Origin of the sequence: Saccharopolyspora ipomoeae (assembly GCF_029952525.1) — a bacterium.
In the GTDB taxonomy this organism is placed as follows: Bacteria; Actinomycetota; Actinomycetes; order Mycobacteriales; family Pseudonocardiaceae; genus Saccharopolyspora; species Saccharopolyspora ipomoeae.
On record NZ_JASAOF010000006.1, the window covers coordinates 172,377 to 228,896 of the forward strand.

The 56,520-nt window shown below is 71.2% G+C and carries 52 protein-coding genes (1 of these 52 cut by a window edge); 21 read left to right on the top strand and 31 right to left on the bottom strand.

Features of this window, described 5'->3' with window-relative positions; translation table 11 throughout:
* A protein-coding gene (locus tag QFW96_RS13145) for a hypothetical protein (RefSeq protein ID WP_281455890.1) crosses the window boundary here: on the top strand, positions 1-547 show its 3' portion. It extends 362 nt beyond the left edge of the window; 547 of the gene's 909 nt are visible here — the last part of the coding sequence; the start codon falls outside the window, past its left edge; it ends in the stop codon at positions 545-547.
* A gap of 295 nt (positions 548-842) precedes the next feature.
* Here QFW96_RS13145 and QFW96_RS13150 read toward each other — a convergent pair whose 3' ends face one another.
* On the bottom strand, positions 843-1,517 hold the full coding sequence (locus tag QFW96_RS13150) for a TetR/AcrR family transcriptional regulator (RefSeq protein ID WP_281455891.1): 675 nt from the start codon (positions 1,515-1,517) through the stop codon (positions 843-845).
* A gap of 307 nt (positions 1,518-1,824) precedes the next feature.
* Here QFW96_RS13150 and QFW96_RS13155 point away from each other — a divergent pair, with 307 nt between their 5' ends.
* From QFW96_RS13155 to QFW96_RS13190, 8 genes are all read left to right on the top strand, one after another.
* Complete coding sequence (locus QFW96_RS13155; RefSeq protein ID WP_281455892.1) at positions 1,825-2,619, top strand: enoyl-CoA hydratase-related protein; 795 nt, start codon at positions 1,825-1,827, stop codon at positions 2,617-2,619.
* A gap of 38 nt (positions 2,620-2,657) precedes the next feature.
* Positions 2,658-3,806: an acyl-CoA dehydrogenase family protein gene (locus QFW96_RS13160; protein WP_281455893.1), complete on the top strand. Its 1,149-nt coding sequence runs from the start codon at positions 2,658-2,660 to the stop codon at positions 3,804-3,806.
* A gap of 74 nt (positions 3,807-3,880) precedes the next feature.
* Complete coding sequence (locus QFW96_RS13165) at positions 3,881-4,627, top strand: SDR family NAD(P)-dependent oxidoreductase (protein WP_281455894.1); 747 nt, start codon at positions 3,881-3,883, stop codon at positions 4,625-4,627.
* 182 nt (positions 4,628-4,809) lie between these two features.
* Positions 4,810-4,914 carry a hypothetical protein gene (locus QFW96_RS13170; RefSeq protein ID WP_425524755.1) on the top strand — a complete coding sequence of 35 codons (105 nt, stop codon included), beginning with the start codon at positions 4,810-4,812 and terminating at the stop codon, positions 4,912-4,914.
* A gap of 16 nt (positions 4,915-4,930) precedes the next feature.
* The gene (locus QFW96_RS13175) at positions 4,931-6,136 is read left to right on the top strand and encodes an acyl-CoA dehydrogenase family protein (RefSeq protein WP_281455895.1); all 1,206 of its coding nucleotides are present in this window, start codon (positions 4,931-4,933) and stop codon (positions 6,134-6,136) included.
* A 9-nt stretch (positions 6,137-6,145) separates the two neighbouring features.
* Positions 6,146-6,922: an enoyl-CoA hydratase/isomerase family protein gene (locus QFW96_RS13180; RefSeq protein WP_281455896.1), complete on the top strand. Its 777-nt coding sequence runs from the start codon at positions 6,146-6,148 to the stop codon at positions 6,920-6,922.
* Positions 6,923-6,924: 2 nt separating this feature from the next.
* The gene (locus tag QFW96_RS13185; RefSeq protein ID WP_281455897.1) at positions 6,925-7,113 is read left to right on the top strand and encodes a 3-hydroxyacyl-CoA dehydrogenase NAD-binding domain-containing protein; all 189 of its coding nucleotides are present in this window, start codon (positions 6,925-6,927) and stop codon (positions 7,111-7,113) included.
* A 147-nt stretch (positions 7,114-7,260) separates the two neighbouring features.
* Positions 7,261-8,940 carry a class I adenylate-forming enzyme family protein gene (locus QFW96_RS13190; protein ID WP_281455898.1) on the top strand — a complete coding sequence of 560 codons (1,680 nt, stop codon included), beginning with the start codon at positions 7,261-7,263 and terminating at the stop codon, positions 8,938-8,940.
* Positions 8,941-9,185: 245 nt separating this feature from the next.
* Here the strand turns inward: QFW96_RS13190 and QFW96_RS13195 are convergent, their stop codons facing one another.
* The 4 genes from QFW96_RS13195 to QFW96_RS13210 form a co-directional block, all read right to left on the bottom strand.
* The gene (locus QFW96_RS13195; protein WP_281455899.1) at positions 9,186-9,872 is read right to left on the bottom strand and encodes an SDR family NAD(P)-dependent oxidoreductase; all 687 of its coding nucleotides are present in this window, start codon (positions 9,870-9,872) and stop codon (positions 9,186-9,188) included.
* Positions 9,869-10,777 carry a DMT family transporter gene (locus QFW96_RS13200; protein WP_281455900.1) on the bottom strand — a complete coding sequence of 303 codons (909 nt, stop codon included), beginning with the start codon at positions 10,775-10,777 and terminating at the stop codon, positions 9,869-9,871. The genes QFW96_RS13195 and QFW96_RS13200 overlap by 4 nt, the downstream gene beginning before the upstream one ends.
* Entirely contained in the window at positions 10,774-13,140 is a 2,367-nt protein-coding gene (locus QFW96_RS13205) for a wax ester/triacylglycerol synthase domain-containing protein (protein ID WP_281455901.1), read from the bottom strand. The genes QFW96_RS13200 and QFW96_RS13205 overlap by 4 nt, the downstream gene beginning before the upstream one ends.
* Before the next feature lie 75 nt (positions 13,141-13,215).
* Positions 13,216-13,848: a carbonic anhydrase gene (locus QFW96_RS13210; protein WP_281455902.1), complete on the bottom strand. Its 633-nt coding sequence runs from the start codon at positions 13,846-13,848 to the stop codon at positions 13,216-13,218.
* A gap of 939 nt (positions 13,849-14,787) precedes the next feature.
* Between QFW96_RS13210 and QFW96_RS13215 the strand changes: the two genes are divergently transcribed.
* A complete protein-coding gene (locus tag QFW96_RS13215) occupies positions 14,788-17,727 on the top strand; it encodes an AfsR/SARP family transcriptional regulator (protein WP_281455903.1) in 2,940 nt (979 codons plus the stop codon).
* Here QFW96_RS13215 and QFW96_RS13220 read toward each other — a convergent pair.
* From QFW96_RS13220 to QFW96_RS13235, 4 genes are all read right to left on the bottom strand, one after another.
* The gene (locus tag QFW96_RS13220; protein WP_281455960.1) at positions 17,705-18,904 is read right to left on the bottom strand and encodes an APC family permease; all 1,200 of its coding nucleotides are present in this window, start codon (positions 18,902-18,904) and stop codon (positions 17,705-17,707) included. The two genes, QFW96_RS13215 and QFW96_RS13220, sit on opposite strands and share 23 nt — an antisense overlap.
* Positions 18,905-19,066: 162 nt before the next feature.
* Positions 19,067-20,239 (bottom strand): cytochrome P450, encoded by a 1,173-nt coding sequence (locus QFW96_RS13225; RefSeq protein ID WP_343231377.1) that lies wholly within the window; start codon positions 20,237-20,239, stop codon positions 19,067-19,069.
* 29 nt (positions 20,240-20,268) lie between these two features.
* Entirely contained in the window at positions 20,269-21,171 is a 903-nt protein-coding gene (locus tag QFW96_RS13230; RefSeq protein WP_281455905.1) for a PDR/VanB family oxidoreductase, read from the bottom strand.
* Positions 21,172-21,237: 66 nt separating this feature from the next.
* Positions 21,238-21,972: an IclR family transcriptional regulator gene (locus tag QFW96_RS13235; RefSeq protein ID WP_343231378.1), complete on the bottom strand. Its 735-nt coding sequence runs from the start codon at positions 21,970-21,972 to the stop codon at positions 21,238-21,240.
* On the opposite strand from QFW96_RS13235, the gene QFW96_RS13240 reads away from it, so the two are divergent.
* From QFW96_RS13240 to QFW96_RS13250, 3 genes are all read left to right on the top strand, one after another.
* Entirely contained in the window at positions 21,950-22,081 is a 132-nt protein-coding gene (locus QFW96_RS13240) for a hypothetical protein (RefSeq protein WP_281455962.1), read from the top strand. The two genes, QFW96_RS13235 and QFW96_RS13240, sit on opposite strands and share 23 nt — an antisense overlap.
* 75 nt (positions 22,082-22,156) lie before the next feature.
* Positions 22,157-23,272, top strand: a complete 1,116-nt coding sequence (locus QFW96_RS13245; protein ID WP_281455907.1) for an FAD-dependent monooxygenase — start codon at positions 22,157-22,159, stop codon at positions 23,270-23,272.
* Between the two features lie 31 nt (positions 23,273-23,303).
* A complete protein-coding gene (locus QFW96_RS13250) occupies positions 23,304-24,233 on the top strand; it encodes a fumarylacetoacetate hydrolase family protein (RefSeq protein WP_281455908.1) in 930 nt (309 codons plus the stop codon).
* Here QFW96_RS13250 and QFW96_RS13255 read toward each other — a convergent pair.
* Positions 24,230-24,892 (bottom strand): YitT family protein, encoded by a 663-nt coding sequence (locus QFW96_RS13255; RefSeq protein WP_281455909.1) that lies wholly within the window; start codon positions 24,890-24,892, stop codon positions 24,230-24,232. The two genes, QFW96_RS13250 and QFW96_RS13255, sit on opposite strands and share 4 nt — an antisense overlap.
* A gap of 184 nt (positions 24,893-25,076) precedes the next feature.
* Between QFW96_RS13255 and QFW96_RS13260 the strand changes: the two genes are divergently transcribed.
* The 4 genes from QFW96_RS13260 to QFW96_RS13275 all read left to right on the top strand — a co-directional run bounded on the left by QFW96_RS13260 (position 25,077) and on the right by QFW96_RS13275 (position 29,105).
* Positions 25,077-25,556, top strand: coding sequence for an Lrp/AsnC family transcriptional regulator (locus tag QFW96_RS13260; RefSeq protein WP_281455910.1), 480 nt, complete (start codon positions 25,077-25,079; stop codon positions 25,554-25,556).
* A gap of 121 nt (positions 25,557-25,677) precedes the next feature.
* Positions 25,678-26,349 (top strand): haloacid dehalogenase type II, encoded by a 672-nt coding sequence (locus tag QFW96_RS13265; RefSeq protein WP_281455911.1) that lies wholly within the window; start codon positions 25,678-25,680, stop codon positions 26,347-26,349.
* Positions 26,350-26,525: 176 nt separating this feature from the next.
* Positions 26,526-28,019 (top strand): long-chain-fatty-acid--CoA ligase, encoded by a 1,494-nt coding sequence (locus QFW96_RS13270; RefSeq protein WP_281455912.1) that lies wholly within the window; start codon positions 26,526-26,528, stop codon positions 28,017-28,019.
* 81 nt (positions 28,020-28,100) lie between these two features.
* A complete protein-coding gene (locus QFW96_RS13275) occupies positions 28,101-29,105 on the top strand; it encodes a LacI family DNA-binding transcriptional regulator (RefSeq protein ID WP_281455913.1) in 1,005 nt (334 codons plus the stop codon).
* On the opposite strand, the gene QFW96_RS13280 is transcribed toward QFW96_RS13275, so the two are convergent.
* From QFW96_RS13280 to QFW96_RS13305, 6 genes are all read right to left on the bottom strand, one after another.
* Positions 29,096-29,395 (bottom strand): hypothetical protein, encoded by a 300-nt coding sequence (locus QFW96_RS13280; RefSeq protein WP_281455914.1) that lies wholly within the window; start codon positions 29,393-29,395, stop codon positions 29,096-29,098. The genes QFW96_RS13275 and QFW96_RS13280 overlap by 10 nt on opposite strands.
* A gap of 322 nt (positions 29,396-29,717) precedes the next feature.
* A complete protein-coding gene (locus tag QFW96_RS13285; RefSeq protein ID WP_281455915.1) occupies positions 29,718-30,332 on the bottom strand; it encodes an alpha/beta hydrolase in 615 nt (204 codons plus the stop codon).
* A 108-nt stretch (positions 30,333-30,440) separates the two neighbouring features.
* Positions 30,441-30,890: a hypothetical protein gene (locus QFW96_RS13290; protein WP_281455916.1), complete on the bottom strand. Its 450-nt coding sequence runs from the start codon at positions 30,888-30,890 to the stop codon at positions 30,441-30,443.
* A gap of 178 nt (positions 30,891-31,068) precedes the next feature.
* Positions 31,069-32,433: a sigma-70 family RNA polymerase sigma factor gene (locus tag QFW96_RS13295; RefSeq protein WP_281455917.1), complete on the bottom strand. Its 1,365-nt coding sequence runs from the start codon at positions 32,431-32,433 to the stop codon at positions 31,069-31,071.
* Positions 32,434-32,664: 231 nt separating this feature from the next.
* On the bottom strand, positions 32,665-33,303 hold the full coding sequence (locus tag QFW96_RS13300; RefSeq protein ID WP_281455918.1) for a RiPP maturation radical SAM C-methyltransferase: 639 nt from the start codon (positions 33,301-33,303) through the stop codon (positions 32,665-32,667).
* A gap of 172 nt (positions 33,304-33,475) precedes the next feature.
* Positions 33,476-34,273, bottom strand: coding sequence for an ion channel (locus QFW96_RS13305; protein WP_281455919.1), 798 nt, complete (start codon positions 34,271-34,273; stop codon positions 33,476-33,478).
* A gap of 227 nt (positions 34,274-34,500) precedes the next feature.
* Between QFW96_RS13305 and QFW96_RS13310 the strand changes: the two genes are divergently transcribed.
* Together QFW96_RS13310 and QFW96_RS13315 are read left to right on the top strand one after the other, a co-directional pair.
* Positions 34,501-35,727: an MFS transporter gene (locus QFW96_RS13310; RefSeq protein ID WP_281455920.1), complete on the top strand. Its 1,227-nt coding sequence runs from the start codon at positions 34,501-34,503 to the stop codon at positions 35,725-35,727.
* Positions 35,728-36,073: 346 nt separating this feature from the next.
* Positions 36,074-36,589, top strand: a complete 516-nt coding sequence (locus QFW96_RS13315) for an NADPH-dependent FMN reductase (RefSeq protein WP_281455921.1) — start codon at positions 36,074-36,076, stop codon at positions 36,587-36,589.
* Positions 36,590-36,654: 65 nt separating this feature from the next.
* Here QFW96_RS13315 and xylB read toward each other — a convergent pair whose 3' ends face one another.
* The 3 genes from xylB to QFW96_RS13330 all read right to left on the bottom strand — a co-directional run bounded on the left by xylB (position 36,655) and on the right by QFW96_RS13330 (position 40,653).
* On the bottom strand, positions 36,655-38,064 hold the full coding sequence (xylB, locus tag QFW96_RS13320; RefSeq protein WP_281455922.1) for a xylulokinase: 1,410 nt from the start codon (positions 38,062-38,064) through the stop codon (positions 36,655-36,657).
* Between the two features lie 109 nt (positions 38,065-38,173).
* Positions 38,174-39,331 (bottom strand): xylose isomerase, encoded by a 1,158-nt coding sequence (gene xylA / locus QFW96_RS13325; protein ID WP_281455923.1) that lies wholly within the window; start codon positions 39,329-39,331, stop codon positions 38,174-38,176.
* Between the two features lie 62 nt (positions 39,332-39,393).
* The gene (locus QFW96_RS13330; protein ID WP_281455924.1) at positions 39,394-40,653 is read right to left on the bottom strand and encodes an ROK family protein; all 1,260 of its coding nucleotides are present in this window, start codon (positions 40,651-40,653) and stop codon (positions 39,394-39,396) included.
* A 421-nt stretch (positions 40,654-41,074) separates the two neighbouring features.
* Between QFW96_RS13330 and QFW96_RS13335 the strand changes: the two genes are divergently transcribed.
* Complete coding sequence (locus tag QFW96_RS13335) at positions 41,075-41,941, top strand: VOC family protein (RefSeq protein ID WP_281455925.1); 867 nt, start codon at positions 41,075-41,077, stop codon at positions 41,939-41,941.
* Between the two features lie 9 nt (positions 41,942-41,950).
* Here QFW96_RS13335 and QFW96_RS13340 read toward each other — a convergent pair whose 3' ends face one another.
* The 4 genes from QFW96_RS13340 to QFW96_RS13355 all read right to left on the bottom strand — a co-directional run bounded on the left by QFW96_RS13340 (position 41,951) and on the right by QFW96_RS13355 (position 46,109).
* A complete protein-coding gene (locus tag QFW96_RS13340) occupies positions 41,951-42,841 on the bottom strand; it encodes an oxidoreductase (protein ID WP_281455926.1) in 891 nt (296 codons plus the stop codon).
* Positions 42,842-42,922: 81 nt separating this feature from the next.
* On the bottom strand, positions 42,923-43,321 hold the full coding sequence (locus QFW96_RS13345) for a peptidase inhibitor family I36 protein (protein ID WP_281455927.1): 399 nt from the start codon (positions 43,319-43,321) through the stop codon (positions 42,923-42,925).
* A gap of 322 nt (positions 43,322-43,643) precedes the next feature.
* Positions 43,644-44,795 (bottom strand): lipid II:glycine glycyltransferase FemX, encoded by a 1,152-nt coding sequence (locus tag QFW96_RS13350; protein WP_281455928.1) that lies wholly within the window; start codon positions 44,793-44,795, stop codon positions 43,644-43,646.
* Positions 44,796-44,837: 42 nt separating this feature from the next.
* Positions 44,838-46,109 (bottom strand): nucleotide sugar dehydrogenase, encoded by a 1,272-nt coding sequence (locus tag QFW96_RS13355; RefSeq protein ID WP_281455929.1) that lies wholly within the window; start codon positions 46,107-46,109, stop codon positions 44,838-44,840.
* A 136-nt stretch (positions 46,110-46,245) separates the two neighbouring features.
* Between QFW96_RS13355 and QFW96_RS13360 the strand changes: the two genes are divergently transcribed.
* Positions 46,246-47,334 (top strand): right-handed parallel beta-helix repeat-containing protein, encoded by a 1,089-nt coding sequence (locus tag QFW96_RS13360; RefSeq protein WP_281455930.1) that lies wholly within the window; start codon positions 46,246-46,248, stop codon positions 47,332-47,334.
* 70 nt (positions 47,335-47,404) lie between these two features.
* Here QFW96_RS13360 and QFW96_RS13365 read toward each other — a convergent pair whose 3' ends face one another.
* The 8 genes from QFW96_RS13365 to QFW96_RS13400 form a co-directional block, all read right to left on the bottom strand.
* Positions 47,405-48,463, bottom strand: coding sequence for a GNAT family N-acetyltransferase (locus QFW96_RS13365; protein WP_281455931.1), 1,059 nt, complete (start codon positions 48,461-48,463; stop codon positions 47,405-47,407).
* Positions 48,460-49,455, bottom strand: a complete 996-nt coding sequence (locus tag QFW96_RS13370; protein ID WP_281455932.1) for a glycosyltransferase — start codon at positions 49,453-49,455, stop codon at positions 48,460-48,462. The genes QFW96_RS13365 and QFW96_RS13370 overlap by 4 nt, the downstream gene beginning before the upstream one ends.
* Positions 49,452-50,096, bottom strand: coding sequence for a sugar transferase (locus tag QFW96_RS13375; RefSeq protein WP_281455933.1), 645 nt, complete (start codon positions 50,094-50,096; stop codon positions 49,452-49,454). Before QFW96_RS13375 ends, QFW96_RS13370 begins: the two co-directional genes overlap by 4 nt.
* Positions 50,083-51,483: a hypothetical protein gene (locus QFW96_RS13380; RefSeq protein WP_281455934.1), complete on the bottom strand. Its 1,401-nt coding sequence runs from the start codon at positions 51,481-51,483 to the stop codon at positions 50,083-50,085. The genes QFW96_RS13375 and QFW96_RS13380 overlap by 14 nt, the downstream gene beginning before the upstream one ends.
* Complete coding sequence (gene murJ, locus QFW96_RS13385; RefSeq protein WP_281455935.1) at positions 51,480-53,084, bottom strand: murein biosynthesis integral membrane protein MurJ; 1,605 nt, start codon at positions 53,082-53,084, stop codon at positions 51,480-51,482. The genes QFW96_RS13380 and murJ overlap by 4 nt, the downstream gene beginning before the upstream one ends.
* Positions 53,084-53,833 (bottom strand): GumC domain-containing protein, encoded by a 750-nt coding sequence (locus tag QFW96_RS13390; RefSeq protein WP_281455936.1) that lies wholly within the window; start codon positions 53,831-53,833, stop codon positions 53,084-53,086. Before QFW96_RS13390 ends, murJ begins: the two co-directional genes overlap by 1 nt.
* 185 nt (positions 53,834-54,018) lie before the next feature.
* A complete protein-coding gene (locus QFW96_RS13395) occupies positions 54,019-55,119 on the bottom strand; it encodes a DegT/DnrJ/EryC1/StrS family aminotransferase (protein ID WP_281455937.1) in 1,101 nt (366 codons plus the stop codon).
* Positions 55,116-56,204 (bottom strand): Gfo/Idh/MocA family protein, encoded by a 1,089-nt coding sequence (locus QFW96_RS13400; RefSeq protein ID WP_281455938.1) that lies wholly within the window; start codon positions 56,202-56,204, stop codon positions 55,116-55,118. The genes QFW96_RS13395 and QFW96_RS13400 overlap by 4 nt, the downstream gene beginning before the upstream one ends.
* Positions 56,205-56,520: the final 316 nt, after the last annotated feature.

The following is a 56,520-nucleotide window of genomic DNA, read 5'->3' on the forward strand; positions in this document are numbered from 1 at the left end:
CCTCTCGATCGCTGCTGCTGCGCTCATCGGATGGGCTGCTTGCCGGTTCCGCCACGGTGTCCTGCGATGGATCGCGCTGTCCACGGCAACTTCCTCGGCGGCATTCGCCGCACTGCTACTGGCCCTGGTCCGTGTTCACGGCATGCCGTGGGCGCAGTCGCCGATCATGAGCAACGGGACCACCCCTGGCGAATACGCCCGCATGGGACAAGAACTGCACAAGCGCGTTGGTAGCGCGACCGTCGGTAGTGCCGACGAAATCGGAACGCTCGCCTACTTCTGCCACTGCACGATCACGGACGGATTTGTCGACCGCGGTTACATCCCCGACCAGATCCGCCAACGAGAGGAACAGCTCAGCCCGGTTTCCCGGTGGCTGCTGCGGTTGAACTACCGCTACTTCGATCGGAGTGCAACCCCGCGCCCACTCGACTACCAGCTCCACCGAGTTCCCGGTCCGGGACCCGATCCCATCCTCACTGGATCGTCACGGTGGGCTTCAACCAACCACTTCGAACTCGGAGATCTACGCGCACCTGCACCGTGAGCATTCGCCCGTGTTCAAGACCCGGCTTGCCTGGTGCATCAACAAGTGCGTTCGCTGTGGACAGGAGAGCGTCGAAGGAGCGATGTTCCGTGGGCGCGCGTGAATAGAGCCAGGTCCGTGTCGTGCCTCAGGTTGAGTGGGCTGACGCCTCGTCCCGTCAATTCTGGGCCGCTGTAGGCGCATCGGCTGCCTGGAGGCCTGCCGTGTTCCCTCGATGCGGCTCCCGGGCCACGGTCGGTGTTGATCTCCTGTCCTGGACCCCTCCGTCGCGGTGGTCCGGTCGGCTCGTGGTGAGTCAGCGCGTCGTCAGCAGGTGCTCGTACTGGTGGCGGCGCTCTGGTTCGAGGAGCGCGCTCAGCATCAGGGCTGTTTGTTTCGCGACGTAATCCTCGAACTGCAGTGTTCGTTCGAGGTGCCAGTGCTTGAGGGCCCAGCCGTGGGCCATCAGCAGGAAGTTGTGGGTGGCCAGCTGGACATCGACGTCGACGAGGTGGCCGGATTCCACACCGCTTCGGATCGCGGTGCGCAGCGGCTCGCTGGTATCGACTTCCATCTGCTTGATCTTGTTGCGGCCTTCGGGGCTGAGAGTTCCGCTCTCGCGGTAGGTCAGCACCGCGGCGTGGCGGTGTTCGTCGATCACTTCGCAGTGCGCTCGGAACGCGGCCGCGATGCGTTCCACCGGATCGTCGCCGGCGGCTTCGATCGCCGTGGGCACTTGGCTGGCGAAGGCGTTGAGGACGTTGATGATGACGGCGAGGAGCAGTTCGTCCTTGTTGCCGAAGTACCGGTAGATCAGGCCGACGCTGACCGCGGCCTCGTCGGCGAGCGCTTGCATCGAGACCCCGTGGAAGCCGTCCCGCTCCATGAGCCGGGCGGCGGCTGTGAGCAGCTGCCGGGTGCGCCACTCCGCCCGGACGGCGCGTGCGGCCTCGTTGGGGTCCTGCGGTTCCGACCTGGCTGTCGTGGGCACGTCGGTCTCCCTGCGCGTCGGTGAACGTCCGTTCATTTTCGGTGGCTCCATGTTCACAGATACCGCCTGGCCGCTCGTTGAGGGCTGCCGCCTGCGCTCCGGCTCCTCACCTGTCGGTGCTTCTGCCGGGGCGGAAGGCGGCTGCCCCCGTTCGGTTCGTGAACCCTCTCTTGACACCTTGCCACAAACTGAACCACTATTCACCCACGATGAACGACGGTTCATTTTCGGTGAATGAACGTTCGATTTTGGCTCGCTGAGTGCTGAGCCGCAGGTCAGCGAGCGGTATCGGTGAGGAGAGCAGGTCATGGGTAGCTACGAGGACATCCAGTACGCGGTCGAAGGTCCGGCCGCCGTGGTGACGATCAACCGGCCGGAGCGGTACAACTCCTTCCGGGGCAAGACCGTCGAGGAGCTGATCGCCGCGTTCCGCGCGGCCTGGGCCGACCCGCAGGTGCGCGTCGTGATCCTCACGGCCGCGGGGGAGAAGGCGTTCTGCACGGGTGGGGACGTCAAGCAGCGTGCCGAGACCGGGGACTACGGGCCCACGGAGAGCGGCATGTTCGAAATCGGCTACCTGCACAAGCTGATCCGGGACATCCCGAAGCCGGTCATCGCGGCGGTCAACGGCCTGGCCATCGGCGGCGGGCACGTGCTGCACGTGCTGTGCGATCTCTCGATCGCCGCGGAGACCGCCAAGTTCGGGCAGGCCGGTCCGCGGGTGGGCTCGTTCGACGCGGGTTTCGGCTCGGCGTTCCTGGCGCGGATCGTGGGGGAGAAGCGGGCTCGGGAGATCTGGTTCCTCTGCCGCCAGTACGACGCGGCAACCGCGGAGCGCTGGGGGCTCGTGAACGCGGTGGTTCCTGGTGACCAGCTGCTGGCCGAGGCGAAGCGGTGGGCCGAGGAGATCGCGGTGCTGAGCCCGACGGCGATCAAGTTCCTCAAGCAGTCGTTCAACGCCGACACCGACCACCAGGCCGGTCTGAGCAACATGGCGATGTCCGCGCTCAGCGTCTTCGGCGAGACCGAAGAGGCGCACGAGGGAGCTGCGGCGTTCGCCGAGAAGCGCAAGCCCGACTTCTCCCAGTACGCGGCGCTCTGAGATCAGTGATCACTTCGACCACCACCAGGAGCGCGGGAATGGACTTCGGGCTGTCATCGGATCAGCAGCGTTACCGCGACCAGGCGCGCCGCTACGCGGAACAACGGCTGGCCCCGTCGTATCGCGCGCGTGAGGAGAAGGGCTTCGTCGAGCCGGAAGTGCGGCGGGAGATGGGCGAGCTGGGGTTGATCGCCCCCGAGCTCCCGGCGTCGCTCGGCGGCCGGGACCTCGCCCGGGTCACGACCGGCATCCTCGCCGAGGAGATCGCGCGCGGCGACTTCTCCGTGTCCTACCTGCAGATCGTCGGATCACTGGTGGGTCAGATCCTGGCCGGCAACGCCGAGCCGGAGATCGCGAGCGAGTGGGTGCCCAAGATCTGCAGCGGTGAGGAGATCGTCGGCATCGGGCTGACCGAGCCGCACGCCGGATCCGATGCCGGGATGCCGCGTTTGCGGGCGCGCCGAGAGGGAGACGAGTACGTCCTCAGCGGCATCAAATCGCTGTCGTTCTGCAACGAGGCCGCAGCCGTGGTGGTCTTCGCCCGCACCGGCGAGGAGACCGCGCGCGGCAAGGGCATCAGCGCGTTCCTGGTTCCGCTGCACCTCGACGGTGTCACGCGCGAACCGTATCCGGACATGGGTACGAAGGCCGTCGGGCGCGGTGCTGTGCACCTGGACGAGGTCCGGGTCCCGGCGAACCACCTGCTCGGAGCCGAAGGCAAGGGCTTCACGCAGGTGATGCAGGGATTCGATTTCAGCCGTGCCCTGATCGGCCTGCAGTGCGTGGGAATCGCCCAGATCACGGTGGACGAGACCTGGCACTACGTCAGCGAGCGAGAGGCCTTCGACCAGCCTTTGAGCAAGTTCCAGGGGGTCTCCTTCCCGCTCGCGGAATCCGAGACGCTGTTGTCGGCCGCCAGACTGCTGTGCTACCAGACGCTTTCGCTGAAGGACCACGGGCAGCCGCACACCGCCCAGGCCGCGATGTGCAAGTGGTGGGCGCCGAAGACGGCGTTCGACGTCATCCAGAACTGCCTGCTGCTGCACGGCCAGTACGGCTACCGCACCGACCTGCCCGTCGAGCAACGTCTTCGGGACGTCCTCGGCTTGCAGATCGGTGATGGGACCGCCCAGATCATGAAACTCATCATCGCCAGGGAGAAGCTCGGGCGCGCCAAGGCGCCCTGAGCCACGAGTCGCTGGAATCGCATCGACGACCCGCACCGGCCACGCGCCGGTGAGTTTGGGAAGGAACGCAAGAAATGGGACGACTGGACAGCCAGATCGCAGTGGTGACCGGCGCGGGCCGGGGAATCGGTCGCGCGATCGCCGAGAAGCTCGCCGAGGAAGGTGCGACCGTCGTCGTCTCCGACATCGACGAGTCCACTGCGACATCCACCGCTGCGGCGATCGGCGGCAAGGCGATCGGGCTGCGCGCCGATGTGACCTCCAAGGAATCGGTCGAGGCCGTGGTCGGCGAGGTGCGCAACCTGTTCGGCCGAATCGACGTTCTGGTCAACAACGCAGGCTGGGACAAGGCCGGACCGTTCATCGACAGCGACGAGGCCGACTGGGAGCGAGTCGTCGCGATCAACCTGTTCGGGATGCTCCACGCGACCAAGGCCGTGCTGCCGCTGATGGTCGAGCAGGGCAGGGGTGCCATCGTCAACCTCGGTTCGGATGCCGGCCGTGTGGGCTCCTCCGGAGAGGCGGTCTACTCGGCCGCCAAGGGCGGCGTGATCGCCTTCACCAAGACGATCGCCCGTGAGGTGGCCCGCAACCAGATCAACGTCAACTGCGTGTGCCCCGGCCCGACCGACACCGAGCTGTTCGCCTCCATCGGCGGGGACAGCCCGAAGCTGCGCGAAGCGCTGACCAAGGCCATCCCGCTGCGCCGTCTCGGCGATCCGCAGGACCTCGCCAACGCGGTGGCGTTCCTCGCCTCCGACGAGGCCCAGTACATCACCGGTCAGACCGTCAGCGTCAGCGGCGGCCTGACGATGAGCTGAGGCCGCGTTGGCGCACGACATCGGAACGACATGTCCACTGCCTGCGTCGTCGCGGGTGTCAGGACTCCCTTCGGTCGGTACGGCGGAGCGCTGGCGCCGGTTCGGCCGGATGACCTCGCCGCCCCCACGGTGGCGCGATCGCACTGGGCCACCCGCTCGGCGCCAGCGGCGCCGGGCTCGCGCTGACCGCCGCACTGGAGCTGCACGACCGGGCCGCCCGGCGTGCCCTGGCGACCATGTGCGTGGGCGTGGGCCAGGGAGTATCCGTGCTGTTCGAGGCACCTTGATCTAGGAGAGACAAACATGACAACTGCGACCCCAGCGGCAACGGGCGCGCGCAGCGCTACGAGCGGCCTGGCCGAGGACTACCTCGAGCTGGACGCCTTGCTCTCCGCCGACGAGATCGCACTGCGCAACCGAGTGCGGGCGTTCGTCGGTTCCGAGATCGCACCGCACATCGCCGAGTGGTACGAGTCGGCGGCCTTCCCCCGGGAGATCACCGCGAAGTTGGGGAATCTCGGTGTGCTCGGCATGCATCTGCGAGGCCACGGCTGCGCAGGCCGCAGCGCGGTGGAGTACGGGCTCGCGTGCATGGAGCTCGAGGCCGGCGATTCCGGACTGCGGACCTTCGTCAGCGTGCAGGGGTCGCTGGCGATGAGCGCGATCCACAAGTTCGGCTCCGAGGAGCAGAAGGAGCGGTGGCTGCCGGGCATGGCCGCCGGCGAGCTCATCGGCTGCTTCGGCCTGACCGAGCCCACCGCGGGCAGCGACCCGTCGAGCATGCGAACCACGGCGCGCCGAGACGGCTCGGACTGGGTGATGTCGGGGAAGAAGCGCTGGATCGGACTCGCCTCGATCGCTGATGTCGCCGTCATCTGGGCCCAAACCGAGGACGGCGTTCGCGGGTTCCTGGTGTCGACGGAGGCACCGGGCTTCACCGCGACGCCGATCGAACCGAAGCTGTCGATGCGGGCCTCGATCCAGTGCGACATCGAGCTCAACGACGTGCGCCTGCCCGCAGAAGCGGTGCTACCCGGTGTCACGGGGCTCAAAGGACCGTTCTCGTGCCTGAACGAGGCGCGCTACGGCATCATCTGGGGAGCGATGGGCGCCGCCCGCGACAGCTACGAGGCCGCCCTGACCTATGCGGGGAACCGGACGCAATTCGGCCAGCCGATCGCCGGCTTCCAGACCACCCAGCACAAGCTCGTCGACATGGTCCTGGAAATCCAGAAGGGCACGTTGGTGGCCTTGCGGATCGGGCGGATGAAGGACGCCGGAACGCTGAAGCCGTCGCAGATCTCCTTCGGCAAGCTCAACAACGTCCGCGAGGCCATCGCGATCGCGCGAGAAGCCCGGACCATCCTCGGTGGCAACGGGATCACCCTCGAGCACTCACCGCTGCGCCACGCGAACAACCTGGAGAGCGTGATGACCTACGAGGGCACCAGCGAGATCCACTCCCTGATCATGGGCCAGGCCATCACCGGCCTGCCGGCGTTTCGGTAGGAGAGACCGATGAATCACCGGACACTGCGCACCGAGATCGCCGAGGGCATCGCGGTCGTCACGATCAACCGCCCGGAGGTCCGCAACGCGGTCAGCCGCCAGGTCCAGGACGACCTGCGGGCAGCGCTGGCGGAGTTCAAGCAGGACGACGCGGTGGGCGTCGTCGTCATCACCGGAGCCGGCGACAGGGCGTTCGTCGCCGGCGCCGACATCGCGGAGTTGAAGCGGTACACCAAGCACACCGGGCTCGCCTCCGAGATGCAGCGGCTTTACGACGAGGTCGAGGCGTTCGACAAGCCCACGATCGCCGCGGTGAACGGCTACGCGCTCGGTGGCGGATGTGAACTGGCGATGGCTTGCGACATCCGCATCGCCGCTTCCAACGCGCAATTCGGCCTGCCGGAGACGAATCTGTCGGTCCTGCCCGGTGCGGGCGGTACGCAGCGACTGGCACGGCTGGTCGGCACCGGCCGCGCGATCGAGATGATCCTCACCGGCCGTCGGATCGATGCCGAGCAGGCACGCGAGATCGGTCTCGTCACCTCTGTCGTCCCGCCGGCGGAGCTGATCGCGACTGCGCGTGAGACCGCCGCGCAGATCCTGAACAAGGGACCGCTGGCCGTGCGGTTGGCGAAGCTGGTGATCCGTTCCGGCATGGACGCCGACCAGCGCACCGGCATGGTCATCGAGCGCTTGGCGCAAGCCCTGCTCTACACCAGCGCGGACAAGCTCGAAGGTGCCAGCGCCTTCCTGGACAAGCGCGAACCCGCGTTCGAGGGGGACTAGCCATGTCCGGCGACGACATCGACGAGATCACCACCATCGGAACGGGCGCGATGGGCGCGCAGATCGCCATGGTCTGCGCCCCGGCCGGCTACGACGTCACGGCCTGCGACCCCGATGCGAACGCGCTGACCCGCGAGACGGCCTCGGAGGCAACGGAGTTCTGCTCGACCACCACGTCGCCCGGCGCCTGACCGACATGGAAGTCGTGCACACCTGCGAAGGAACCGACCACATCCAGCCACTGATCACCGGGCGGGACGTCACCGGAATCTCCGCCTTCGCGTGACCAGACGGACGTCATAGCACCGAGTTTCAACCTCAACGAGGAGGACTGAAGCATGAGCACCTACGATCCCACGGCGTACAAGCGGTTCTTCGAGCACGAGTTCACCTACCTCGCCGGTTTCCGGCGCAACACGCATCGCTTCGCCGATCGTGTGGCGATCCACTGTCCCCGAACCGGCACTCCCTGGACCTACGAGGAGTTGGGGACCCGGGTGGACCGCCTGGCCGCCGGGCTGTCCGCAGCGGGTGTGCAACCCGGGGACGTCGTCGTCTACCAGCTCTACAACGGCCCGGAGTTCGCGCAGCTCTACCTGGCCACGCAGGCCTGCGGCGCGGTGGGATCTCCGATCAACTTCCGCCTCTCGTCGGGCGAAACCGCGTACATCTTGGACGACAGTCGCCCGCGTGCCTACGTGTACGACGCGGCGCTGGCAGAGGTCGCGCAGGGGGCCTTGGAGCGCGCGCAGCACCGTCCGGAGCTAGTGGTCGAAGTGGGTGGTGATGGAACCCCGGCCGCACACGACGGTGCCCCGGCACTGCGCTTCGAATGCCTCCTCGCCGAACCGGGGACGCCGCCTCCGGTCGTCTCGCGCACGGTCTACGAGGAGACGACGCGGTTGTACACCTCGGGCACGACCGGCATGCCCAAGGGCGTGCCGCTCAACAGCATGGTCGAGGTGTTCAGCGCGCACGACGTGATCATGCACTTCCTCCTGACACCGGAGGACCGCGTGTTGAACATGACGCCGTGGTTCCACCGCGGTGGCTTGTACGCGGGCGGGCCGAACCCGGCCTTCTACCTGGGAGCGCAGGTCGTGCCGATGCGAACGTTCGACCCGGCGCTGTGCCTGGACCACGTCGAGCAATTCGGTCTGACCTTCCTCGTCGGCGCACCCACGAACCTGGCGATGCTCACGCAGGTCCAGTCGGAGCAGCCGAGAGACCTCTCCACGCTGCGCGGCATCGTCACGATGGGAGCACCGCTGGAGCGCGAGGCAGCTCTGCACTACCAGGAGGTCCTCTGCCCTCGGATCTTCAACGGGTACGGCACCACCGAGGCCTTCTGGAACAGCTTCCTGCGCCCGATCGACCTGCCACAACACGCAGGCAGCGCTGGTCGCGCCTGCACCGACGACGAGGTCGCCGTCGTCAAGGTGCACGACGACCGGCTGGCGACCCCCGACGAGACGGTGGCCAAGGACGGCTCGGAGGTCGGTGAGGTGATCGTTCGCTCCCCGAAGTGCAGCTACGCCTACGCGAACGCCCCAGAACAGGAAGCCGCGAAGTTCCACGACGGCTGGCTCTACATCGGCGACCTCGCCACCTGGGACTCCCAGGAGTACGTGACGATCGTCGGACGCAAGGACGACATGATCGTTTCTGGTGGGGAGAACGTGCACCCAGTGCAGGTGGAGGAGGTCCTCAACGAACACCCCGGCATCGAGGACTCGGTGGTCGTCGGCATCCCGCACGAGCGATGGGGACAGCTCGTGGTCGCCTACGTCGTCCCCTCCCGGAGCGGCCTGAGCGCTGCCGAGTGCGAGCAGCACTGCCGCGAGCACCCCATGCTCGCCGGTTACAAACGCCCACGCGGTTACCGGTTCGTCGAGGCGCTCCCGATGACCGCCACCGGCAAGAAGGTCCACTACAAGGCCCGGAAGCAGGCCGCCGATGAGTACGAACAGGGCCTGTTCGAAAGCACCGAACCAACGTACGCGGCCGGTACCAGCTGATGGCCCACGCTGCCGTCGCTGCCGACCGCAAGGCAACCCCGGCACCGTGAGATGGAGCTGAAGGTGAACGAACCCCGCCGTCTCCGGACGCCCTCCGGTTCAGCGGGCGCCCGCATCGTGGGCATCGCCTCCGCCGCAACAACTTCCAGCGGCTGACGCACTGGAACTCGGTGAACACGCGCTGCGCGTCCCGGCGTACCCGGGTTGCGGCTCGGTGCGGCGCCCACCGACGCACGGGGAGTGGGTCAGCCGAAACGCCTTGCGAGGTGGTGGAAGGCCGTGGGTAGGGCGCCGTGGAGGCGGTCGGCCGCGGTGAGCCAGCGAGGGACGAAGATCTCGGGGCGGCCGCGCAGGACCGCGTCGACGAGGGCGTCGGCGACGCGGTCGGGTTCGACCATGCGCGGGAAGCGGCGGTCGTAGGCGCGGCCGTGGAAGAACGGGGTGCGCACGGCCCCCGGGAACACCGCGGTCGTGGTGACGCCCCGGTAGCGCAGGCTCGCCGCGAAGGCGCGCAGCCCCGCCTTGGTCGCCGCGTAGACGTCCTCGTCGCGGACGCCCACCACCGCCACCGACGCCACGAACGCCACCCGGGGCGGCAGCAGCGCGCGGGTCAGCCGCATCGGGACGGCCAGGTTCAGCTCGACGAGCCGGTCGATGCGGTGCGGTTCCATCTCCGCGAACGGTCCGGCCCAGCCGATCCCGGCGCTGTGCACCAGCAGGTCCACGCCGCGACCGGCCTCGATCACCTGCTGCAGACCGTCTTCCTCGGTGAGGTCGGCGGCCACGGCGCTGCCCCCCGCCCGGTCGGCGAGCGCGTCCAGGCGCGGTCGGTCGCGGCCGGTGAGCACGAGGTTCCAGCCGTCGGCGGCCAGCCGCAGCGCGGTAGCGGCGCCGATGCCGGACGAGGCACCGGTGACCAGAGCCCGGTTCATCCCCACGATCCCGGTTCCTCCTGCCTGGCGAGTTCGCGGGCGAGCTGCTCGCTGCGCCGCGCCAGCACCGCGATACCGCCGATCATGAGCGCGGCCGCGACCGCCTCCCCGGCGAGGATCGCGGGGGAGTGGGCGATGCGCTCGCCCAGCCAGCTCACGCCGATCGCCGCCGAGACCAGCGGGTCGACGGTGGTGATCACCGCCAGCGACGGCGACATCAACCGGCCCCGCTGGAACGTCTGCTGGCTGAGCAGGAACCCCATCGGCCCGATCACGCACACCACGTACAAGGTCCAGTGGCCGAACGGCTCGACCAGGCCTCCCGTGCGGAACTGCCCGGCCACCACCCGCATCAGGCCAGCCGTGACGCCGTAGAGCACGCCGGTGGCCACCGCGAGGCCCACCACGCCGAACTCGCCCGGCAGCCACCGCTCGGCCAGCAGCGACAGCACCACCACCAGTCCCAGGACGACCGCCAGCGGCAGCACCGGCGCACCCGTGAACTCGCTGCCCTGCCCGGAAGGCCGCGCCAGCACCAGGAACGCCGCCAGACCGCCCGCGCACGACAGCGCCCCCAGCGCCAGGACCCCGTCCATGCGCCGCCGGGCCAGCCACGCCGCGAACGCCGCGCCGAAGAGCACCGAGGTCACCAGCAGCGGCTGCACCAGCACCAGCGGCCCGAAAGCCAACGCCACCACCTGCAGCGACAGGCCGACGATCACGGTGCCGATGCTGAGCACCCAGATCGGTTCGCGCACCAGGTCCCAGAACATCCGGGGGCTGAACGTCGCGACGCGCGGGACCTGCTTGGTCACCCGGTGCTGGATGGCGCTGGCCAGCCCGAAGCTCGCGGCGCCCACCACCGCGGCGGGCACGGCCACCACCAGCACCGTGCCCGAGCTCACCGGCGCTCCCGCAGCTCGTCGAACGCCTCCCGCAGGTGCCCGGCCAGCACGTGGGCCTCCGGGGCGAGCCCGGGGTCGGTGGTGACGCCGAAGCCGAACTCCTCGCCCCAGCCGATCGCGCCGATCGCCACGCCGACACCGTCGGCCAGCGACAGCACCGGCAGCACCCGGCTCAGCCGGGAACCGTTGATGTGCGCGGCACGCCGCCTGCCGGGCATCACCGAGACCACCGCGTTGAAGAACCGGTGCCCGTAGATGCGGCGCACGACCCACGCGTGCAGCGGCGCGGGCAGCAGCCCGAGCCCGGCCAGCACGGCGCCCGCCGCTTCCGGCTGTCCGGAGTGGTCGGGCTCGGCCAGGGCGTCGGCGACGGCGCGGATCCGCCACACCAGCGGCATCGGTCCGACCGGCAGGTCCACCGACAGGGTGCGGGTGTGGTTGCCGGGAGCGTCGAGTCCCGCGCCGCTGCGGCCGGTGCGGGCCGTGCGCGGCACCATCACCCGGAACAGCGCACCGGTGCGCTTCTCGCCCAGCGACCTGTGCAGCGCCTCGGCGACCAGCCCGATCAGCAGGGCGCTGCTGGTCACGCCGTGATCGCGGGCGTGCGCGCGGACCCGCACCGCGGGCAGCGCCAGGTGCCCGAAGCTGCGCGCCGGAGTGCTGCGCCCGGTCCAGGCGCGGCTGGGCGAGCCGGCGGAGGTGGCCAGGCCGATGAGGCCGCGCAGCACCTCGCGCACCTGTCCGGTGCGCCCGGCGGCGGCCGAGTGCGGGGTGGGGTGGGGCCCGTCGCAGAGCAGGCGCAGCAGCGTGCCGGTCACCGCCAGACCGTCGCCGAGGGCGTGGTGCATCTTCGCCAGCAGCGTCGCCCGGCCGGTGGCCGGGTCGTGCAGCAGGCGCAGCTCCCAGGGCGGTCGGTCGGTGCGCACCGGGGTCGAGAAGAACTCGCTGATGAACGCCTCGGGGTCGTGCTCGGGGCGCAGCTCGCGGGAGCTGAGGTGCTCGACGGGGTCTACCGAGGCGTCGGCGATCCACTGCGGACGACGTCCGGTGCGTCGGGTCAGCCTGCGGGTGAGCATCGGCAGCCGCGGCGCGTGCTCGCGGATCCGGGCGGCGAGGTGCTCGGACCACTGGTGCGTGGAGGCCAGCGACGGTTCCAGCTGCAGGATCGCGCCGGTCTGCTGCGAGACCTCGGGAGTCGTGGCGTAGACGAAGAACGCGTCCTGCGCGCGCAGCGGACGCCTCCCGCGGTGCCGGGGGAGATCGGCGAGCGCGGCCACCTGCTCGTCGAACTCGGCTGCGCGGCAGTGCTTGAGCGCGCGTTCCTCCCGCTCGCCCACCTCCTGCGGGTCGGCGACCCAGCGGCGCAGCGTCGCGGTCAGCTGCGCTTCCTCCGGGCACAGCTCGGCCAGACCCGCGTCGGCCATCAGCTCGGCGTTGGCGCGGCCGTGCCCGGCGATCGGTTCGAACATGACCACCGCGCGCCCGCACGCCAGCGCCTCCAGAGCCGTCGCGCCACCCGCGTTGGTGATCACCGCGTCCGAGCAGGCCATCAGGCCGGGCATGTCGTCGACCCAGCCCAGCGGCACCACCCGGGGATCTCCGCGCGCCAGCAGTCGTTCGCGCACCGCCTCGTTGCGGCCGCACACCACCAGCACGCGCGCCAGGCCCGGCGCTCGCAGCGCGGCGTCCACCGCCCGCTCCACCGCGCCGAAGCTCAACGCCCCGCACGCGACCAGGGCGGTGAAACCGGTTGCGGGGAAACCGAACTCGGCCCTCGCGGTGGCGCGATCGCGCGGCTGGAACCGGCTGCGCACCGGCGGCACCGACACGGCACCGACCGCGTCCGGTTCGGCGCGGCGCATCGCGCGCAGGCTCGCCTCGCTCATCACGTAGTGCAGATCGGCTTCGGGGTAGACCCAGAACGGGTGCGGTGAGAAGTCCGACACCACCGCCGAGACCGGCACGTCGAGGCCGCCGCGCCTGCGCATCCAGTCCAGCCCGGCCGTGCCCAGCGGGTAGGTCGAGACGATCAGATCCGGTGCGAGACGGCGGATCTCGCGGCGCAGCAGCGGACCGCACCAGGCGCCGACGAAGCGCCGCGAGGCGGTGGCGAACCAGCGGTAGCGCCACAGCGCGTCGTAGAAGAAGTCGTAGAGCCACGGCGTCGACTCGACGTTGGTGACGTAGATCCAGTTGAACGCGCGCGGGACCCATCGGCCCATGATGCGCAGCGCGTCCAGCCACACCACCTCGCAGCCGGGCCAGACCCGGCGCGCGGCCTCCTCGACGGCGCGAGCGGTCGCGTTGTGGCCCTCACCGATGGTGGCGCTGATCAGCAGCACACGACGCGGCTGGAAGCTCACGCGACCGATTCCTTTCACCAAGCGTGCCTTCGCAGGCTAACGCGAGGTGCGGAGGTCGGCCCTCCGAGAAGCTCCTCAGGCGGCTTGCTGCTGGAGCCGGCCGTGGCTGGCCACGAGGCGGACCGTGCCGTCGGCCAGGCGGTAGGACAGGCCCGCGATCGCGCAGCGGCCCGCGGCGACCTCGTCGGCCAGCAGCGAGGAGCGTTCGAGGAGCAGCTCGCTGGTGCGCTGGATGTGGACGTCGACGATGTCGTCGACCTCCTCGTGCCCGCCCGCCTTGGCGGCCAGCACGCTGGGCGTGACCCGCTCGACGATGTCGCGCAGGTAGCCGGGCGGGTTGGTGCCCTCCAGGACTGCCTGGCGCGCGGCGACCACCGCGCCGCAGGAGTCGTGGCCGAGCACGACCACCAGCGGCGTGCCCAGCACGCCCACGCCGTACTCGATGCTGCCCAGCACCTCCGAGCCGGTGACCTGGCCGGCGGTGCGCACCACGAACAGGTCGCCCAGGCCGCGGTCGAAGATGATCTCCGCCGCGAGTCGCGAGTCCGAGCAGCCGAACAGGACGGCGAACGGGGTCTGCCCGGGAGCGAGCGACGCGCGGTGGTCCGCGTCCTGGTGGGGGTGCAGCCGGGCGCTGTCGACGAAGCGCTGGTTGCCTTCCATGAGGGTCGCGAAGGCTTCGGCCGGCGTGGAGGGCGTGCGGTTCATGGTGCTGAGATTAACCCAACCGGGTGGCGGCGGCAGGCCGCGAGTGGGGGAGGCCACGCCGGTGATCGGAGGTGTTTGATCTCGCAACGATCAGCGGTCCGTCGTAGGCTCGCACCTGCGGTGGTGAGGCGGGCGAGGGGGCCGCCTCACCACCGATCCGCTCGGAGACCGAAAGTGGTCCACACCGGTGTTCCGCGGCGCGTCCGGCATCCGGACGTGAATCGAAATTCCCGCAATTCCGCGTTGTTTCGCCAGGTCAGAATCGGAATGCCGGACAATGGTGAAAATTGTTCGGCGCAAGAGCTTGTGCGCTGTTCGGGTGAGCGTTCATCATCAAGACGGATTCCGGTGGTGTCGACCACCGAGGTCTGGGGGATCAGCAGGCGACGCCAACACCTGGGGGGTGTAGCGATGGCTCATCGTTTCTTCTGGCAGCGCGTGTAGTTCGCGAGGTGAACTCCGCGGCGTGAACTCGCTTCGCGCGGCGGGAGTTCCGGTCATCAGCCCGCAGATGTCGTGAGCGGGATTCGGTTTCGGGAATCCACCTCGTCGCGGGCGTCTCGGTCGACCAGCGGCACGTCGTCTCCGGATCCGGACGATCCGACGTCCATTCGGCGGGTGAACGCGCATTCCGGGGTGACGCATGCCCGGAATTGGTTCGATCCCGGTCTGGCGCTGTCGCGAGCACCGGGTGCAGCGCGCGGTCGCGCGGTCGACATGCCCCTTTCCGAGTCCGGATCCGGTATCGACCAGGTGCTCGGTATCACTCGTTGGGGTGCCGCTCGTTGAGCCGCCCGGCGTTTTGCGGCCAATGTGCGCGGCGTGGCTTTCTCGTCGCTTTCTGGAGGCAGCGGCAGGGGGTCCCGATGCGGCAATATTGTTCGTTTGTCATTTTCTGGGGGAAGCACGATGCGGTTCGAAGTTCTTGGACCGATTCGGATGATCGACGGGGGTTCGACAGCACCGCTGACCGGCGCGTTGCGACGCCACCTGCTGGCCGTGCTGCTGGCCCGCGCCAACGAACCGGTCCCGGTCACCGTTCTGCTGGAAGCGCTGTGGGGTGAGCCGGGCGAGCAGGGGGCGCGCCGACTCCAGGTCCACGTCCACCGGCTGCGCCGAGAGCTGGACGAACCCGACCGGCTCACCCACGGGCACGCCGGCTACTGCCTGCGCGTCGAGCCCGGCGAGCTCGACGCCGCGGTGTTCCGGGCGCTGCTCGACGAGGCCGCCGGGGAAGCGGACCCGGCCCGCGCGTCCGCCACCCTGCGGCGCGCGCTGGGGCTGTGGCGCGGCAGGCCCTACCAGGAGATCGACCTGCCCGAGGTCGCGGCCGAGGTGGAACGGCTCGGCGAGCAGCGGCTGCTGGCCGTCGAGGAGCTCTACGCCGCCGAGCTGCGCGCGGGCAGGCACGAGGCCGTCGCCGGTGAGCTGCTGGAGACCGTGCACCACCACCCGCTGCGGGAACGGCTGCACGGGCTGCTCATGCTCGCCCTCTACCGCAGCGGACGGCAGGCCGAGGCGCTGTCGGCCTACCAGCACGCGCGCGAGGTCCTCAACGACGAGCTCGGACTCGACCCCGGCCCGGACCTGCGCGCGCTGCACGGCCAGATCCGCGCCGGGGAGGTCGTCGAGGTCTCCGCCCCAGCCGAGGTCCCGGCCCAACTCCCGCACTGCGCCACCGATTTCGTCGGTCGCGAGGTCGCGCTGTCCGAACTGGACCAGATCCTGGACGAGGGAACCCGCACCATCCCCATCGCGGTCATCGCAGGCACCGCCGGAGTCGGCAAGACCTCGCTGGCGCTGCGCTGGGCGCACCGGGTGAAGAGCCGCTTCCCGGACGGCCAGCTGCACGCCGACCTGCGCGGCTTCGGCACCGACACCCCGGCCGAGCCAGGCGACGTGCTCGCCGGTTGGCTGCGGGCGCTGGGCGTCGACGGCAAGGACGTGCCGCTGAACGTGGCCGAACGCGGTGCCCGGCTGCGCAGCCTGCTCGACGGGAAGCGGGTGCTGCTGGTGCTCGACAACGCCGTCAGCGCCGACCAGGTGCGCCCGCTGCTGCCCGGGAACGCCCACTGCGCGGTGCTGATCACCAGCCGCGACCAGCTCAACGGCCTGGTCGTCGGTCAGGGCGCGCAGCGGGTCGAGCTGGACCGGATGACCGTCCACGAGGCGCGGTTGCTGCTCAAGGAACTGCTCGGGGACCTCGTCACCGACTCCGACGCCGTCGACGAGCTCATCGAGTGCTGCGCCCGGCTGCCGCTGGCGCTGCGCATCGCCGCCGAACGGGTCCGGCGGAACCGCAAGCGCGGCATCGACCAGACCGTCGCCGAGTTCGGCTGCGCCCAGGCGCGGCTGGACCTGCTCGACAGCGGTGACCCGCAGGCGTGCGTGCGGACCATATTCGCGGCCTCCTACCGGAACCTGTCGGAGACCGAGGCCCGGCTGTTCCGGCTGATCGGGCTGCACCCGGGCCACGAGGTCGACGCCCACTCGCTGACCGCGCTGGCCGGGGACGGCGACGTCCGCGCCACCCGGCGCGGGCTGGCGGAACTGGCCCGCGCGCACCTGGTGGAGGAGGTCGGGGACAAGCGGGTCCGGCTGCACGACCTGCTGGCCACCTACGCCGAGGAGCTGTGCGAGCTCACCGAGACCGCCGCCGAGCGGCGGGACGCGCTGCGGCGGCTCTACGACTACTTCCTGCAGGCGGCCACCGCCGCGACCGGCTTACTCGCGCCCGGAGCGCTGCCCGAACGCGACACCGGCTACGAGATCCCGGCGATGCGCGACCACGAGGACGCGGCCGGCTGGCTGGACGCCAAGCTTGAGACCATGACGCGCATCGCCGAGACGGTCGACGGCGAATTCGCCCACTACGCCGTCGATTTCGCCGTCGTGCTCGACGCCGCGCTCGACTTCGGCTGGCACGTCGACGAAGCCGAGCGGCTCCACGGCCGGGCCTGCGAGATCGCCCACCGCACCGGCGACCGGGCCGCCGAGGGCATCGTGCTGCGCGGGCTCGGCATCGCGCACTTCCGGCGCAACCGGTTCGAGTCGGCGCGACGCCTGCTGGAGGAGGCGCTGGAACTGGCCGACGGGCCGGGGGCGACGGCGACGGTGCTGCTGAGCCTGGGAGAGGTGTGCGTGTTCACCGGCCACACCGAGAGCGCGCTGGAACACCTGCGGCGCTCAGCCCGGCTGTACCAGCAGGCGGGGCTGCGGCTGCTGGGACTGCGGCCGATGATCTGCATGGGGCGGTTGCACCGCAGGTGGGGGCGCCACGAGGCGTCGCTGATCTGCCTGCAGGAGGCCTCGCGGGTGGCCGCCGCGCACGGCTACCGGCCCGCCGAGGCCGACGCGTCCTACGCGCTGGCCGGTCTGCACCGCGACGCCGGCCGCTACGCCGAGGCCGCCGAGCACGCCGAGCGGGCTCTGGTGCTGGCCCGCCGCACCCGGTTCCGGTTCCTGGAGGGCATGGCCCTGCACCGGTTGGGCACCATCCGCCGCTGCCTCGGCGACTACCCGCAGGCGCTGGAGAGCCACCGCGCGACGCTGGTGTTCGCCCGCCAGATGCGGTCGGCGACGATGGAGGCGATGGCGCTGACCGCCACGGCCGAGACGCACGCGGCGATGGGCGACGACGTCGAGGCCACCCGCTGCCTGCTGCACGCGCTCGGCGTCGCCAACAGCGGCCCCAGCCACTACGTGCGGGCCCGCGCCCACACCGGTCTCGGTGATCTGCACCGCGCGGCGGGACGGCACGACTCGGCCCGGCGCCACTGGGAGACCGCCGTCCGGATCTACGAGGCCCTGGACGCGCCCGAGGCCGGTGAACTGCGGCGGAGGCTGAGCGAGGTGATCACGCCGCGCGTGCCCTGCTGACCAGGCGGCCGACCAGGCCGATCGCGAACACCCCGAGCCCGACGGCCACCGAGGTCCACGGCAGGGTCGCGGCCAGCAGCAGGCACCCGGTCAGGCCCGCGACGTTGAGCGCCTTCGGCCAGCGGCGCTCCGAGGCCGGTTGGGTGAACGCCGAGGCGTTGGCGATGGCGTAGTACACCAGCACGCCGAAGCTGGAGAAGCCGATCACCCCGCGCAGGTCGGTGGTCAGCACCAGCGCGATCACCACCGCGGCGAGGGTGAGCTCGGCGTGGTGCGGCACCTGGAACCTCGGGTGCACGGCCGCCAGGAACCGCGGCAGGTCGCCCTCCCGCGCCATCGCCAGACCCGTGCGGCCGACACCGGCGATCAGCGCCAGCAGCGCGCCGAGGCTGGCGGTCGCCGCGCCGAACCGCACCACCGGAGCCAGCCCCGGGTGCCCGGCTGCGGTGAGCGCGTCGGCCAGCGGAGCGGTGCTGGTCGCCAGCTCGTGCGGACCGAGCACCCCGAGCACGGCCAGTCCCACGCCCACGTAGACCACTGCGGCGATCGGCAGCGCCAGCAGGATCGCGCGCGGGATCGTGCGCGCCGGATCGCGCACCTCTTCGCCGAGCGTCGCGATGCGCGCGTACCCGGCGAAGGCGAAGAACAGCAGCCCGGCGGCCTGCAGCACGCCGAGCGGACCGTGCGGCAGCCAGTCGGGCGGCCCGCCGGTTCCGGCGGCCGGTGCGCTCAGCGCGGCGAAGCCGACGAGCACCAGCAGCACCACGACCAGCAGGGCGCGGGTCAGCTGAGCGGTGCGGGTGATGCCCACGCAGTTCACCGCCGCCAGCGCCGCCACGGCCAGCGCGGCGGCCGGGCGCTCGAAACCCGGGGCCGCGTAGGCGGCGAACGTCAGCGCCATCGCCGCGCAGCTGGCCGTCTTGCCGATCACGAAGCCCCAGCCCGCGGTGAACCCCCACCAGTGACCCAGCCGCGCCCGCCCGTAGACGTAGGTTCCGCCGGACGCCGGGTGCACCGCGGCCAGCTGCGCCGAGCTCGTCGCGTTGCAGTAGGCGATGAACCCGGCGATGACCAGTGAGAGCAGCAGACCGCTCCCGGCGGCGGCAGCGGCCGGGGCGAACACCGCGAACACCCCGGCACCCAGCATCGAGCCGAGACCGATCGCGGTCGCGTCCATCGTGCCCAGGCGCCGGGCCAGCGGAGCCCCCGGCTGGTTCGTCGTCACGCCGGGGACAGTAGATCAGCGGTGCGCGGTGAGGAAGTGCGCGGGAACGCGCGCGTCGGCCACCGGTGACCCGCCCCGGTGCTCGGCGGAGGAGTCCTGTCCGGACCGGCGACGTCATGAGGTCGTGAACCGCAGCGGCAGCGAGCTCCACGCGCGCAGCGTGTTGTTCAGGTGGCGCACCGGTCGGCCCGCGAGCCGGATGCCGGTGACGCGACGCGCCAACGCCGTCAGCAGCGCCTCGGACTCCAGCCGGGCGATGTGCTGACCGACGCACTGGTGCAGGCCCATCCCGAACCCGACGTGCCCGGACGGGTCGCGGCCCGGGTCGAAGACGTCGGGGTCCTGCCAGCGGCGCGGGTCGCGGTTGGCGGAGGCCAGCGACAGCAGCACCTTCGTCCCCGCGGGTAGTCGTTCGCCTCCGAGTTCGACCGGTTCGGCGGTGGTGCGGAAGAACGTCTGCACCGGCGATTCCCAGCGCACGGCCTCGTCGAAGGCCGCGCGGGCCCGCTCCGGGCGTTCGCGCAGCAGCGCCCACTGCTCGGGGTGGGTGGCGAAGGCGTGCAGCACGGCCCCGATGCCGTGCACGGTGGTGTCCACCCCGGCGGTGAGCAGCGAGCGGACCACCAGCGGTGCCTGCTCGGGGGTGATCTCGCCTCGATCGGCCTCCGCCCAGATCTGCGCGCCGAAACCGCCCGGGGCCAGCGATTCCCGCCGGCACTGGTCGCCGACCCAGGCCGCGTGCTCGGCGACGCCGTCGGCTCCGCGCTGGACGAGCTCGTTGTGCGGGCCGAAGGCGTTGAAGGCGAAATCGCCGTAGGGCAGCAGGTGTTCGCGGCCGTGCGGGGAGAGCCCGACGGCGTCGGGGAACACCCGCAGCGGGAACACCTCGGCCAGGTCGGTCACCCCGTCCAGCTCTCCGTCGCGGACGACCTCGTCGACGAGCGCTTCGGCGTCGTCGTACCACGACTGGCGCAACCGTCGCAGCGCGCGCGGCCCGAGCAGGCGGCTGAGCACAGCCCGGGGCGCGTCGTGGTGCGGCGGGTCGGCTTCCAGCAGCAGGCTCGGCGGCCGCCAGGGCGGCTCGGTGCGGAAGTTCGCCACGCCCACCCCGGCACCGGACTGGAAGCGCTGCCAGTCGGTGAGCGTCGCGCGGACCTCGTCGTAGCGGCCCAGTGCGCAGGCGTCGTAGCGCTCCAGGAACACGATCGGACCCGCCTCGCGCAACCACGCGTGCCACGGCAGCGGGTCGGCGAGCACCTCGGGGCTGAACGGATCGACGTCCGACACCGGAGTTCTCCCTGTCATGGCAGTCCCTTTCAGAGGTCGAGGACCAGGCGGTCGGAGCGGGCGCGGGAGACGCACGGGAACAGGCGGTCGCCGCGCTCGCGCTCGACGTCGTCCAGCAGCGAGTCGCGGTGATCGGGTTCGCCGTCGAGGACGTCGGTCTCGCAGGTCCCGCAGATTCCCTGACCGCAGGAGGACAGCAGGCTCGCCCCGGCCGCCCGCACCGCGTCGAGCAGCGAGGTGCCGGGCTCGACGGTCACGGACCCACCCGAGCGGGCCAGCTGGACGGTGAACGGCCGGTCCTCGCTCGCTGCAACGGGTTTCGCGGCGAAGCGCTCCGTGCGCAACCGGTCGCCGTACGCGCGCCCGGCGGCGTCGATCAGTGGAGCCGGGCCGCAGCAGTAGACCGCGCAGCCCTCCTCGGCGGCGGGCAGGTCGAGCAGACCGACCTCGTCCTGCGGAGCCACCCGCACGCGCTCGTCGTCGAGCTCGTCGAGGAAGGCCATCGACGCGCGCCGCCTGCCGCCGTAGAGCAGCCGCCACCGAGCGCCGAGCCGTTCGGCCGCCGCCAGCATCGGCAGGATCGGCGTGATCCCGATCCCTCCCGCGATGAACAGGTGCTCGGCTGCCGGGACGAGCCGGAAGTGGTTGCGCGGACCCCCGATCGCGATCTCAGCGCCCTCGGCGAGCTCGTCGTGCACGAAGGCCGAACCGCCGCGCCCGCGGGGTTCGCGCAGCACGGCGACGCGATAGGCGTGGGCGTCCCACCGGTCGCCGCACAACGAGTACTGCCGGGTCATGCCGTTGGGCAGCACGAGGTCGACGTGCGATCCCGGCGTCCAGTCCGGGAGCCGCAGGCCCCGCGGATGTTCCAACCGCAACGCCACGACGTCCTCGGCCACCTGCTCCTTGGCGGTCACGCGCACCCGATCCATTCCCGGCGCTCCCTTCGTCGTGCCGACGAGAGTGCGGACCCGGTCACCGCGGGCGCGAGCGCGTTCTCATTGAACGAGCGTTCCTCGCCGCATCGCCCGGTCGACGGCGCGAGCGGTGGACTGCAGCAGCGCCACCCGCGACCACGCGTGCTCATCGTTGGGGATGACCAGGCTCAACGCGGCCACGACCCGCCCGTCCGCACCGCGCAGCGGTACCGCCGCACCGGTGGCGTCCGGGTGCACGTGCCCCGCGCAGAAGGCGAAGCCCCGGGTGCGCACCCGCGCGAGAACCGTGCGCAGCGCGTCGGCGTCGGTGATGGTCTCGGCCGTCATCGCGGGAAGCGGGCCCGACAGAACGCGTTCCTGCAGGTCGGGCGAGGAGTGGGCGAGCAGCACCTGACCGGCCGAGGACACGTGCAGCGGCAGCCGCCCGGCGATGCGGGTCAGGTTGACGACCGCGCGCGGTGCGCTGAGCCGCTCCACGAACAGCACCTCGTCGCCGTCGAGCACGCCCAGCTGGGCGCTGTGCCCGACCACCGCGTGCACGTCCTCCAGGAACGGCATCACCACGTCGCGCAGCCGCAGGGTGGGCGAGGCGCGCTGGGCGAGCTCCCACAGGCGCACCCCGATGCGGACCCGCCGCTGCTCGTCGCGGTGCAGCAGGCCGTGCCGGACCAGCTCGCCGACCAGCCGGCCCGCCGTCGGCAGCGGGAGGTCCGCGCGACGGCTGATGTCGGTGACCGTGAGCACGTGATCGTCGGGACCGAAGGCGTCGAGGATGCGCACCGCCCTGGTCAACACTGATTCCCCGCTCGGCGACCTTGCCATGCCGGACAGCATGCGCACACCGGACACCGATGTCGAGCCGGTCGAAGCGCTCGACCATCGCCGTCGCGAATACCAGGCATAGCCACGCCGCGCTTCCCCGATCACCGGCGGTCGGCAACCCTGGAAGGGCAACACCCCCTTCACCTCGGAGAAACCCATGACGACGCGGAACGTGCTGGTGGTCGGCGCGGGATCGGCCGGCACCGCGACCGCGATCCTGCTCGCCGAAGGGGGATGGGAGGTCGAGATCGCCGAGGCGCGCCCGTCGGTGTCCGCCGTCGGATCCGGGATCACGTTGCAGGGCAACGCGCTTCGCGTCCTCGACCAGGTCGGGGCGTGGGAGCGGCTCAGCGGTTACCGGTTCGACGGGCTGGGCCTGCGCGCTCCCGACGGCACGCTGCTCACCGAGGTCGACGACGTGCGCACCGGCGGGCCCGACCTGCCCGCGACTCTCGGCGCTCACCGGCCCGAGCTGGCGCGGGTGCTCGTCGAACGCGCCGCCGAAGCGGGCGCGGCGGTGCGCTTCGGCAGGCCGGTGACCGGGCTGGATCAGGACGACGACGTCGTGCGGGTGACCTTCGGCGACGGCGGAACCGGTCGCTACGACCTGGTCGTCGGCGCGGACGGTGTCCGCTCCACCACGCGCGAGCTGCTGGGCATCGACGCCGCGACCCGCGCCACCGGCATGGGCATCTGGCGGGCCTTCACCCGGCGCCCCGAGTCGATCACCCGCACGGAGCTCTACTACGGCGGGCACTGCTACATCGCCGGGTATTGCCCGACCGGCGAGTCCGACATGTACGCCTACCTGGTCGAGGACGCCCGCGACCGCTCCGATCTCACGCCCGAGCAGTCGCTGGAGGTCGTGCGGGACCTCGCCTCGCACTACGGCGGACCGTGGTGGGAGATCCGCGACGGGCTCACCGACGCGAACGCCGTCCACCACACGTGGTTCGAGACCCACCTGCTCGACGCGCCCTGGCACCGGGGCCGCGTGGTGCTCGCCGGCGACGCCGCGCACACCTGCCCGCCCACCATCGCCCAGGGCGCCGCCCAGGCGCTGGAGGACGCCTCGGTGCTCGCCGAGCTCCTGCTGGCCGCGGGCACCGTCGACGACGAAGTGCTCACCGCCTACGCCGAGCGGCGCCACCCGCGCGCCAAGACCGTCGTCGACGCCTCCAACCAGCTCGGGCAGTGGCTCCTCGACGGCGAGCGCGGCGACGTCCCGGGACTGCTCGACGAGGTCACGACCCTGCTCACCCAACCCGCCTAGAGGTCGCCGCATCCTGCGCCGGAGGAATCACATGCGATTCGCCACAGCCCGCCACGACGGAACCCGGCTCAGCGGGGTCGTCGACGGCGAGACGTTCCACCCGCTGCCCGCCCCGCTGCTGGAACTGCTGCGCTCCCAACGCCTTCCCGAGGCCGGGGTGCGGGCGCTGGCCGAGCCGGGCGTGCCGCTGGCCGAGGTGGAGCTGCGGGCGCCGCTGGAACCCGCGACGGTGCGCGACTTCGTCGCCTTCGAGGAGCACGTCGAGGGCATGACCGGAGGTGCCATCGCACCGGAGTGGTACGCGGCGCCGACGTTCTACTTCACCAACCCGCACGCGATCACCGGTCCGTTCGACGACGTCGCGATCCCGCCCGGCTGCCGCCGGATGGACTTCGAGCTGGAGGTCGCCGCCGTCATCGGGCGCCCCGGTCGCGACCTCGCACCGGAGCAGGCGCGCGAGCACATCATCGGCTACACGATCTTCAACGACTGGTCGGCCCGCGACCTGCAGTCCGCCGAGATGAAGGTGGGCCTCGGCCCGGCCAAGGGCAAGGACTTCGCCACCACCCTCGGCCCGGTCCTGGTCACCGCCGACGAGCTCGACGCCCACCGGGACGCCGACGGCTTCCTGCGGCTGCCGATGAGCGTGTCGGTCAACGGCGAGCGGATCGGCCACGACCTGCTGTCCAACATGGGCTGGCCCTTCGAGGAACTCGTCTCCTACGCCTCGCGCGGTACCGAGGTCCGGCCCGGCGACGTGCTGGGCTCCGGGACCTGCGGCAACGGCGGCTGCCTCGGCGAGCTGTGGGGCAGGCCCGACCGGGAGGACCCGCCGCCGCTGCAGCCCGGCGACGTCGTCGAGATGACCGTCGAGGGCATCGGGACGATCCGCAACCGCGTCACCGCGGGCCACGACCTCCCGCCGGTGCGTCCCGCGCGGAAGCGCCCGCGCGACCGCTAGGCGCCCAGGTAGCGGCCCGGTCGGTGGTTGAGGGCCAAGACGCCGTTGAGGAACACCGCGCCGAAGGCCGAGATCAGGACGGCGGCGGGGGAGACGACGGTGAGGGCCGTGACGATGACCAGCACGTCCAGGCCCATCTGCACGTACCCGGCCCGCCACCCCAGGCGTTCCTGGGCGATCAGCGCGACCACGTTGAACCCGCCCAGGCTGGAGTTGTGCCGGAACACGATCAGCAGCCCGATCCCGGTCAGCACGTTGCCGCACACCGCCGCGTAGATCGCGGGCAGGTGCAGCGCGCCGAACAGCTGCGCGTGCAGCGGCGTGAACGCCGAGACCAGCGCGATCGAGATCAGCGAGCGGACCGCGAACGACCAGCCCTTCTTGGCCACCGCCAGCACCATGAACGGCAGGTTCACCAGGAAGAACAGCACCCCGAACGGCACCGGCAGCCCGTAGCTGAGCAGGAGCGACAGGCCCGCCGTGCCGCCGGTGACGATCTCGCTGGACTTGAGCAGGTGCAGGCCGAGCGAGACCACGAACGTGCCGGTGAGCAGACCGAGCACGTCCTCGGTGCGCGAGTGCGGCACCACCGGCCGCCGGGTCTCGGCGGGCTGCGGCGGCGCGGTGGCCGGGGTAGGGGACAGGGTCGGTGCGGACATGCTCGAAATCTTCGGGCAGGCGCATCAGATCGGGCAACACAGCCGTCATCGGCTGCGCGGAAGTTCGCGGATCCGCGCATCCGTGTGGCAGAGTGCTCATCAGCCCGGTGCTCGTCACACGGTTTCGCCCCCGATGTGCCCGGCACCACAGTTGAGCTGGGGTTTCGCCCGAGGGGAGGGGAGCGTGCCGGCGAGTCGGATCGATGCCCTCGACGCCCGCATCCTGCTGGCGCTCGACGACGACCCGGAGCTGACCGTCCTCGGACTGTCCCGGGAGCTCGGCGTCGCCCGCAACACCGTGCACGCGCGGCTGCGCAAGCTCGGCCACAACGGGGTGCTCGGCGACTTCAGCCGGCGCGTCGACCCGGTGGCGCTGGGCTACGACCTGGTGGCGTTCGTGTCGATGCAGATCAGCCAGACCCAGCAACCGGTGACCACCACGGCGCTGCGCGAGCTGCCCGAGGTGATCGAGATCCACGCGACCTCGGGCGACGCCGATCTCATGGTCAAGGTCGTCGCCCGCGACACCCAGGACCTGCACCGGATCACCAACGCGATCCTCGACATCGACGGCGTCGAGCGCACCAGCACCGCCATCTCGCTGCACGAGGCGATGACCACCCGGATGCGGGCCCTGCTGGAGGACGCCGCGCGGAATTCCTGACATCCGCGCGGGAAGTGGTCGATCCGGTGCGGTCTTGTGCTGGTCCGGTCACCGCCTCGAAACCGAACCGTGTTCCGCGAAGGGGATGTGATCATGGTGCGCGAGCGGGCATGATCACGACGTGTCGCTCGATGTCTCCCGCCTGAACGTGCTGCTCTTCGATGTCCTGGGAACCGTGGTCGACGAGCGGGGCTCGCTCCTCGCCGCGACCCGGGAGGCGGTGGGGGAAGGCGGTGACGCGCTCGCGACCGCCTGGCTGGACCGGCTCAACGCCCTGGTCGCCGAGACCGACGACTACCGGCCGATGGACGAGCTCAACCTGGAGGCCCTGCGCCACGCGGCCGAGACCAGCGGCGCCTCCCTGGACGAAGCCGCGCTGACCGCCCTGGCCGAGGAGGGGCTGCGCCCGAAGCCGTGGCCGGACGCCGCACCGGGTGTGGGCGCCCTCGCCGACCGGTTCACCGTCGTCGCCCTGTCGAACTCCACCGTGCGCTCGCTGGCCGAGATCACCCGCCGCGGCGGCCTGCGCTGGGCGCTGGCCCTGTCCTCGGAGCAGGTCGGCGCCTACAAGCCGGACCCGGCCGTCTACCAGCGCGCTCTGGAACTCCTGCGGGTCGAACCCGACCAGGCGCTCATGGTCGCCTCGCACTCCTGGGACCTGCGCGCCGCCGCCAAGCTCGGCATCGCCACCGCCTACATCACCCGCGACGGCGAGGACGACGATCCTGCGGAACCCGACGAGTTCGACCTCCACGCCGAGACCATCGCCGAACTCGCCGGCCAACTCCTCTAACCGGCTCCCGTCGCCGGTCAGGATGCGCCCATCGGCGGATTGCCGCAGGTATGGGAACTACGTGTTACCGAAATGTACACCCAAACGATTGCCAGGCGGCTGCGGAGCATGGACGATCTGCCTGGGATCGGCGATCCCATCTGCTCCGACCACCTCAACGACGACGGGAACGGAACATGACGAACCTGGCAGCGAACTTGGTCGCCTCCGCGCAGCGGCACGGCGACCGGCCCGCGGTCCGTCTCGACGAGCACGTGCTCAGCTACGCCCAGCTCCACGCCTCGGCCGCGGCCGTGGCCGGTGACCTGCGGGAACGCGGCATCTCACCGGGCGACCGCGTCGGTTTGGTGCTGCCGAACGTGCCCGCGTTCCCGATCCTGTTCTACGGCGCGCTGCTGGCCGGGGCGACGGTCGTTCCGATGAACCCGCTGCTCAAGGCCCGCGAGGTCGAGTTCTACCTGCGCGACTCGCAGATGTCGCTGGTCTACGGCTGGGACGGCGGCGGCGACGCGGTGCCCGACGCCGCGGCCGAGGTCGGCATCCCCGGTGTCGTCGTCGGCGCGCTGGGCCCGAACGAGCTCGGCGGCACGCCGATCACCGAGCCCGTCGAGCGCACCGACTCCGACACCGCCGTGCTGCTCTACACCTCGGGCACCACCGGCAAGCCCAAGGGCGCCGAGCTGACCCACCACAACCTCGCCTCCAACGCGAAGATGGCGGTGGAGACGCTGTTCGAGCTCACCCCCGACGACGTGGTGATGGGGTGCCTGCCGCTGTTCCACGTGTTCGGCCTGACCTGCGCGCTGAACACCTCGGTGCTGGTCGGCGCGTGCCTGACGCTGCTGCCGCGGTTCGACCCGGCCAAGGCGCTGCAGATCGTGCCGCGCGACGAGGTCACCATCTTCGAGGGCGTGCCCACGATGTACGCCGCGATGCTCAACCACCCCGACGCGGGCACCGCCGACATGAGCTCGCTGCGCACCTGCGCCACCGGTGGTTCGGCGATGCCGGTGGAGGTGCTGCGCGGCTTCGAGTCCAAGTTCGACTGCCACGTGCTGGAGGGCTACGGCCTGTCCGAGACGTCGCCGGTGGCCTCCTTCAACCAGCCCGGCTACGAGCGCAAGCCCGGCTCGATCGGACTGCCGGTGCGGGGCTGCGAGATGAAGGTCGTCGACCTCGACGGCAACGAGGTCGGGCTCGACGAGCCGGGCGAGATCGTCATCCGCGGCGAGAACGTGATGAAGGGCTACTGGGGTCGTCCGGACGCCACGGCAGAGGCGATCAAGGACGGCTGGTTCCACACCGGCGACATCGCCACCAAGGACTCCGACGGCTACTACTTCATCGTCGACCGCAAGAAGGACCTCATCATCCGCGGCGGCTACAACGTCTACCCGCGCGAGGTCGAGGAGGTGCTCTACGAGCACCCGGCGGTGGCCGAGGCCGCGGTGATCGGCGTCAAGCACGCCGACCTCGGCGAGGAGATCGGCGCCGCCGTCTCGCTCAAGCCCGGCCAGGACGCCACCGAGGACGAGCTGCGCGAGTTCGTCAAGGCCCGCATCGCCGCCTACAAGTACCCGCGCGAGATCTGGCTGGTCCCCGAGCTGCCCAAGGGGCCCACCGGCAAGATCCTCCGCCGCGAGGTCAAGGAGATGCCCCGCGAGGCGTGAGCGAGCGAGTGGGCCCGGCCGCGCGGCCGGGCCCACGACCTCGGACTAGGCTCGCGTCAGTTCGGTGAGTGAGGTTCGAGGATGGTCGGAATCAAGGACGTCGCGCGGGCGGCGGGGGTCTCCATCGGCACGGTGTCCAATGTGGTCAACCGGCCGCAGCTGGTGTCGGAGGAGACCCGGCGGCGGGTGCAGGCCGCGATCGACGAGCTCGGCTACGTGCGCGACGAGTCCGCGCGGCAGCTGCGGGCCGGCAGCAGCCGCATCATGGCGCTGCTGGTGCTCGACCTCGCCAACCCGTTCTTCGTCGACATCGCCCGCGGCGCCGAGCAGGCCGCGCACGAGGCCGGGCTCAACGTGATCACCTGCAACAGCGGGCAGCGCGTCGACCTGGAGTCCTCGTACCTGTCGATGCTGGCCGAGCAGCGGGTGCGCGGGGTGCTGCTGTCCCCGGTGGACACCACCGGCGAGCGGTTGCGGGCCTTCGCGCGCAACGGCATCCCGTACGTCTTCGTCGACCGCACGGTGCCGGAGGTGCAGGGCAGCTCGGTGGCCGTCGACGACGTCACCGGGGGCGCGTTGGCGGCCAACCACCTCGCCGAGACCGGGCACCGCGAGATCGCGATGGTCAACGGGCCGTCGCTGCTGGCCCAGTGCCGCGACCGCGAAGCCGGTGCGCGCTCGGCCCTGCAGGACCACGACGTGCACCTGTCCGTCCTGGACGCACCCGCGCTCGACGTGGCGTCGGGCCGCGATGCGGGTGCCCGGCTGCTGGGCCGGAGTCCTCGTCCCACGGCGGTGTTCTGCGCCAACGACCTGCTCGCGCTCGGAGTGCTGCAGGCGATGGTCGCCGCGGGCGTGCGGGTGCCGGAGGAGATGGCGATCGTCGGGTACGACGACATCGAGTTCGCCGGGGCCGCGGCCGTGCCGCTGACCTCGGTGCGCCAGCCCGCGCGTCAGATCGGGCGCACGGCTGCGGAGCTGCTCATCGACGAGACCTCCGGGGAGGCGCCGGTGAAGCACCGGCGCCTCGTGTTCCAGCCGGAACTCGTCGTCCGCGACTCAACGCGAGCGCACCGTCAGAAGTAGCCGATCCACATCGCGCCGATGGTCAGGAACGTGGTGATCGAGAGGGTCGCCGTGATCACTTCGGCGTGACGTGCTGTCATGGTGGATCCTCGGGCGTTCTCGGGTTCTGGGGGCGGCGCGGCCGGGGTGACCGGCAGCGGCCTGCGGATCGGGGAGGTGCCGGGACGGGCCGGGAGCGGGCGTCCCACCCACGGGCGGGTGGCCGTCGGGCGCGCGTTGTGCCTGCCGCGGGAGTGCTGCCTCCGCGCGGTGCTGCGCCGGGTCTTCCGTTGGACCTGTGCCGTGCTCAAAACCAGCGTCCCCCTCGCGGTCGGTGCCTCCTGCGCCGTGCGCGCGGGTGGACGCCCCCACCCGCCTGCGACGGCAGCAGCGGGTGAGGTCCGGACGGTCGACATCGGACTGCTGCGCCTCTCCCCGCGCGTCCCGCTGCTGCCACCAAGATGTCATCGGCGGATGGAGAAGTTAAGCGCCGATGTCCGGCGCGTCCGGAATTCGCGGGATTGCACCCGATCGGCCGCCGGGCGGTCACAGGGGGTGATCATCTTGGTGAGCTGCGAGAACGGTTCGAGGCGGGTGCCGCACCGGCACCCGCCTCGGAGCTCGGGCGACGTCTCAGCTGGTCAGCAGTCGGGTGGCCGCCTCGCAGGCCTCGTCGGTGATGATGTGCTCGGTGCCCGGATCGATCCGCAGGTCGACCTGGGCACCGGCCGCGCGCAGTGACGCTGCGGTCTCCTCGACCCGGTGCCGCGGCACCCACGGGTCCTCGCTGATGCTGCGCAGCACCACCGGGACGCCCGCCAGCGGCTCGTCCACCGGATCGGCGATGAGGTCGGGCCCGATGAAGCCGCCGGTGAACACGATCAGCCCCGCGTAGCGGCGCGGCGCGACCGCGAGCGCGTAGTGCGAGATCAGGCAGGCGCCCTGCGAGAAGCCCCACAGAACCACGCGTTCCGGCCCGAACCCGGCACCGGCGAGCTCGTCGAGGCACTGCCCGACGGTGCGCAGCGAGTTCTCCAGCGCGGGCTGGTTGTCCTCCAGCGGCTGCAGGAAACCGCCCGGGTACCAGGCGTTGCCCGGGGCCTCCGGGGCGAAGAACCGCACCGGCGCGTCACCGAAACGGCTCGCGACGTCGCGCATCGAGCCCGGATCGCCGCCGCGTCCGTGCACCGCCAGCACCGCGACCCTCGCGCCCTCGGGCCGGGCGCCCCATTCCAGCATCGGCGACATGCCCTCGATCACTCCTGTTCGACGAGGTCCCAGAACCAACAGCGGCCGTTCGACGGGCCGCCGAGCATTGTGCCGCAGCTCCGCGGCACGCCCGTCGCCGACGTGACCTCAGCTTCCCGATGCCGACAGCACCGGCTGGGTCGAGAGGACCGACCCGTAGCGCGTGATGGTCAGCGCCGAGCCGTCGACGCGGTAGACGTGGCCGTCGTTGCTCTCGGTCGTGTACCCGTCGCCGTCGGCGTAGGCCCGCAGCACGAGGGAACCGGAGTCGCTGGAGCCGTAGTAGTAGAGCGAACCCGCCGTCCCGCAGATGTCCACATGGGACTGCGACGTCTCGTAGGAGGCCACGCAACCGGTGGTGCTCGCGGTCTGCGACTGCGGAACCGGGTACGGCGCGGCGGGTTGCGGCACGGGAACCACGACCGGCGCCGGAACGGTGACGGGCGCGGGAACGGTGACCGGCGCGGGTGCGGGTGCGTAGGCCGTCGCGCAGGAGGCCAGCACCGGGAGGCTCAGCAGGCCGATCGCTGCGGCGGTGCGGGCGTGTCGAGTCGGCATGGCGGCGTCCTCCGCGGTGCGAGTGGACGAGGGGGATGCGGGGTGAGGTGCCTGGAGATCCACATCCCCCTCGAAGCGCGGGAACACCGGTCTTCGGCCGGAGTTCCCGCTGCTCATTGGGCGCCGCGACACCGTCGGTGAGCCAGGGACTTTGGTCCCCGGCGCCCGGTCGTGGCGCTCAGCGGTCCACGATCGGGTTGCCGAGGAGGTCGAGGGCTCCGGTGATCGGATCGATGCCCAGCAGGCGGCCGGAGGGCTGCAGGCGCAGATCCGCGCCCGCGTCGACGCCGTCGCGTTCGATGACCAGGTGCGGGTCGGCGTCCACGGCGACGCCGAGCAGGTCGACCCCGGCGTGCGTGGTGCCGTCGGCGACCGGCGCCGCGGCCGGGGGCAGCGGCAGCGGGATCGGCAGCAGCGGCGTGCCGCCCTCCTCGGCCGGGGGCGTGGGCGGAGCGGCACCGCCCGGGATCGCCGGAGCCGGTGCGGGCGCCGCCGGCGGGGCCGGGGGAGCGGGTGGTGACTGCGGGGACTGCGGCGACTGCGGGGAGGACGGCTGCTGCGGCTTGGCCGAGGCCACCGGTGGCAGTTCGCCGTCATTGGAGGTCAGGGCGAGCGCGAGCCCGGCCAGCACCGCGGCGAGCGCGGCACCGGACAGCGCCGCGCGACGCGGACCGCCGACGGCGTTGATCGCGGCGCCGATGGCGCCACCGCCGACCGCACCACCGGCACCGACCGCGGCGAGATATCCCGTGGCGGTGGCACTTCCGCCCAGCACCAGCGGTGCGATGAACACGCGCAGCGCGCCGTTGATCTCGGCGAGCTCGGCGGCCAGCGCCCGGCACCGGTCGCAGTCGTCGAGATGCGCTTCGACCTGGGCGGTTTCCCGCTTGGCCAGCCCGCCCCGGGTCCAGGCGCCGAGGCGCTCGACGTTGGCCCGGCAGCGCTCCTGCTCGGCGTCGAGCTTGCTCAGGTGCACCTGCAGGAACGCCTGCTTGAGCCCTTCGCGGGCGCGGTAGGCCAGCGCGGACACGCCGTTGGGAGTCATGCCCAGCAGCGGAGCGACCTTCGCCGGGGACTCGCCCTCGATCTCGACGTGCCAGAGCACCATCTGCCAGCGCTCGGGGAGCTTGGCGAACGCCGCCGCGACCAGGGACCGGTCCTCGCCCTCGACGGCGGTGTCGCGGAACGGCTGCGAGACGTCGATGTTGGGCACCGTCTCCAGGTCGTCGGCGTACTGGAGCCGCTGCTGCTTGCGGGTGCGGTCGTAGGCTGCGTGCCGGACGGCGGTGAGCACGTAGGCGCGGAACGCCGAGGTCGGTCCCCGCTGGTCGCGCAGCAGGTCGAGGACCTTCGCGAACGCCTCGGAGACCACGTCGTCGGCCTCGGCGGAGGACTTGGTGACCTGCCGGGCCATCGAGTACGCGGCGGCCACGTGCCGCTCGTAGAGGACCCCGTAGGCGCTGGTGTCGCCCTCGCGCACCGCTTCGATGAGCTCGGTGTCCCCGCGTTCCCGGGAACCCGCCTCCGTGGGCAACGCCGCCATACCCGCCCCCTGCTCGCGATCGGTGTTCCGCCGGAGTTCGGCACTGGACTTGCTACCGCGACAGTGACAACGATGGTTGTCAGGATCGGGTATCGTTGTGCCTTCGTGACCGCGCACTGCTCCGTTCGCATGGTGCGCGACACCTTCCGACGGGTGATGACGATAGGCGGATCACCTCACGGCAAGAGCACTCGGTGATCACGATCGAGGCCGAGGTCACCACATCCGGTTTCAGGTCGTGGTAGGCAGCACGTGCACCCAGTTGCCGGCGTCGGTGAACACCAGGCCGCACTCGCGCAGGTCCGAGAGCCGGGCGTGCACCTGCGGCCCGAAGCGTGCGGAGAGCACCGCGAGCGGGCACGGAGCCTCCAGGTAGCGCAGGAGATCCGCGGCCGGACCGGCGAAGACGTACTCGTGCCTGCCGAAGCGCGGGCGGTCGTCGAGCACCACCAGCGCGTCGCCGTCGGCGAACACCTGCAGCGCGCCCGCCGGGTGCTCCCGGCGCCACTCCGCGACACCGGCCAGCAGGGCCGTCTCGGTCGCGGCGGAGATGCCGTCGCCGCTGCGCTCGGCGCCGGTCATCGGCGGAAGGTGGTGCAGCGCCGGGAACTGCCGCAGCACCCGGGAGTAGGCGTGGTCGGTCTCGCCGGGGAACCCGTATCGGTAGCGCCACTCGACCGAGAGCCCGAGAGTGCGCGCGTCGCGCAGCATCCGGACGTTCCCGCAGCCCTCGGCGGCGCTGCCCGCCAGCCGCAGCACCCGCGTGCTCAGGTTGTCGATCCCCGGGCGCAGCCGGTGAAAACCGGTGTCGCGCAACCGCGACAGGCGCTCGAAGGACACCTCGGCTCTGGTCTCGGTCTGCGACCGCATCGGACCCGCAACACCTTTCACGCTCGGGCGGGGGCGGCCGGACGCCGTCGAACCCCCGGTGCGCTTCACCGTGCCAGGTCCGGCCGGGGGAAACCAGGTGCGGTTCACCCGGACGTCGTCACCGTTTAGTTCTCGCCTTTCCCGCTTTTCGGCCTGCGAAGTGCCGCAGTGCTCAGCGGGAGGTGATCTCCTTGCGCAGCGCGGTGATCTCCTCCCGGAGCGCGACGATCTCCGCGCGCAGCTGGTCGCTCTCGGCGTCGAGCCTGCGGGTGGCGTCGGCGCTGGCGCTCATCGACTGCTCCAGACCGCCGAAGCGGTCGACGAACCAGGACGCGATGCTGCCGGTGACCACACCGAGCAGCGCGATCCCGGCGACCATCAACCCGGCCGCGATGAGCTTGCCCTGCCCGGTGACCGGGTAGTAGTCGCCGTAGCCGACGGTCGTCACGGTCGTCATCGTCCACCACAGCGCGTCCCCGAAGGTGGTGATCTCGGCGTCCGGCGCGGTGCGCTCGACCTCCAGCACGGCCAGCGCCGCCGACGTGCCGAGCAGGACCACGGCGCCGGTCACGTAGAGCACGACCTGCCCGCGCACGCGCGCCTGCACGCGCCGGTTGAGCGTCAGCAGCACCACGACCAGCCGCAGCACTCGCAGCTGCCGCAGCAGGGGGAGCACCAGCACCAGCAGGTCGAAGATGTTGCGCAGCACGAACCGCAGCCGGCGGCGGGCCAGTGCCAGCCGCACCGCGTAGTCCACGGCGAAGGCGGCCCAGACCGCCCACATGACGCCGTCGATGCGCGCGTGGGCCCTCGGGCTCAGGCCGGTGTCGAGCACCATCCAGGCGTAGAGGCCCAGGAACAGCACCGACAGGGCCACCATCGGCCACTCGGTGCGGCGCTCCCACCAGCGCAGACGTGACTCGTCGACCTCGGCCTCGGCGGGTGCCGCGGTCTCGTGCGTGGTGTCCATGGCGGGACATCATGCCTCGATCGGCCTCATTCTGACGGGTGAAGGACATACCCCCACATCCGTTTCGTCCGGGATGACTGCGCGGGGTGACCGGTGGTGACGCTCGGCGAACGCCGAATATCGACCTCGCAGCGGGTTTCGCTGAGCGGAAACCGAAGCTGGTCGGGCCGGGGGAGCCGGGTCACATGATTCCGGGCACAACACGGACTGCGAAGAGGTGACCTGGAATGACAACGGCGTCAGGACGGTCCGGCGGCGAGCCGGAACCGACGACCGACCAGCGGGTGTCGGCCCGCGGCGTCGCCGCGCTGTGCTGGTCGGCGGTGGCGCTGGAGGGCTACGACCTGGTGGTGCTCGGTGTCGTGCTCCCCAAGCTGCTGCGCGACCCGAGCTGGGGGCTCACCCCGGCGACCGCGTCGGTGATCTCCTCGGTCGGGCTGGTCGGGGTGATGATCGGTGCGCTGTGCGTCGGGCCGCTGACCGACCGCTTCGGCCGCCGCAAGCTCATGATCGCCACCGTGACGCTGTTCTCGGTGCTGACCCTGGCGTGCGCGTTCGCGACGGGGCCGCTCGCGTTCGGGCTCCTGCGCTTCCTGGCCGGGCTGGGGCTGGGCGGCGTGCTGCCGGTGGCGATCGCGCTGGTCAACGAGGCGTCGCAGGCCAAGGGCGGCAGCGCGACGACCACGCTGATGACCGGCTACCACGTGGGCGCGGTGCTGACCTCGCTGCTGGGGATCCTGGTGATCCCGGTGCTGACCTGGCGCGCCATGTTCGTCATCGGCGCGATCCCGGCGGTCGCGCTGGTACCGCTGCTGGCCCGATACCTGCCGGAGTCGCTGCCGGCCACCGCCGAGGAGAAGGCCGCGCGCAGTCCCGTGGCGACCCTGTTCCGCGGCGGCTACCTGCGGTCCTCGCTGGCGTTCTGGGTGACCTCGTTCATGGGGCTGCTGCTGGTCTACGGGCTCAACACCTGGCTGCCGGAGATCATGCGCGAGGCGGGCTACGAGCTCGGCGCCGCGCTGGCGCTGCTGCTGACCCTCAACGTGGGTGCCGTGCTGGGCCTGCTGCTCGCGGGCCGGGTCTCCGACCGGATCGGGGTGCGCACCTGCACGCTGATCTGGTTCACGGCCGCGGCGGTGTTCCTGGCGCTGCTGAGCGTGCCGCTGCCCGGTTTCGGCGTGTACGTCAGCGTGCTGCTGGCGGGCGTGTTCGTGTTCAGCACCCAGGTGCTGGTCTACGCCTACGTCAGCCACCACTACCCGGCCGTGGGCCGGGCGACCGCGCTCGGCGCCTCCAGCGGCGTGGGCCGGCTCGGCGCGATCTGCGGACCGCTGGTCGGCGGTGCGCTGCTCAGCGCCGGTCTGGCCTACCCGTGGGGCTTCTACGCCTTCGCGGCGGTCGCGGTGATCGGCCTGGTCTCGGTGACGTTCGTGTCGAAGCACCGGCCCGCCTGAGCCCGTCCGGGCCGGGGCGCCGACGCGCACCGGCCCGGTATGTGGGATGCGCGCGGCGCGGTTTTACAAGCGCGCCCGGAAGGCATGAGGATGACCGGTATGACAGCCCTGGCCGGTCTCGTGGTGCGGTGCCACATCGACCTGTTGCGCGTGTGCAGCGCGATCTGTTGATCCACGGCTCGTCCTGACCGGTGGCCCCGGCGGCTACCGGAATCTCTTCTTCCAGCACCGCTTTTCGCGTCGATCGGTGACGCGCCGGTGTCGCATCCCGCTGCTCAGGAGTTCAGCATGGTGTCGTGTCCTCGCCTGTTCCCGTTTTCGTCCACAGTGGTCCGAGGAGGGTGACATGACCCAGTTCGCCGTGCTCACCGGACACCTGACCCGACGTTCCCGCGTCGGCGCGATCGCCGGGGTTCTCGCCGACGAGCTGCGCGCCACCGGCGCCGACGTCGTCGAGATAGCCGTCGGCGAACTCCCGCACTCCGCCTTGATGGCCGGGAACCACGATCACCCGGACGTCCGCCGAACCCAGCGTGCGCTGGCCGAAGCCGACGCGGTCGCGGTGGTGCTCCCGCGCTACGACCCGCACGGCAGCACGCCGCTGCGCACGTGGCTCGCCATGCTCCCGCCCCGCGCCCTCGACGGAAAACCGGTCCTCCCGATCGGCCTCGGCACGCTCAGGAGCCACTCCATCGGCCTCGCCAACGCCCTGCCGACCCCGGACCCGCTACCCCCGACCTACCTCTACGACACCTGGTTCACCGCCCCCGACTGGACCCCAACACCCCGAGCCGAGTCCCTCCTGCACCGAGCGGCGACCACCCTCAGGACCGCCACCCACCCGGCCCTCGCCGCAGCCTGACCCGACCCGGCGTCGAAAACCGCAGGTTTTGACCAGAACCTGCGGTGTTCGACCCCGGGGGAACGTCAGATGCCGTGGACCTGGTGGCGGGCTCGGGCGTAGGTGGTGCGGATCGCCGGGCCCGAGGTGTTGTCGCCGACCGGGTGGGACGTGCCCGCTACCTGCCAGTTCGGGGGAGCGGAGGTGCCCGCGTGGGCCCAGGCGGCTTGCTTGGCGGCGCCGAGCGCGACGTACTCGGCCGGGTCGGGGATGTGGACGTCGACGCCGAACAGGCCCGGGGCGATGGCCTGGACCGCTTCGGACCGGGCGGCGCCGCCGATGAGCAGCACGCGGCGGACCTCGGCGCCGGTGTCGCGCAGCGCGTCGATGGCATCCGCCATGCCGCACAGCATCCCCTCGACGGCGGCGCGGGCCAGGTTCTGCGGTGTCATGTTCGCGCCCGTCAGGCCGGTCAGCGTGCCGGTGGCGTCCGGGAGGTTGGGCGTGCGCTCGCCCTCCAGGTACGGCAGCAGGCTCAGCCCGCCCGAGCCCGGCTCGGCCTGCAGCGCCAGCCGTGACAGGCCCTCCAGGTCGGTGTCGAGCATCTGCGCGGTCGAGCTCAGCACCCGCGCGGCGTTGAGCGTGCACACCAGCGGCAGGTAGCGGCCGGTGGCGTCGCAGAAGCCCGCCACGATGCCGGTCTCGTCGGCGCTGGGCCGCTCGGCCGGGACGAACACCGCGCCCGAGGTTCCCAGCGAGACCACCACGTCACCGGGCTGCAGGCCCAGCCCGAGCGCGGCGGCCATGTTGTCGCCGGTGCCGACGCCGATCGTCGCGCCCTCGATGCCCGGCAGCGTCGCGACCGCGGCCTTGGCGTTCGGCGCCAGCAGCTCCGGCAGCCTCGGGGTGCGCCCGCCCATGGCCTCGGCCAGGGCCTCGGGCAGCCACTCGCCGGTGGTGGGGGAGTAGTAGCCGGTGCCGGAGGCGTCGCCGTGGTCGGTCCAGGTCCGCTCCGGACGTCCGGCCAACTGCCAGCCGACCCAGTCGTGCGGCAGCAGCACCTGCGCGACCCGGTCGGCGTTGGCCGGTTCGTTCTGGGCCAGCCAGGCGAGCTTGGTGATGGTGAAGCTGGCGACCGGCACCAGGCCCGTCCGCGCGGCCAGCTCCTTCGCGCCGTGGCGCTCGGTGAGCTCGGCGGCCTGCGGCGCCGAGCGGGTGTCGTTCCACAGCAGGGCGTCGCGGACGACCTCGCCGCGCTCGTCGAGCGCGACCATGCCGTGCTGCTGGCCGCCGACCGACACCGCCTCGATCCGACCGGGAGCCTGCGCGACGGCCTCGCCGATCGCGGACTGCGCCGCCTCCCACCACGCCGCCGGGTTCACCTCGGTGCCGTCGGGGTGCGACGCCTTGGCCTCGGCGACGACCTCGCCGCTGTCGGCGTCGACGACGAGCGCCTTGGTGGACTGGGTCGACGAGTCGATGCCTAGCACCAGCATTGCGTCATCCTTCACGCTCGCGCGGCCCGGGAGGCGGTGAAGCCTCCCGGGCCGGAGTGGTTCCTCACGGGTGATTGTGCGCGATCAACCGGCGATCACGCGATCATGCTCACTGCACGCCGAGCAGGTGGTCCATGGCCAGCTGGTCCAGCTTCTCGAAGGCCATGCCGCGCTCCGCGGCGGCGTCGACGTCGAAGTCCTCGGCCAGCAGGTCCGAGACCTTCTCGCCCGCGCCCAGCGTCGGGGTCGACAGCTCGCCGACGCGGGAGGCCTCCAGCGCCTCCTTCACCCGCGGGTCCGCGCGGAAGGCCGCCGCGCGCTCCTTGAGGATCAGGTAGTTGCGCATGCAGCCTGCCGCCGAGGCCCAGACGCCGTCGTAGTCCTCGGTGCGCGGCGGCTTGAAGTCGAAGTGCCGCGGACCCTCGTAGCCGCCGTTCTCCAGCAGGTCGACCAGGAAGAACGCGTTGCGCACGTCGCCGGCGCCGAAGCGCAGGTCCTGGTCGTACTTGATGCCGCTCTGGCCGTTGAGATCGATGTGGAACAGCTTGCCCGACCACAGCGCCTGCGCGATGCCGTGCGCGAAGTTCAGCCCGGCCATCTGCTCGTGCCCGACCTCGGGGTTCACGCCGACGATGTCGCCGTGCTCGAGCTCGTTGATGAACGCCAGCGCGTGACCCACGGTCGGCAGCAGGATGTCGCCCCGCGGCTCGTTCGGCTTGGGCTCCAGCGCCAGCTTCAGGTCGTAGCCGCGCTCCTTGATGAAGGCCGCCACGGTGTCCACGGACTCGCGGTAGCGGTCCAGCGCCGCGCGAACGTCCTTGGCAGCACCCGATTCCGCGCCTTCGCGGCCGCCCCAGGCCACGAACGTCTTGGCGCCCAGCTCCGCGGCCAGCTCGACGTTGCGCAGCACCTTGCGCAGCGCGAAGCGGCGCACGTCCCGATCGTTGGCGGTGAACCCGCCGTCCTTGAACACCGGGTGGCTGAACAGGTTGGTCGTCACCATCGGCACGGCCAGCCCGGTCTCGTCCAGCGCACCCCGGAACCGGGACACGATGGCCGAGCGCTCCGAGGCGTCGGAACCGAACGGGACCAGGTCGTCGTCGTGGAAGGTGATGCCGTAGGCCCCGAGGTCGGAGAGCCGGTGCACGGCCTCGACCGGGTCCAGCGGGCTGCGGGTGGCCTCGCCGAACGGGTCGCGGCCGAGCCAGCCCACCGTCCAGAGTCCGAACGAGAACTTGTCCTCGCGCTTCGGGGTGAAGTCGGTCATGACCTGGTGCTCCTCACTTCGTCGTGCACTGCTCACCGGCACCCGGGGGTGCCGAATCCTGCTCAGTCGGCGGCCTTCTCGGCTGCGGGGATGCGCAGCGGGTCGCCGAAGATCTCCTCGATGACGATGCTGCTCGCGCCGCGCACGGCGGCGGAGAAGCCGAAGGTGGACGCGGTGATCCGGCAGGCGGCCTCGTCCCCGGCCACCGCGCGGGCGCGCAGCTCGCGCATCGCGGCGGGAACCAGGTAGGGCGCCACGGTCCCGAGGTAGCCGCCGAGCACGACGACCTCCGGGTTGAGCAGGTTCACCAGCATCGACACGCCGATGCCCAGCCACCTGCCGATCTCGTCGAACCCGGCCATCGCCTCGGGTCCGCCGTCCTCGGCGCGCTGCCGCAGCGCGTGCGCCTGGTCCTGCGGATCGGCCTCGCGGTCTACCAGGTCGGGCGCCGCCGCGCGCAGCACCGCGGGCAGGCCGATCTTGGTCTCCAGGCAGCCGCGCCGCCCGCACCCGCAGACCTGCCCGTCGAGGTCGACCGGGATGTGCCCGATCTCCCCTGAGAACCCGCCGGACCCGCGCAGCAGCCGGCCGCCGGTGATCAGGCCGGCGCCGACGCCGACCTCGCCGGTCAGGTAGACCAGGTCGGCGGCCGGGTGCGGCATGGCGTGCAGCTCGGCGAGAGCGGACAGGTTGGCCTCGTTGTCCACCACGATCGGCACGTCGCTGCCGAGCCGGTCGCGCAGCGCCTCGGCGATCGGGGTGGACCGCCATTCGAGGTTGGGCGCGTAGCGGACCCGGCCGTTCTCGGCGTCGACCAGGCCGGGAACCGCGACCGCGATCCCGGCCAGGAACGACGACGCGCTGCCCGCGAGCTCGGCCACCGCGTCGCGGGCCAGCCCGGCGAGCCGGTCGAGGGTGGTCCCGGGGTCGGCGTGGATGGCGTCGAAGCCCAGGCGGCGCTCGACGATGACGCGTCCGGCGAGGTCGGTGCCGCGCGCGGCCAGGTACTGGGAGTTGATCTCCAGGCCGAGCGCGGTGATGCCGCCGCCGTCGAGTTCCAGGGCCCGGCCGGGGCGGCCGACGGCGCCGTCGCGGCGCAGCCCGGTCTCGCGGATCAGGCCGCGGTCGATGAGCTCGGTGGCGAGGCTGGAGACGGTGGCCTTGGTGAGCCCGCTGCGAGTGGCGATGTCGGCGCGCGAGACGACCTCGCCGCGCCGCACCTCGTCGAGCACGCGGGCCAGGTTGGCCCGGCGCACGGCGGTCTGGTCGACGCCGGACGTCCCGCCCAGCCGCACGACTTCGCCGGTTCCTCGCTCGGTCACGAACACCTCCAATAAGTATGGGCGTCAAACTAATGGCGCGGGCCTCGTGAGGCAAGAGGCTGCCGAAAATCGCAGTCGTCGCTGGTCACGTGTGGTGCCGGTCACGGATGAGGACGCCGGTTAGTTGAGCTGGTGAACTAAATCGTGAGTGATCGCTGGATCTGGTGAGATCGCCGGGCGGAGCTCGTTCGCAGGGCCCGAGATGGGCCGAACGGCGTAGCCTCGCGGCTGCCCGTCTCGCCCCCGCCCCCTCGGCGAGGCGGGCACCACCTCTTCTCGGGAGTACGCGAACCGGACAGCCCCGGTTCGTGTCCCCGACATCCCGTTGCCCTCCTCGTCAGGCCGGTGGCAGCATCATGCGGACGCATGATCACCGGAACGCCGCCCGCCCGCGGCCTCCGGACGAACCGCCGGAGGGGCGATGACCGCGAACCATTCGGCCGATCCGAGCGCGGCCACCGCTGCGATCCGGCACGTCGAGATCGGATGCCGGAACCTGGCCCGATCCCGGGAGTTCTACTCCGAACTGCTGGGATTCCCCGAGGTCGCAGCGGAATCCGGAATCAGCTGGCTGGACGCCGGGCCCGCAAGGATCAAGCTGGTCGAGGTCGGCGAGGGCGACCTCGGCGGCTGGGAGCCCGACGACCTGCAGTGCGGGATGCGGCACGTCGGCATGAAGGTCGGCGACGTCGACGCCCAAGCCGCCCGGCTCCGCGAGGCCGGTGTCGAGTTCACCGCGCACCCCAAGGACGCCCACGGCGGCGTTCGCATCACGTTCTTCACCGACCCCGACGGAACCCTGCTGGAGTTCGTCGAAGGTGCGGTCCAGCACGACGAGATCGCCTCGCACGAACTCGCCGCCGAAGACCTCGCCGCGCACCAGAACCGGCCGCGCGCGGCCGGACCGGTCTTCGACCACGTCGCCGTCACCGCGCCGGACCTGCAAGAAGCCCTCGACTTCTACGTCCGCACCCTCGGCGCCCGCGTCATCGGCAAGCTCGTCCGCGGCGACGACCCGCGCGGCTTCGTCATCACCAACGTGCGCGTCGGCGACGTCGTCCTGGAGCTGTTCACCTTCCGCAGCGAGACCAGGCCCAGCACCTGGTCGGCCGGGCAGTCGCGGCACGGGTTGCGCTCGCTCGGGCTCGGCGTGGCCGAAGCCCGCGGCGCCGTCGGAGCGATGACCGCCGCCGGTGCGGGCGCCGTGCTCAGGCCCGGCACCGAACCGCTGCTCATCGACCCGCACGGGGTGCCGCTGACCATCACCACCCGCGCGGTCGGCGGCTGAGGCGCCGGGTCAGGACTTCTCGGTGAGCGGGAAGCCGATGCCGGTGAGGTGCTCGGACAGCGTCCAGAGCCGCTGCGCGGCAGCAGGATCGCTGGCCGCCTTGCTGCGGCCGACCAGGGTGGGGGAACCGCGCAGCTCCATCGGACCGTCCGGGCCGACGAAGCTGGCGCCCGGCAGGTCCTGGGTGGCGGCGTAGAGCGTCGGCAGGGCACCGGCTTTCGCGGGTTGCGCGACGACGAGGTTGCCGAGCGCCATGAACCGGCGCAGCACCGCGCTGCCCGCGTGGCTCTGCAGGTTCGTCGCCGAGTAGCCCGGGTGCGCGGCCGTGGAGCGGACCCGCGACCCGGCGTCGGTGAGCCGGCGCTGGAGCTCCAGCGCGAACAGCAGGTTCGCCAGCTTGGACTGGCCGTAGGCCTTCTGCGGGTCGTAGGCGCCGGTGAAGTTCGGGTCCTCCCAGTGGATTCCCCGCACCGCCCGGTGCATCCCGGAGGACACGGTGACCACGCGGTCGGTGACCTGCGGCAGCAGCAGGTTCGTCAGGGCGAAGTGCCCGAGGTGGTTGATGCCGAACTGGAGCTCGAAACCGTCCTTCGTGACCCCTTCCGGCGGGAACATCAGCCCGGCGTTGTTGATGAGCAACGAAATCTCGCCGTCGAACCGCTCGGCGAACTCCCGCACCGAGGCGAGGTCACCGAGGTCGAGCCTGCGCACCTCGGCCGATCCCGGAACGCTCCCGGCCGCCCGCTCGCCCTTGGCCATGTCGCGCACCGCGAGCACCACGTGCGCGCCGGCGCGCCCGAGCGCCTGAGCCGTCTCCAGGCCGAGCCCGCTGTTCGCGCCGGTGACCACGGCCGTCTTGCCCGCCAGGTCCGGAAGCTGGTCGCTGCTCCATCGCGTCATGGGCCCATCGTGCCATCGATCGCCGAACATGCCGATGACCACGCCCGCGAGCGGCGGCCGTGGTCATCGGCGTTCCCCCTCTCAGCAGGGATCGACCCCCACCAGGTTCAGCGGACCACCGTCGGCGATGGCCTCGTTCTCGGGCGACCTGTAGCCCTCGGTCCACGTGGCCGGGTCGTCCGGGTTTCCGGTGGCGAAGGATGCGACGCCGGGCGCGTACTGCGTGTTCAGCCACGAGCCCGCACGCCCGTCCTCGAAGCCCTCGAACTTGGCCCAAGCGTCGAGGCAGTCGTGGAAGGTGTTCTGGTGACCCGAGAAGTTCGGGCCGTCCCAGACGCACAGCTGGCCTTCGCCGCACACGGCCTTGGCGCGCTGCACGGCCTCCTCCTGCGTCTCACCGGAGGCGACGCCCCCTCCGACAGCCATGAGCAGCAGTGCACCGGCCCCGCTCGCAGCGATCTTGCGAGTCCTCGTCGACATGTTTCCTCCCAGTTCTCAGCTACGCAGGCGTGCGAACGCACAGGTGTCCCGCGTGTGGTGTTCGGTGCTGGCCCCCAGCGGCCCGGTTCGGGCCTTGGCATCGCGACACCCTTTCCACGTCGCACGTTCGACTAGGGTTGCCTCGAACCGGACGGAAAATGCGCGGTTTTCGGCCACGCCACTCGGCCGAGACCGAGCGAGACCCGAACTCACACCCGGTAACCGGCCCGAACATCAACCAGGCAGCCGGTTTTCAGCGCGAACCCGCGTGCGCAACGCCCGCGCGCCGCACGCGTGCGCGCAGCGTGAGGAAGTTGAACCCTCAGCGAACGCCGTGCGGGGAGGACTGCGGACTCCCGCTGCGGCCCCGACGCAGCAAGCCTTGCGCCGTCCGGATCAGGCGCGTGCCGGTGCCGGTCCGCCTCGCGAGGTCGTAGGCGCCGCGCAGCGCCGCCGGCCTGATGGACTCGATCGCGGGGGAGCAGCGGTAGGGACTGCCGCCGAAGTCGCACTTGTACCGGTCGTAGCTGTTCAGCGACGAGCGATCGCCGGCGTCGTCCAGCAACGCCCGCAACGCCGACTCCGGCAGGCCACCGAGGTCGAACCACCGACACCCCCGGCCCCTGGCCCACATCATGGCTTCCCAGTGCAGGATGCCGGGCGTCCCCTTGGGACTCGGCACCGCGCGGTCGAACCCGGTCAGGCGCGACTTCATCGTCTCCCCGCACAGGGTGTAGAGGTGGGCGACCACGGGGGTTCCGCGGTGACGGGCGATCCACAGCGCGGCGTGCTCGCCGAGCCCGCGCAGCAGGGCTGCCACGTACTCCTCGGAGAACGGCTGGAACCCGTGGTGGGCACCGGTCCGGGCGAGCAGCTCGGCCACCACCGGGGCGTCCCGCTCATCACCGCGTTCGAGCCGAACCCCCTTGTCCTCCCAGGACCTCCTCCTGATGTCCCGGCGCAGCCGCACGTTGCCGAACTCGGACCGCAAGTCCTCCTCGGAGCGGGTGAGATCGATGCGCAACGACCCGGGCGGGGCCACGCGCGCGTCGGACGCGCGGAACCCGCGCTCGATCAGCTCACCGCTGAGGTCGTCGACGCCTTCCGGTGGTTGCACGAACAGCATCCGCACGTGATGCCGAGCGAGGTCGTCGAGGGCTCCTGCGAGCGCCTCGCGCACGTGCTCGCGATCGGGCACGCCCGTCGCGATCACGGGCCCGTAGGGCACGTAACCGACCGTCCCCAGCGGCCGCACGTTCCGGATCAGGACCTGCGCCCCGCCGATGACTTCGCCCCGGCGCGCGGCCAAGACGTAGTGGGGGGCGTAGCCCGCGGCCGCGCGCACGCGCCCCCACGCGCTGAGCTGGCTGACGTCGCAACCAGGTGTGGCGTCGACGAGGTCGTCCCACGCCCGGATCCAGGACTGCTCTGGTCGAGCCGAATCCACGATGGTGATCGAGTTCCCCGCAGGCACGTCCTCCCCCTCTCGCGATGCGGAGCCGGTCGTCGGCATCCGTCACAGCCTTTCCGCGTTCCCGGCCCGCAGCCGGTTGCGCGTGTCCAACACGCAGTCGCTGCGCTGAGCGACCAGGTCCCAGTTGATGACGTCGTGATCGGTCAGCACGATCACCAGGTCCGCACCGTCGAGGTGTTCCTGCTCGCAGCCCACCATCTCCACGTAGGTGGGCACCGCGGCCGGGTCGACGAGCGGGTCGATCGCGGAGAGCCGGGCGCCGAGCTTGTCGAGGAGCCGGGCCACGGCGACCGCCGGGGAGTTGCGCGCGTCCCCGGAGTTCGACTTGTAGGCCAAGCCGATGAGCAGCACCCGGCTGCCGTTGACCGCCTTGCGGTGAGCGTTGAGGCATTCGACCGCCCGGGTGACGACGTGCTCGGGCATGTGGTCGTTCACGGCGTTGGCGAGGTCGACGAACCGGAACGCCTGCCCGAGCGACCGCTTCACCTGCCACGACAGGTACGACGGATCGATGGGCAGGCAGTGGCCGCCGACCCCGGGACCGGGTTCGAAGCGCATGAACCCGAACGGCTTCGTCGCGGCGGCGTCGATCACCGACCACACATCGACCCCCAGCCCGTGCGTGTAGACCGCGAGCTCGTTGATCAGCCCGATGTTGACGTGCCGGAACGTGTTCTCCAGCAGCTTGGCGAGCTCGGCCTCCCGCGTCCCGGGGACCGCGAACGTGCGGTCGACCAGCGAGTCGTAGAACTCCCGCACGACCCGGAGCGACTCGGCATCGATGCCCGAGACGATCTTCGGCGTGTTCTCGAAGTGCCACGTCCGGTTGCTCGGGTCGATGCGTTCCGGGCTGTAACCGACGTGGAAGTCGCTGCCCGCGCGGAGTCCGGAACCGGCTTCGAGGATCGGGACCAGCACGTCCTCGGTGGTTCCCGGGTAGGTGGTGGACTCCAGCACGACGCAGCAGCCGGGCGAGATGTGCCGCGCGATCATCCGCCCGGCCTCCTCGATGCAGCCGACGTCGGGGGCCCCGTCCCGCAGCGGGGTCGGCACGCAGACGACCGCGACGTCGAACCCGGCCAGCTCCTCCGGGTCGCCGGTGGCGACGTACCGGCCGGACGAGAGCGCGAGTTCGATCTGGGCGTCGCTCACGTCGTCGACGAACGTGCTGGCTCGCCGCAGCAGCTCCACCCTGTCCTTGTCGAGATCGAAACCGACGACCTCGAAACCGATCTCCACCGCCCGCATGGCGACCGGCAGTCCCACGTAGCCCTGGCCCACCACCGCGAGCCGTCCGATCGATTGGTCTGGCATCTCACCCATCTCCTCTGCGATGCGACTCGGTGCCGGGCTCCGAGCGCGGCGGGCGGTTCCGCCGTCGCTGCATGAATCGGGGCCGGGCTCTAACCTCGGAGAACGACCGCTCGGGTTTCGGGCGGGGAGGGAAACCATGAGCGTCAAGATGTTGATCGCGGTCGTGGGGACGACGACGGCGCTGCTCGCAGGCGCGTGCACCGGTGGTGGGGGCGAGCCCGAGGCACCGTCCCGGCCGGAGCGAGGTCCGGCCGCGGCGGCCGAGCCTCCGCGAGACCCACCCCCCGTCACCTGCACGCGCACCGCGACCGACCAGGAGCAGGCCCGCGCTCTGCTCGATCAGGCCGCACCCGGTCAGACGCTGTGCTTCTCGGGCGACGGCCTCCGCGGCGCCGACTTGGAGGCGTCGGCCTCGGGGACTCCGGAGCAACCGATCGTGCTGGTCGGTCGGGACACCGCCGTGGGTTCGGTGTCGGTGGACGCCGACCACGTGGTCGTCGACGGCTTCACCACCGCCGACGGCGACGGACTGGCGCTCACCGGGACGGGCATCACCGCGCGGGGGAACGAAGTGCTGCGCGCGCACGACGACGGCATCGGCTGCGAGTGCACCGACGCGGAGATCGAGGACAACGTCGTGCGCGAGGCGGACGGCACCGGGATCAGGATCGAGGGCGAGCGTATCTCGTTGCTGCGCAACGACGTGAGCGGTTCGGTGATGCGGGAGTCGAACGACGCCGACGGGATCCGGTTCTTCGGCACCGGACATCGGATCAGCGCCAACAAGGTTCACGACATCTCCGACGACGGTTACCCCGAACCGCCGCACACCGACTGCTTCCAGACCTACGACAACAGCAGCCCGCCGACGGTCGACGTGGAGATCTCCGGGAACAGCTGCCTCAACGTCGATCACCAGTGCCTGATCGCCACGGCGGAGGAGGCCGGGCAGACCGGCGCCATCGGCCGCTCCCGCTCGGTGCGGTTCGTCGGCAACACCTGCGCCGTCAACGGGTCGCAGGCCGTGCTCGTCCGGTGGTTCCCCGAGATCACGGTGCAGGACAACGAGATCTCGGGCCCGGACCTGGTCAACGGCGTGTACATCGCGGACGGTTCGACGTCCGCGACGGTCGTCGGCAACCGCTTCCGCGGTGACTACCCGATGGTCGAGGTGGACGAGAGCTCGCGGCCGGGCCTGCGCCTCGAGGGGAACCAGCGCTTCTGACGCGGACGACCCCGCGGGCGGCAGCGCCCGGGTGAGGCAGCGTCGGTGATCGCACGACATGTCGCCGCTCCTAGCAGAAGTAGTGGTACAGCTCGGCGCCGGCGCGCGCCGTGACCTCGTCCGGGACGGAGTCCTCGGTGAGCAGCAGCGTGATCGCGTTCAAGGTCGACCCGACCTCGATCTCCGCGGGGGAGGGCTCCCCTCGGGAGCGCAGCGTCACGACCCGTGACTCGTGCGTGGAGTACTTGCGCTTGAACCGCTGCAGGCCGGGCTGGTCGAGTCCGCTGATGCCCCAGTCGACCGTCCGCAGCCCCTGCTGCGCCGCCCAGCGGATTCCCGCCCAGTACAGCGCGTCGTTCGGCCTGTCATCGAGGGAACCGGGCAACGACGCCATGAACTTGGCGTACAGCGCGCCGTTCCACCGCAGGAACACCACACCCGCCACCGGTTCCGCGTCCCCGGGCGGGTACGCCAGCATCGTCGTCACGCCCTGCTCCGGGGCGAACGCCTCCCAGATCCGCTCGAAGAACTCGACGGGCTGCGCCAGCATCCGGAACTTGACCTTGCGCAGCGCCACCTGCAGCCGGTGGAACCGCCGCACCCCGTCCAGACCGGTGTCGATCTCGATCCGCACGCCCCGCCGCTCGGACCTGGTGATGCTGCGCCGGGCAGCGGACCCGATGCGCTCGTACAGCTCCGGCACGGGCACGTCGAGGCGACAGCCTTGCCGGACCGACTCGTCGACCACCTCGAGGCGTGCGTCCTGGAGGGGAACCGAGTCCTTCGAACACCGCACGCTGAAGCGCTCACCCGGCGCGAGCACGTCGGCGGTCAGCGCGTTCCAGGTCGCCGCGTCCGGCATGATCGGATCCGCCCAGTCGGAGAACGGGAGGCTGCACACCCGCCGTCCTCGGGCGTCCGACACCGGGATCCAGGCCAGCCCGGCGGCCGGTTCGCCCCCGGCGTCGAGCGCGATCCTGGCCGTCGGGGTGAATCCGTAGGTCGCGCACAGCGCGCGGATCCACGGTGGGGACACGAACGGTCCACCGGACGCGCTCAGCGCCAACTCCCGCCATCGGTCGTCCCGGCGCGGGTCGACCCGCACGACCTCGCCCGCAGTGAGCGTCATCGCCGACCACTCCTCTCGTTCCGCGGGAGGAGGCTGAACGGGCTCGGTTCGTCGACGCGCCGAACCGACCAGGACATGCTCGCGGTCAGCTCGGCGACGCCGACCGCCCCGTCCCGTCGGTACGACGCCAAACCACGCCGCCGCAGCTCCTCGGCCAGCTGACCCTGGTGGTCGTCGCTGGCTTCGCCGTACTCGTGCAGGCGGGTGACGAGGACGGGCTTCAGCCCCGCCTCGAACGCCGCCATCGCCGACCCGGTGCCGGCATGGCTGATCACGATGTCCGCCACCGACAGGGCGCGCTCCAGATCAGGACCCGACAGGTACCGGACCCCGTCGATCGGCAACCCGTCGACCGGTGTGGAACCCGTTTGCCACAGCACTTCCACGGTCGATCCCGTGGTGGTGCTCAGCTCGCCCTGCGGCCCGAGCAGCCGCACGAGCGGGTCGAGCATCCGCCTGAACGGGAAGTTCGACGTCCCCACGGTGACCAGGACACGGATCGGACCGCGGCGATCGCGGTGCGCCGGTACCGGTGCGTAGCAGTCGAACTGGCTGCCCCCGTAGTGCCAGTGGCGCGAGGCCCATCCGGGGTGCTGGGTGTAGCAGCGCACACCGGGCACCCACCGCATGATCCGCCCGGTGAGCGAGGGGCTGGTGACCCTGGCCGCGCTCTCGACGTAGTGGCACTCGACGCCGCGCGCCGCCAGGTACGGGAGGAACCCCAGCGCGATTCCGGAACCCGTTGAGATGGCCCGCGTCACCTCCCGGTTCCGCCAGATCCGGTGGGCGATCGGCAGGCACCGCAGCACACCCGACACGCTGCGGCCCGGGACGACGTGGGTGAACTCGGCATCCCGGTCGGTCAGCAAGGACCGGCCCTGCGTGGAGTCGGGGGTCACCCACAGCGCGGTGCCGTCGGGAGGAACGCGTTGCGCCAGCTTGTCCAGCTGGGCGAGGTGGCCTCCGGTCGTCGCCACGAACAGCGTGGTCATCGCGAACCACCTCCGCGCAGCACCGAAGGCACCGTTCGGGCGAGGATCACGACGTCGCTCCAGAAACCGCGCTGCCGGACGTAGGTGAGGTCCAGCTGCAACATCTGGAGAGTCCCCATCGTGCTCCTCCCGCTGACCTGCCAGAGCCCGGTCAAACCGGGCCGGACGGTGAACCGCGCCGCGTAGGTCGCGGGGAACATCTCCGCTTCCCACTCCAGGCAGGGCCGCGGGCCGACCAGCGCCATCTCCCCGCGGATCACGTTGATCAGCTGGGGGAGCTCGTCCAGGCTGGTCCTGCGCAGCCACGATCCGAAGCGGGTGATCCTCGGATCGGCGTCGAGCTTGCAGCTCCCGTCGATCGAGGTGTCCTCACCGCGCAGCTCGCGAGCGATGAGCTCCCGGTGCGCGGTGTCGCTGCCGCCGAGGCGCATGGTGCGGAACTTGTAGAGGGTGAACGCTTCACCCGCGAGGCCGACGCGGCGCTGCCGCAGCAGGGCGGGGCCGGGGCTCGTCAGCCTCACGAGCGCGCCGATGACGAACATCGGTAGTGCGAGCACCGCCAGCGCCAGGCTCGCGAGGACCACGTCGGTCCACTGAGGTGGGTCGAATCGCCGTCGGGCGGGCAGGTCATGAGCGTTCACGGGTGCACCTGCCCGAAACCACCGCGAGGAGCACGAAGAGGAGATCGCCGGACCCCCGCAGCACCAGGTGGATGTCGATGATCGAGAGCACCAGGACGACCCACCACGCGATCTCCAGAGTCGCTGCGAAGGCGCCGGTGGTGTCCAGGCGCGTCCGCAACCGCGACGTCGTGGTCAGAACCGCCACCGAGAGCCAGATGAACGCCGCGAGGAGCGGCAGACCGCCCACCCACAGCAGCTGCAGGTACCCGCTCTCGAGGTAGATCAGATCGCGCCAGGTCTCCGGAGCGGGGAGCACCGAGTCCGGGGAGACGCCGAGCACGAAGCCGAAGTCGTCGAGCCGGGGCAGGTAGAAGTGGGTGATGTTGTCCCAGCGCCCCAACCAGCTGCGGGGCACGGTGAAGCCCTCCGAGAAGTCCGACATCCGGCCGAGGAACGCGGGCGCGCCGACCAGCACGGCGACCCCCACCACCGGCAGGAACTTCACGGCGCGCCGCCGCAGCTGCGGGTACCTCCGCAGGATCACCACCACCGCGACCGCGGCCGCGATCCACGTGGAGAACTGCCCGGCCGCCAGCACTCCCGCTCCGAGGACGAAGCCGGCGACGAGCGCTTCCCGCTTGGCGAGCAGACCGCGCAGCGAGCAGCAGATCACCAGGCTCAGGCAGATGATGATGTAGTCACCGGTGGCGATCGACGAACCGAGCGTCGTCGTGCCCCGCGAGGAGAGCCCGCCGTTGTCCGTGGCCCACCACCCGGCGAGCAGGTCCAGCACGGGACCGACGTTGAGCGTCTGCAGGATCGCCACCACGGCGATGACGACACCCGGCCAGATGATCAGACGGGTGCATCGCAGCAGCTGCGCGTCGGTTCGCACGGTCATGCGCACCAGCAGGAACAGCGCCGCGAGCTTGCACATCGGCAGGACGGCCGACAGGTCCGAGCCCAGCGGGCTCTGCCCGCGCAGCATCATGGAGGCGAGCGGCCACACCGTGGCCAGCAGCACCAGGCAGCCCAGCGGCACGTCCAGCGGACGCAGTCGCAGCCGCACGGAATCACCGCGCAGGTACCTCACGAGTCCGCCGGTGCAAGCGCCCGCCAGCAGCACGGCCAGCAGGGCTTCGTTCGGGCGCGCGATCGGCACCAGCGCGCCGCGTTCGATCCCGGCCAGGAACGGCAACGTGACGAGGTAGAGGTAGGGGGCGAACACCGGGCGGTAGGCGCAGGCGGCGAACAGCCCGACGATCACGAGCGTCGCGAACACGAGCAACCCGCCCACGATCGACAACGCCCCGAGCGCGACCGCCGCGACGACGGCCAACGCGACCAGCCGACGGTCTCCGCGAACGCCCGCTCGCGGTGTTCCGTCGCGGACCAACGAGATCATGTCGCACCTCCCGACATGCGGAGCAGCCTGAAGCGGGCAGCTCCGGTGAAAGCGGCCAAGGACAGCAGTCCGCACGCGACGAGCACGCCGAACTCGGCGACGGTGCCGAGGTCGCTGGTGTCCAGCAGCCACCAGCCGGCCCCGACGACGGGCAGCATCGCCGCCGCGGCGATCACCGAGACCCCGATGTGCGCCGGATCGGCGAACTTCTCGGGCCGGATGGCGCGCCAGAGCCGGACGAGCGTGATCACCGCTCCCGCGAGCTCCCCGAGCAGCAACGCGACGCACAGGATGACCAGGCGCCCCGTTCCGGGCGGGACCACCAGCGCCGACGCGGCGACCGTCACCGTCACGAGCAACAGAGCCAGGCTCGCGTTCCTCGGTCCGGCGACATCGATGCGCGCGAACAACCCCTGGCGTCCGATCTGGTGCAGCCCGGCCGCGAGCTGCGCCACCGCGACGACGGTGATGCACGCGGCGAACCGGACGATCACGTCGGGCGACCGCATCTCGCCGTTGGCGAGCACGCGGGCCACCGGATCACTCAGCACCAGCAGCAGCACCGCCGCGGGCACGCCGGTCACGGTGGCGTAGGTCAGCGCTTGACGCCACGAGGCGGCGAAGGCGGCGCGGTCGTCGCGTTCGTAGCTGCCCGACATCTCGGGCAGCACGGCGATCGAGACGGCACGCGCCCCCAGCGCGAGCGGGAACTGGAAGAGGGCGTACGCGAGCTGGACGACGACCACGCCGCCGGGAACGGTCGCCGCGATGATGAGCAGCGCGTACATCCCGATCATCGGGGAGGCGGGTACCGCGAGGGAACCGCGGAGCCGCCGCGCGACCCGCATCGTGGCGGGGTCGCGCCACCACTTCCGGAACGGCCGGACCGCCAGACCGCACCGCGCGGCGCCGTACAGCTGCAGTCCGGTGTGGACGGCGACCGCGGCGGTGCTGCCCACCCCGAGCGTCAGGAGGAAACCGAGCGGGATTCCACCGGCCTCCTGACCGGTACCCCACGTGGCGCCGGCGATGACGACGATCGCGATCAGGACGACGTTCTCCACCGCCGGCGCGGCCGCCGCGAGGACGAACCGCTCTCGGGACTGCTGGGCGGCGGCGCCCAGAGCGGCCATCGTGTACAGCACGACCTGCGGACTGACCAGGAGGATCAGCAGCACCGCGATGCCCTGGGCCTGCCCCGCGACGACGGGGTCGGCGATGCCGAAGGTCAGCGACCACGCCAGCAGGGGGGAGGCCAGGAGCAGGAGCGCGGTCACCGCTCCGGCCGCCGTGAGAAGGCACGCTCCCACACCGCCGAGCAGTTCCGCGGCATGCCCGCGCCGCCCGCGCGACGACGCGCTGACGACGGCCGGAACGACCACGAGCCCGAGCGCCTGTCCCGCCACCGCCGAGAAGACGATGTTGGGAACGACGTTGGTGGCGACGAACGTGTTCGCGAAGAAGGTCGGCCCGAGCACGGCCCCGATCACGACCACGCGGCCCAGCCCCGTCGCCCGGCTGATCAGCGTCCATCCCGCGACGACGGCGGAACGACGTGCAGCCGTGGTGACGAAGGGCCCGAGCGGGCGGGAGCGCAACATCACTCGGCCCCGCTCGTCCGCGTGCGCCGGTGAACGATGACCGCGACCGTCAGCAGCGCGACGACGAAGGCCGCGAGCGCACCGGAGACGGCGGCGAAGACCGGTCGTGGGCTCACCGGGTCGGGCACGCCGTACGGCGGGACGACGACCTCGGTCCGGGGCGCGTCCATCTGCGCGACCGTGATCTCGTCGAGCTGCCGCCGCAAGTTCTGCTCCCGATCGCTCAGGTCCTGCACCTGGGCCTCGGCCGCGGCCAGCTTCGCGGTCCCGATCCCGCTGTAAGCCTGTTGGGCCCGCTGGGATTCCAGGTCCGTGCGGGCCTTGGCGAGCCCGCCCTGCACCTGGCTCAGCTGCGTGTTCAGGTAACCCGCGGCCTGGTTGCCGTCCTGGGTGCGCACGACCTGCTGATAGCGGTCGACGATGTCGCGGGTGAGGTTCTGCGCGGTGTCGCGGTCTCCCGCTCGGGCTTCCACCTGGATGATCTCGCTGCTGTCCAGCAGTGAGATGGTGACCTGCTTCTCGATGTTCTCGACGGGGACACCGTTGGCGACGGCGACCGGACCGAGCACCTGCCTGCTTCGGAGGGTGACCAGTTGGGTGGTCAGGCTGCGGTCCTCGCGCAGGAAGCCCGTCGGCTTCTCCGTGCTGATCTCGTACAGGATGTCGGCCCGGGCCGCGTACTCCTTCGGCCACAGCAGGGCGCCGCCGAATCCGGCGGCCGCCCCGAACATCACTATCGCCAGGATCAACGCGAACAGGCGACGTGGGGAGATCGCGCGAAAGAGAGTGTGCGCGGCGGTGTCCCGGTCCCGGGTGGGTACCCGTGCCCGATCCGCCTCCCAGGGCTCGTAACGATGCCAGCGTTCGACGGACGAGTTGTTCGCGTTCCCGTCCGGTTCGGTCCGCGGCTGTCCTCGATCGGATCCGGTGCTGGTCATGAGGTGACACCTCGCAATGCTTCACAGATTCGTGCGACGTCGGCTTGGCCCAACGTCGGCGAGATCGGCAGGGACAGGATCTGCTCGGCGGCCTTCTCGACCGTCGGCAACTGCTCGCGAAACGCGGAGAAAGCGGGCTGCAGGTGGCAGGGAACGGGGTAGTGCACGCCCCAACCGATCCCCGCGGAGTCCAGTGCGGACACCGCCCGCTCCCGCTGCGCGGTCCGCACCACGGCCAGGTGGTGCGCGGACTGCGCCTCGGGTGATACGGCGACCGGGGCGCAGGAGGCGGGCAGCAGCGCCGCGTAGGCCTCCATCAACGCCGACCGTCGCCGGTTGTCGTCGTCCAGCATCGGGAGCTTGGCCGACAGGGCTGCCGCCTGGATGCTGTCGAGGCGGCTGTTGCGGCCGCGTTCGCGGTGCACGTGACGGTTCCCCGGTGCGGAGCCGTGGTTCGCGAGCCTGCGCACTCGGTCGGCGACCGAACGGTCGTGCGTGACAACGGCTCCCGCGTCCCCGAGGGCTCCGAGATTCTTGCCCGGGTAGAAGCTGAAGGCCGCTGCTGTGCCGACGCTTCCGGCCCGCCGGCCGGCGAACCGGGCGCCGTGCGCTTGTGCGGCATCTTCGAGCAGCGCGAGCGAGTGCCGTCGGGCCACGGCCGCGACCCGGGGCACGTCGATCATCTGGCCGAAGAGGTGCACCCCGACGATCGCCGCCGTCCGCGAGTTCACCGCCGCGTCCGCCGCATCGGGATCGATGAGCAGCGTGCCGGGCTCGACGTCCACGAACCTCGGTCGAGCGCCTGCCGAGCAGACCGCCTCGGCCGTGGCGGCGAACGTGTTGGCCGGGACGATCACCTCGTCACCGGCGCCGATCGACAGCGCGGTCAGGATCAGTTCCAGCGCGTCGGTCCCGTTGCCGACCCCGACGCACTCGGAGGCCTCGCAGTAGCTCGCGAACTGCTCCTCGAACATCCCGACCTCCGGTCCGCCCACGAAACGCCCGTGCTGCAGAACGGCTTTCCACGCGATGTCGAGCTCCTCGCGCACGTCGGAGTTGACGCCGACGACGTCCAGGAAGGGAATCGGCTCGTTCATGACGGTGTCCCACCGAGTTGGGCGCGCGCGAGCAGGACCTGTCGGCCGTCGAGGAGGCCGTGCTCCTCGCGAACCGCGACCTCGTGGCCGCTCTTGCGGGCCGCGTCGGAGGCGCTGAGCACCCGGACCACGTCGAGCCCGCTCTCTCCTGGCGTGGACGGCCGCTCACCGGTGCGGACGCAGTCGATGAAGTGGGTGTCCTGAACCAGGAGCGGCTCCCGGAACACGACGTGCGGCGACACGATGTCGCCCGTGCGGTAGGTGACCGGCATCGCCGGCGTGTCCACCGGCTCGCCCGGGTCGGTGGAATCCACGCCGATGTCGTAGATCCGGATCCGGTCCTCGTCGAGCAGGTCGTTGTAGACGGCCATCTTCCGGTCTCCGACCACGGTCACGCGCCGAACCTTCTGCGGGTCCAGCCAGCTCACGTGGACGAAGGCCGGGATGAGTGACTGCTCGAGCTGCAGGCGCAGGTACGCGACGTCGGCATGACGCGCGCCGACGCTGCGGTGCGCCCAGGCCGCGACCGAACCGGGCCGTTCCCCCATGAGGAACGAGATGATCGACAGATCGTGCGGGGCCAGGTCCCAGATCACGTCGACGTCGTTCTGGTAGATCCCGAGGTTGAGCCGGGCCGTGTCGATGTAGAGGACGCGTCCGAGCTCGCCCGAGTGGATCATCTCCCGCAGCTTCCACACCGCCGCGTTGTACTCGAAGGTGTGGCCGACCATCAGCGGGACACCGTGCTCGGCCGCCGTGTCGACGAGCGACCTCGCCACCGATGTGGACGTCGCCAGCGGTTTCTCGACCAGCACGGGTTTGCCCGCGCGCAGTGCGCGATGCGCGATCTCACCGTGCGTCCTAGGTGGAGTGGCGACCACGACACCTTCGACGAAGTCGAGCGCTGCGGCGAGATCTCCTGTGAGGTCGGCGTTGGGACAACCCCACCGGGCCTCCTCCCGCCGGCCCGGATCGTTGTCGACCACGACGAGGTCGACCCCCGGAACGCTGCTCAACACGCGTGCGTGCTTGGCGCCCCAGTACCCGTACCCGACCACGGCCAACCGCGTGTGTTGATGACTCATCCCCGCCCCCGTTCGAGTAGGCGCTGCAACGCATTTCAGTTCTCGGCTGAAAGGTTGTGATAGCGATATCGAAGGTGGAACAGGTTGGTGCGTCGTCCTAGTGTCAAAAGTCCCCGCCACACCACGTGACCGAAAGAATGCGGTGAGTGAATGCCGAATCGGCGCGCGACACGGGGGAGCGCGCGAGGGAAAGGTGCTGCGGCAGAGGATGATCCCCGGCCATCGCGAGGTTCATCGGCCCCGCGGCCGACGAATTTCAGGGCACGGGCAGCGTCGAACCCACCGCCCGCTGCGGAGGAATCCGCTCCGTTTCTGG

Excerpts from the sequence above, each read along its gene's own strand:
- QFW96_RS13155 (WP_281455892.1), top strand. The coding sequence starts at position 1,825 with ATGGGTAGCTACGAGGACATCCAGTACGCGGTCGAAGGTCCGGCCGCC.
- QFW96_RS13160 (WP_281455893.1), top strand. The coding sequence starts at position 2,658 with ATGGACTTCGGGCTGTCATCGGATCAGCAGCGTTACCGCGACCAGGCG.
- QFW96_RS13165 (WP_281455894.1), top strand. The coding sequence starts at position 3,881 with ATGGGACGACTGGACAGCCAGATCGCAGTGGTGACCGGCGCGGGCCGG.
- QFW96_RS13175 (WP_281455895.1), top strand. The coding sequence starts at position 4,931 with ATGACAACTGCGACCCCAGCGGCAACGGGCGCGCGCAGCGCTACGAGC.
- QFW96_RS13180 (WP_281455896.1), top strand. The coding sequence starts at position 6,146 with ATGAATCACCGGACACTGCGCACCGAGATCGCCGAGGGCATCGCGGTC.
- QFW96_RS13185 (WP_281455897.1), top strand. The coding sequence starts at position 6,925 with ATGTCCGGCGACGACATCGACGAGATCACCACCATCGGAACGGGCGCG.
- QFW96_RS13190 (WP_281455898.1), top strand. The coding sequence starts at position 7,261 with ATGAGCACCTACGATCCCACGGCGTACAAGCGGTTCTTCGAGCACGAG.
- QFW96_RS13195 (WP_281455899.1), bottom strand. The coding sequence starts at position 9,872 with ATGAACCGGGCTCTGGTCACCGGTGCCTCGTCCGGCATCGGCGCCGCT.
- QFW96_RS13210 (WP_281455902.1), bottom strand. The coding sequence starts at position 13,848 with ATGAACCGCACGCCCTCCACGCCGGCCGAAGCCTTCGCGACCCTCATG.
- QFW96_RS13215 (WP_281455903.1), top strand. The coding sequence starts at position 14,788 with ATGATCGACGGGGGTTCGACAGCACCGCTGACCGGCGCGTTGCGACGC.
- QFW96_RS13220 (WP_281455960.1), bottom strand. The coding sequence starts at position 18,904 with ATGGACGCGACCGCGATCGGTCTCGGCTCGATGCTGGGTGCCGGGGTG.
- QFW96_RS13230 (WP_281455905.1), bottom strand. The coding sequence starts at position 21,171 with ATGGATCGGGTGCGCGTGACCGCCAAGGAGCAGGTGGCCGAGGACGTC.
- QFW96_RS13240 (WP_281455962.1), top strand. The coding sequence starts at position 21,950 with ATGCGCACCGCCCTGGTCAACACTGATTCCCCGCTCGGCGACCTTGCC.
- QFW96_RS13245 (WP_281455907.1), top strand. The coding sequence starts at position 22,157 with ATGACGACGCGGAACGTGCTGGTGGTCGGCGCGGGATCGGCCGGCACC.
- QFW96_RS13250 (WP_281455908.1), top strand. The coding sequence starts at position 23,304 with ATGCGATTCGCCACAGCCCGCCACGACGGAACCCGGCTCAGCGGGGTC.
- QFW96_RS13255 (WP_281455909.1), bottom strand. The coding sequence starts at position 24,892 with ATGTCCGCACCGACCCTGTCCCCTACCCCGGCCACCGCGCCGCCGCAG.
- QFW96_RS13270 (WP_281455912.1), top strand. The coding sequence starts at position 26,526 with ATGACGAACCTGGCAGCGAACTTGGTCGCCTCCGCGCAGCGGCACGGC.
- QFW96_RS13275 (WP_281455913.1), top strand. The coding sequence starts at position 28,101 with ATGGTCGGAATCAAGGACGTCGCGCGGGCGGCGGGGGTCTCCATCGGC.
- QFW96_RS13285 (WP_281455915.1), bottom strand. The coding sequence starts at position 30,332 with ATGTCGCCGATGCTGGAATGGGGCGCCCGGCCCGAGGGCGCGAGGGTC.
- QFW96_RS13290 (WP_281455916.1), bottom strand. The coding sequence starts at position 30,890 with ATGCCGACTCGACACGCCCGCACCGCCGCAGCGATCGGCCTGCTGAGC.
- QFW96_RS13295 (WP_281455917.1), bottom strand. The coding sequence starts at position 32,433 with ATGGCGGCGTTGCCCACGGAGGCGGGTTCCCGGGAACGCGGGGACACC.
- QFW96_RS13300 (WP_281455918.1), bottom strand. The coding sequence starts at position 33,303 with ATGCGGTCGCAGACCGAGACCAGAGCCGAGGTGTCCTTCGAGCGCCTG.
- QFW96_RS13305 (WP_281455919.1), bottom strand. The coding sequence starts at position 34,273 with ATGGACACCACGCACGAGACCGCGGCACCCGCCGAGGCCGAGGTCGAC.
- QFW96_RS13310 (WP_281455920.1), top strand. The coding sequence starts at position 34,501 with ATGACAACGGCGTCAGGACGGTCCGGCGGCGAGCCGGAACCGACGACC.
- QFW96_RS13315 (WP_281455921.1), top strand. The coding sequence starts at position 36,074 with ATGACCCAGTTCGCCGTGCTCACCGGACACCTGACCCGACGTTCCCGC.
- xylB (WP_281455922.1), bottom strand. The coding sequence starts at position 38,064 with ATGCTGGTGCTAGGCATCGACTCGTCGACCCAGTCCACCAAGGCGCTC.
- xylA (WP_281455923.1), bottom strand. The coding sequence starts at position 39,331 with ATGACCGACTTCACCCCGAAGCGCGAGGACAAGTTCTCGTTCGGACTC.
- QFW96_RS13335 (WP_281455925.1), top strand. The coding sequence starts at position 41,075 with ATGACCGCGAACCATTCGGCCGATCCGAGCGCGGCCACCGCTGCGATC.
- QFW96_RS13340 (WP_281455926.1), bottom strand. The coding sequence starts at position 42,841 with ATGACGCGATGGAGCAGCGACCAGCTTCCGGACCTGGCGGGCAAGACG.
- QFW96_RS13345 (WP_281455927.1), bottom strand. The coding sequence starts at position 43,321 with ATGTCGACGAGGACTCGCAAGATCGCTGCGAGCGGGGCCGGTGCACTG.
- QFW96_RS13355 (WP_281455929.1), bottom strand. The coding sequence starts at position 46,109 with ATGCCAGACCAATCGATCGGACGGCTCGCGGTGGTGGGCCAGGGCTAC.
- QFW96_RS13360 (WP_281455930.1), top strand. The coding sequence starts at position 46,246 with ATGAGCGTCAAGATGTTGATCGCGGTCGTGGGGACGACGACGGCGCTG.
- QFW96_RS13365 (WP_281455931.1), bottom strand. The coding sequence starts at position 48,463 with ATGACGCTCACTGCGGGCGAGGTCGTGCGGGTCGACCCGCGCCGGGAC.
- QFW96_RS13370 (WP_281455932.1), bottom strand. The coding sequence starts at position 49,455 with ATGACCACGCTGTTCGTGGCGACGACCGGAGGCCACCTCGCCCAGCTG.
- QFW96_RS13380 (WP_281455934.1), bottom strand. The coding sequence starts at position 51,483 with ATGATCTCGTTGGTCCGCGACGGAACACCGCGAGCGGGCGTTCGCGGA.
- murJ (WP_281455935.1), bottom strand. The coding sequence starts at position 53,084 with ATGTTGCGCTCCCGCCCGCTCGGGCCCTTCGTCACCACGGCTGCACGT.
- QFW96_RS13395 (WP_281455937.1), bottom strand. The coding sequence starts at position 55,119 with ATGAACGAGCCGATTCCCTTCCTGGACGTCGTCGGCGTCAACTCCGAC.
- QFW96_RS13400 (WP_281455938.1), bottom strand. The coding sequence starts at position 56,204 with ATGAGTCATCAACACACGCGGTTGGCCGTGGTCGGGTACGGGTACTGG.